The organism is Streptomyces catenulae, assembly GCF_000718015.1.
Classification (GTDB): Bacteria; Actinomycetota; Actinomycetes; order Streptomycetales; family Streptomycetaceae; genus Streptomyces; species Streptomyces catenulae.
Window position 1 is genome coordinate 1 of sequence record NZ_JODY01000041.1, and the last position, 49,751, is coordinate 49,751.

Below are 49,751 nucleotides of genomic sequence, written 5' to 3' on the forward strand. Positions count from 1 at the left end.
GCGGTGACGGGGGCGGGGGCGGGGCCGCCCGCCTCGTCGGCGTCGTAGGCGTCCTCGGTGACCTCGGTGTCCTCGGCTTCCGTGGGCTCGGCGGCGAATCCTTCGTACACGGCGGGGCGGCTGCGGCGCAGGCGGCGGGCGAGGGCCAGACCGAGGAGGAAGGCGGCGGGGACGAGGAGGACCAGGACGGTGTTGGTGGCGAGCGGCGCCGCCGTCATCAGGTCGATCTTGGAGATGACGAGGCCGAGGGCGCCGGTCATCAGCACGGCGGCGGCGATCGGGGCGACCCGGGTGCGCCAGACGCCCTCGCCGTGGGTGATACGGCGGAAGAAGAGCGGGACGGCGGCGGCGGTGAGCGCCTGGAGCGCGAGAAGGCCCAGCATCCCGGGGGTGTTCATCCAGAGCAGCAGTTGCCGGTACGGGTCGGCACCGGCCACCGCGAACCCGGCGACGACGAGGACGGCGAGGGCGCTCTGCACCGCTCCGGCGACGTACGGGGAGCGGTTGCGGGGGTGGACGCGGCCGAGGGCGGCGGGCAGCACGCCTTCCCGGGCGAGGGAGAGCGCATAGCGGTTGATGGCGTTGTGGAAGGCGAGTTGGGAGGCGACGATGCTGGTCACGATGGAGATGTGCATCAGGTCGGTGGCCCAGGCGCCGACGTAGCGGGTGGTGGCGGAGAAGAAGAGTCCGGCCGGGTCGTGCAGGGCGGCGGCGACGATCCGGTCCGGGCCGTACGCCTGGACGATGATCCAGATGATGAAGGCGTAGAAGAGGCCGAGGAAGGCGACCGCGACATAGGTGGCGCGGGGGATGGTGCGGGCCGGGTCGCGGGCCTCGCGGCGGTAGATGGCGGTCGACTCGAAGCCGGTGAAGGCGGCGAACGCGAAGGCGAGGACGGCGCCGGTGCCGGGCACCAGGACATGCGCGGGGGTGAAGGAGTCGGCGCCGAGACCGTGGGCGCCGCCGTGCAGCAGGACGCCCCCGGCCAGCAGCACGAGGATGCCGGTCTCGGCGACCAGCAGCACGCCGAGGACCTTGGCGCCGAAGTCGATGCTGCGGTGACCGAGGTACCAGATGACGGCGATCCCGGCGAAGGCCAGCGGCGGCCAGGGGATGTGCACGCCCCAGAAGGCTTCGAGGGCCTCCTGGGTGGCGGTGGCGAACAGCCCGTGGACGCCGATCTGCATGCCGTTGTACGCGAGGAGGGCGAGGCTCGCGGCGCCGAATCCGGCGGGGCGGCCCAGCCCGCGGGTGATGAAGGCGTAGAAGCCGCCGCCGTGGCGGACATGGCGGGCCATGGTGGTGAAGCCGACGGCGAAGAGGGCGAGGGTGGCCCCGGCCAGGAGGTAGCCGACGGGGGCGCCGAGACCTCCGGCGCCGATGGCGACGGGCGAGGTCCCGGCCATGACGGTGAGCGGGGCGGCGGCGGAGATGACGAAGAAGGCGATGTCGGCGGCGGAGAGGCTGCCGCGGCGCAGCGTCGGTTCCGGGTTGCCGGGTGGCGCGGGGCGGGACGGTGCCCCGGGCGGGGTGGTGGCGGGTGTGGCCATGGCGTGCGGGTGCCCTTCTGCGGCGGAGGAGGAGGGCGGCCCGGTGCGCGGGAGGGGTGGGCACGGCAACGGGACCGCAAGGAATTTAACCTAAAGCCTTTCGGTTTTTGCACCGTAACCCCCGCCCGTACGATTCGGGAAGACCTCACGGGCGGGAGAAGACGACATGGCGAGGCCGCGGACACCGCTGCTGGACCGGGCACGGATCGGCGCGACGGCGCTGCGGCTCGTGGACGAACAGGGCGATTTCAGCGTCCCGCAGATCGCCCGGGAGCTGGGGGTGCGCACCGCCTCCGTCTACCACCACGTGGACGGCCGGGCCGGCGTCATCGAGTTGCTGCGGGAGCACGTCGGCGCCGCCATCGACCCCGCCACCCTGGAGACCACGCCGTGGGACGCGGCCCTGGAGTCCTGGGCCCGCAGCTACCGCGCCGCCTTCGCCGCGCACCCGCGCACCATCCCGCTGCTGACCGTCTCCCCCGTCCGCGCCCCGCGGGTGCTGGCCCTCTACGAGCGGGCGTGCGGGGTGCTGCTGGACGCCGGGTTCGCCGCGTCGGAGGTGATCCCGGTGATCGTCGCCGTGGAGAATGTCGTCCTCGGCTCCGCCCTCGACCTCGCCGCCCCCGAGACGATGTGGGAGGTCGCCGACCCCGCCGACACCCCCCGCCTCGCCGCCGCCGTCGCCCATGCGGGACCGCACCGCGCCGACACCGCCTTCGAACTCTCCCTGGCGGGGGTGATGGAGCGGGTGCGGGGGATGCGGGGGTGACGCGGGCGCACGTCAACGGGCCCTGGGCGCACGGCAGTTCCACGGAGGGTCACCCCCCGTAGAACACCTCCTCCACCACCGCGCGGGCGCGGCGGGTGATGCGGCGGTAGTCGTCGAGCATGTCGCCGACGTGGCCCTCCTCGTAGCCGAGGTAGCGGCCGACGGCGGCCAGTTCGCGGGCGTCGGCGGGGAAGGTGTCGCCGGGGCGGCCGCGGACCAGCATCACGCCGTTGCGGACGCGGGCGGCGAGCACCCACGCCTCGTCGAGGATCTGGGCCTCCTCGGTGCCGATCAGTCCGGCCTGGTGGGCGGCGGCCAGGGCCTCGCGGGTGCGGGTGGTGCGCAGAGCGGGCAGCTCCCAGCCGTGCTGCAACTGGAAGAGCTGCACCGTCCACTCGACGTCGCTCAGCCCGCCGCGGCCCAGCTTGGCGTGGGTGGTCGGGTCGGCGCCGCGGGGCAGCCGCTCGGACTCCATCCGCGCCTTGAGCCGCCGGATCTCCCGCACCGCGTCCTCCCCCAGCCCCTCGACCGGGTAGCGCAGCGGGTCGATCAGCTCGATGAAACGGCCGCCCAGCTCGGCGTCGCCCGCGACCGGTTCGGCCCGCAGCAGCGCCTGTGCCTCCCACGTCAGCGACCAGCGCCGGTAGTACGCGGCGTACGAGGCGAGGGTGCGCACCAGCGGACCGGAGCGGCCCTCCGGGCGGAGGTCCGCGTCGATCGGCAACGGCGGGTCGGCGGAGGGGAGTTGGAGCAGGCGGCGCATCTCGTTGGCGACGGCGCGGGCGGCCTTGGCGGCCTCCTGTTCGTCGGCGCCCTCGCGCGGTTCGTGGACGAAGAGCACATCGGCGTCCGAGCCGTAGCTCAGCTCGTGGCCGCCGAAGCGGCCCATGCCGATCACCGCGAAGCGGGTCGGCAGGGTGTCGCCCCAGCTCTCCCGGACGGCGGCGCGCAGCGCACCGGCGAGCGTCGCGGCGTTCAGATCGGAGACCGCGGAGCCGACCGCGTCCAGCAGCCGTCCGTGGTCCTCCTCGGCGGGATGGTCCTCGGTGCCGTACGCGCCGATCAGATCGGCGGCGGCGGTCCGGAACAGCTCCCGGCGGCGCACCCCGCGGGCCGCGGCCACCGCCGCCTCCGCGCCGTCCGCGCGGCCGACCGCCGCCAGCACCTCCTGCTCCAGCGCGAGGCGCCCGCGCGGGCGCAGCCCGTCGGCGGCGCCGAGCAGCGCCACCGCCTCCGGCGCGCGCAGCAGCAGATCGGGGGCGAGACGGCCGCCGGACAGCACCCGGGCGAGGTTCTCCGCCGCGGCGCCCTCGTCCCGCAGCAGCCGCAGGTACCAGGGGGTCTTGCCGAGCGCGTCGGAGACCTTGCGGAAGTTGAGGAGTCCGGCGTCAGGGTCGGCGGAGTCGGCGAACCAGCCGAGCAGCACCGGCAGCAGCGTCCGCTGGATCGCCGCCTTGCGGGTCACCCCGGACGCCAGCGCCTCCATGTGGCGCAGCGCCCCGACCGGGTCCGCGTAGCCGAGCGCTTCGAGGCGCTGACCGGCGGCCTTCGCGGAGAGCCGGGTCTCGCCGGGCTCCAGGTGGGCGACGGCGTCCAGCAGCGGGCGGTAGAAGAGCTTCTCGTGGAGCCGCCGCACCTCGCGGGCGTGCCACTTCCACTGGGCGCGCAGCGCGTCGACCGGTTCGGTGCGCAGCCCCAGCGAGCGGGCCAGCCGCCGCAGATCGGCCTCGCCCTCGGGCATCAGATGGGTGCGGCGCATCCGCTGGAGCTGGATGCGGTGCTCCAGGGTGCGCAGGAAGCGGTAGGCGGCGTCGAGGGCGGCGGCGTCCTGGCGGCCGACGTAGCCACCGGCGGCGAGCGCGGCGAGGGCGTCGAGGGTGGTGGGGCTGCGCAGCGTCGCATCGCTGCGGCCGTGCACCAACTGGAGGAGCTGGACGGCGAACTCGACGTCCCGCAGCCCGCCCGGGCCGAGCTTCAGCTCCCGGTCGACCTCGGCGACGGGGATGCCCGCGATCACCCGGCGGCGCATCTGCCGTACGTCGGCGACGAAGTTCTCCCGCTCGGCGGCCTGCCACACCAGCGGGGCGAGGGCGTCGACGTACGCCTGTCCCAGCTCGGGGTCGCCCGCCGTCGGCCGGGCCTTGAGCAGCGCCTGGAACTCCCAGGTCTTGGCCCAGCGCTGGTAGTAGACGAGGTGGCTGCTGAGGGTGCGGACCAGCGGGCCGTTGCGGCCCTCGGGCCGGAGGTTGGCGTCGACCGGCCAGATGGTGCCCTCGGCGGTGACGTCCGAGCAGACCCGCATCAGCCGCGCCGCCAGCCGGTTCGCGGCCTGGAGCGCGGCCGCCTCCTCGGTGCCCTCCTTGGCCTCGGCGACGAAGACGACATCGACGTCCGAGACGTAGTTCAGCTCCCGGCCGCCGCACTTGCCCATCGCGAGGACGGCGAGGCGGCAGACGGCGGCGTCGCCCGGCGCTTCCTCGGAGGCGATCTGCAGGGCGGCGCGGAGGGTCGCGGTCGCCAGATCGGCCAGTTCGGCGGCGACCTCGCTGACGTCGGTGGTGGCGCACACGTCGCGCGCCGCGATGCCCAGCAGAGCGCGGCGGTAGGCGATCCGCAGCGCATCCGGCCGCGGCAGCGCGACGCCCTCCTCGCCCCAGACGCCCTCCGCGAGCGCCTCCTCGAACTCCGGGGTGGCCGGGTGGAGGTCGGCCGCCTCGTACGTGACGAGCGACTGCCAGTCGCGCGGGTGGCGGGCGAGGTGGTCGGCGAGCGCCTCGGAGGCGCCCATGACGCCCAGCAGCCGGTCCCGCAGCGGCTTCGCGGTGACCAGCGTGGCCAGCAGCCGCTGCCGCTCCGCCTCGTCCTGCGCCTCGACCAGCCGGACCAGCCCGAGCAGCGCCTGATCCGGGTCGGCGACCTGGGCGAACGCCTCCAGCAGCACCGGGTCCTCGTGCACGGCGGCGAGTTCGGGGGCCTGCAGCAGCCGGGCGGCGGCCGACGGGTCGGTGAAGCCGTGGCGCAGCAGCCGGGTGAAGGTGCTGCTCCGCCGGCCCTGCGGAGCGGGGTGTGCCATGGCGGGCGCCTCTCGGGGTCCGCCCGGCCGCCGGGCCGGGCGACGGCGGGGTTCGGGTTACAGGACCGGCAGCATCTTGCGCAGCTCGAAGGCGGTGACCTCGGAGCGGTACTCCTCCCACTCCTGCTTCTTGTTGCGCAGGAAGAAGTCGAAGACGTGCTCGCCGAGGGTCTCGGCGACCAGTTCGCTGCGCTCCATCAGGTCGATGGCCTCGCCGAGGTTCTGCGGCAGCGGCTCGATGCCCATCGCGCGGCGCTCGGCGTCGGTCAGCGCCCAGACGTCGTCGTCGGCGCCGGGCGGCAGTGCGTAGCCCTCCTCGATGCCCTTGAGTCCGGCGGCGAGGAGGACCGCGTAGGTCAGGTACGGGTTGGCGCCGGAGTCGATGGAGCGGACCTCGACGCGGGTGGAGCCCATCTTGCCGGGCTTGTACATCGGCACCCGGATCAGCGCGGAGCGGTTGTTGTGGCCCCAGCAGATGTACGAGGGGGCCTCGCCACCGGCGCCCGCGGTGCGGTTGGTGCCGCCCCAGATGCGCTTGTAGGAGTTGACCCACTGGTTGGTGACGGCGGAGATCTCCCCGGCGTGGCGGAGCAGTCCGGCGATGAACGAGCGGCCGACCTTGGAGAGTTGGTACTCGGCGCCGGACTCGTGGAAGGCGTTGCGGTCGCCCTCGAAGAGGGAGAGGTGGGTGTGCATCCCGGAGCCGGGGTACTCGGAGAACGGCTTGGGCATGAACGTCGCCTGTACGCCCTGCTCCAGCGCCACCTGCTTCATGACCAGCCGGAACGTCATGATGTTGTCGGCGGTGGACAGCGCGTCGGCGTACCGCAGGTCGATCTCCTGCTGGCCCGGGGCGCCCTCGTGGTGGCTGAACTCCACGGAGATGCCCATCGATTCGAGCATCGTGATCGCCTGGCGGCGGAAGTCCATGCCGACGTTCTGCGGGGTGTGGTCGAAGTAACCGGAGGAGTCGCCGGGGGTGGGGCGTCGGCCGTCCACCGGCTTGTCCTTGAGCAGGAAGAACTCGATCTCGGGATGGGTGTAGAAGGTGAAGCCGAGGTCGGAGGTCTTCGCCAGGATGCGCTTGAGGACGTAGCGCGGGTCGGCGTACGAGGGGGAGCCGTCGGGCATCAGGATGTCGCAGAACATCCGGGCGGTGCCGGGGCCTTCGGCGCGCCAGGGCAGGATCTGGAAGGTGCCCGGATCCGGCTTGGCGATCATGTCGGACTCGTAGACCCGGGCGAAGCCCTCGATGGCGGAGCCGTCGAAGCCGATGCCCTCGTCGAACGCCTGCTCAAGCTCGGCGGGCGCGACCGCCACGGACTTCAGGAACCCGAGCACATCGGTGAACCACAGCCGTACGAAACGGATGTCACGCTCCTCCAGCGTGCGGAGCACGAACTCCTGCTGCTTGTCCATGGTTCACCAATCCTTGCAGGTCAATCAGCCCGTCCCACGTGTGGGATCACATCGTGTGGCACACCAGTATCACGCGCGGGGGTTACCGTCACATTACGCACCCTTGGCCTGATTCAGAACCGCCCGGCCGTGTCCTCGGGCCCCCGCCCGTCGCGTCCGGGGCGCGCCCGGTCGGCCCGCCATGGTCAGCGTGGGACGCGTGGGCGCCGTCTGTCACGGCCCGCGGCAGGGCAAACCGGCGGCTTGGCGCACTCCTGACCTCCCGGGGAGGCGCCGTTGACCCGCCCATGGCGTGCCGGGTCCGCGGCCCGGTCACAGCTCGCGCACGGCGCGGGCGACGGCGTCCGGCGCATCGGCCATCAGCAGATGTCCGGCGGGCGCGGCCACCACGAACCGGCCACCCAGCTCCGTGGCGAGCCCGCGCTGCCGCTCCAGCCAGCGCAGCTCACGGGGGGTCTCCCCGCCGCCGTACGCCGCGAGGACCGTCACCGGTACGGGTGGCAGCGCGCGCTCCGGACGGAGCGCCGCCACCTCCGCCGCCTGGTAGGGGTGGGCGGCGTTCTCCAGTGCGCAGGCGCGCACGACCCGGCTGGTGCGGTACGTGGTGCGCTCCCAGGGGTGCGCGGGGTGCGGGCCGAGCGCCCCGGCGCGGGAGATCAACCGGCGGCCGACCGGGCCGAGGGCGCGGGGCAGCCCGGCGGCGGAGGCGGCGCCCGCCACGCCGCCCGCCCAGGCGTGCCGGACGGCGCGCGGCAGCACCGGGCGGGCCGGGTCGGCGAGGGAGCCGTCGGCGAGGACGAGGCCCGCGCAGCGGTGCGGGTGGAGCCGGGCGAAGACCTCGGCGTGGAAGGCGGCCATGGAGTGGCCGACGACGGTGGCCGGACCCGGGTGGCCGAGCGCGTCGAGGACGTGGGCGATCCGGTCGGCCTCGGCGGCGGCGGTCGGCGGGCCGGGCGCGGGGGCGCTCAGGCCGAGACCGGGGCGGTCGAAGCGGATGACGGTGTGGTCGGGGGCGAGCAGCGCGACCACCGCCTCCCAGTCGAACCAGGCCATGCCGAGGCCGCCGCAGAGCACCACGGCGGGGCCGCTGCCCTCGCGGAGGACGTGCAGCGGCACGCCGTCGACGCGGAGCATCCGGCCGGGCGGCGCGCCGGGGCCCGGGCCGTCCGGGGCGTCCGCGGCGCGGGGCCGGTCCGGCGCGCGGTCCGCGCCGCCGGGGAACGTGCCCCCGTGGCCGCCGCGGCTGCCACCGCCGTGACTGCTGCTGTCGTGACTGCTGCCCCTGCTGCGGTTCATCCGCGGCCTCCCGCTCATCCGTCTCGCACCGCCCCCGGCCGCGCCCTGCTCGTCTTCTTCCCGCCCGGCGCCGATTCTCCCGCCCGCCGACCCTGAGTTTCTCCCAGCCGCCGACCCTGAGATTCTCCCGATCACCGCCCCTGAGATTCTCCCGCCCCGCGCGGGGGTTCTCCCGCGGGGGCGGCGCGGGGCCGGTGGGCGCGGGGGCACGGGGCGGCGCCCGGGGCCGTACGCCACGGGTGTGCGCCGGACGCTCCGGGCGCCGTCACCGGAGGGCGGCGCACCACCCGTGGATACCCCGTGGGGGTAAGGACCCGGAGTGGCGGATGGCCCCGGAGGGAGGAGCGGCGTCCGGTGGGCGCCGTGACGCCGCGGATTCCCGCGTCCCAGGTCGTAAGGTGCCCCGCGAGGCACCACCCGACCGCCGGGTCCGCCACCCGCCGCCACCGGCACCCACCCGACACCCCACCCGCCTTCCCTCCCCCTACTCCTCCATCGGCGATTTGTCCGCATTCGTTCGCTTTTGATCCGCGTGCTGTCCGCCACTCCGGCCGTGCGCCCACCGACACCCCGAGGTACTCCATGCGACCTGAGCGCCCCTCCCGCCCCCAGACCGAACCGTCCGCCCGCCCCGCCGAGCCCGGGCGGCGGGCGCTGCTCGGCGCGGGAGCCGCCGCCGTCGCCGCCGGGCTGCTCGGCGCGGGCGGCACCGCCGTCGCCCGCCCGGCGCGCGCCGACGGCAAGGGCGCGCCCGCCGCCTCCGGCGAGGTGCCGCCCGGCTACGTCACGCCCGGCGGGCCCCAGGTCCGCGACACCGAGAAGCACCGCGGCAACGGCCCGGTGCGGCAGTTCTCCCTGGTCGCCACGCCCGCCGACATCCAGCTCGGCGACCGCTCCGTCCGCACCTGGACGTACGACGGCACGCTGACCGGCCCGGAGCTGCGGGTGACCGCCGGTGACGTGCTGTCCGTCGACTTCGCCAACCAGCTGCCGCACCCCACCACCGTCCACTGGCACGGACTGGCGCTCCGCAACGACATGGACGGGGTGCCCGGCATCACCCAGGACGCGGTGGCCTCCGGGGAGTCGTTCGCGTACCGCTACATGACGGTGCGGCCGGGCACGTACTGGTACCACCCGCACGTCGGTGTGCAGCAGGACCGCGGGCTGTACGGGCCGCTGATCGTCGACGACCCCCGTGAGCCGCTCGCCTACGACAAGGAGTGGGTGGTCGTCCTCGACGACTGGGTCGACGGGATCGACGGCTCCGACCCCGACGCGATCCTCGACGAGCTGAACCACGGGGAGCCCCACAGCGGCCACGAGATGCGCGCCGCCGCGCCGAAGGAGTCGAAGAAGGGACCGTCGCGGATCCTGGAGCACGCCCACAGCGATCTGCTCGGCGGGATGGCGGGCAACGTCGACTACCCGCTCCACCTGATCAACGGGCGGACCCCGGACGACCCGCAGACCTTCACCGCCTCCCCCGGTGACCGCATCCGGATCCGGATCATCAACGCGGGCGGCGACACCGCCTACCGGGTCGCGCTCGGCGGGCACACCATGACCGTCACCCACACCGACGGCCACCCCGTCGCCCACGCCGACACCGACGCCCTGGTGCTCGGCATGAGCGAGCGCTACGACGTACTGGTCACCGCCAAGGACGGCGTCTTCCCGTTCACCGCGCTCGCCGAGGGCAAGAACCATCTGGCCCAGGCGGTGCTGCGGACCGGCGGCGGCGCCGCGCCCGGCCCCGGCACCCGCCCCCGCGAACTGGACGGAAAGCTGCTCACCGCCTTCGATCTGGACAGTGCCGAATCGGTACGCCTGCCCGAACGCGAGGTCGACCGCCGCCATCAGCTGGTGCTCACCGGGTCGATGCGCCGCTTCGACTGGGCGATCAACCACGCGCCGTTCAAGCCGTCGCAGCGCTACGCCGTCCGGGAGGGCGAGCGGGTGGAGCTGGTGTTCCGCAACCACACCGGGATGTGGCACCCGATGCATCTGCACGGCCACGCCTTCGAGCTGGCGTACGGCGGGGCGCGCAAGGACACCGTCATCGTGCGCCCGGGCCACACCATCCGGGTCCACCTGGACGCCGACAACCCGGGCCTGTGGATGCTCCACTGCCACAACGTGTACCACTCGGAGAGCGGCATGATGACGGTGCTCGGCTACCGCGACTGACCCGCCGCATACGGGAGTCGCGGGGCGGCGGCCGGGGATCCACGGGCCGCCGCCCCGCGCCCCGCCGGGCGCCCGTACCCCGTCATCCGCCCGTAACGCGGGCCCCGGAGCCGTAACCTTCCCGACCCCTCCGGCGCCGGGCGGACGCATAAAATGGCGGGGTGCCTCAGCTCCGGCTCGCCCTGCACCAGATCGACACCTGTGTGGGCGCGCTCCCGCGCAACACCGAGACGCTGCTCCATCGGGCCCGCGGCGCCGCGCAGCGGGGCGCGCACCTCGTCGCCTTCCCGGAGATGGCGCTGACCGGCTACCCCGTCGAGGATCTCGCGCTGCGCCCGTCGTTCGTCACGGCGAGCCGGGCGGCGCTGGTGGAGCTGGCCGGACGGCTGGCCACCGAGGGGCTGGGCGACCTGCCCGTCGTCGTCGGATACCTCGACCGCGGCACCCCGGAACCGGCGCGCCACGGGCGGCCCGCCGGGGCGCCCCGGAACGCGGCGGCGGTGCTGCACCGCGGCCGGGTCGCGCTCCGTTTCGCCAAGCACCATCTGCCCAACTACGGCGTCTTCGACGAGTTCCGCTACTTCGTCCCCGGCGACACGCTGCCCGTGGTGCGGGTGCGCGGCGTCGATGTGGCGCTGGCGATCTGCGAGGACCTCTGGCAGGACGGCGGCCGGGTGCCCGCCGCCCGCACCGCCGGAGCCGGGCTGATGCTCTCCCTCAACGCCTCCCCCTACGAGCGGCACAAGGACGACACCCGCCTGGAGCTGGTGCGCCGCCGCGCCCGGGAGGCCGGGTGCACCACCGCGTATCTGGCGATGACCGGCGGCCAGGACGAGTTGGTCTTCGACGGCGACTCGCTGGTCGTCGCGCCCGACGGCCGGGTCCTGGCACGGGCCGCGCAGTTCGCCGAGGAGTGCCTCCTGGTCGATCTGGAGCTGCCCGCGGGCGCCGCCGAGCCGCCGTCCGGGGTGGTCGACGACGGGCTGCGCATCGACCACGTCACACTCTCCGCCGCCCCGCTGCCCGCCTATCCCCCGCAGTTCCCGGGCGGTACGGCTGCGCGGCTGCCGGACCTGGACGAGGTCTACGCCGCGCTGGTCACCGGGGTGCGGGCGTACGTCACGAAGAACGGCTTCGGCAGCGTGGTGCTGGGCCTGTCCGGCGGTATCGACTCGGCGCTGGTGGCCACGCTCGCCTGCGACGCGCTGGGCGCCCGGAACGTCCACGGCGTCGCGATGCCGTCCGCGTACTCCTCGGAGCACTCGCGCACCGACGCCGCCGAGCTGGCCCGCCGCACCGGGCTGGCGTTCCGTACGGTGCCGATCGGGCCGATGGTCGACGCGTACCTGGGGGCGCTGGAGCTGACCGGGACGGCGGCGGAGAACCTCCAGTCGCGGGTGCGCGGCACCACGCTGATGGCGCTCTCCAACCAGGAGGGCCACCTCGTCCTCGCCCCCGGCAACAAATCCGAGCTGGCCTGCGGCTACTCCACGCTCTACGGCGACTCCGTCGGCGCGTTCGGGCCGATCAAGGACGTCTACAAGAGCGAGGTCTACGCGCTGGCCCGCCGCCGGAACGCCGTGGCCGTCGAGCGGGGCGCCGTCCCGCCGATCCCGGAGCACACCCTCACCAAACCGCCCAGCGCCGAACTCCGCCCCGGCCAGCTCGACACCGACACCCTCCCCGACTACGCCGTCCTCGACCGGATCCTGGCGCGGTACGTCGACGGGGACCGGGGGCGGGCCGAGATCGTCGCCGAGGGGTTCGACGACGCGCTGGTGGTGCGGGTGCTGCGGATGGTGGACGCGGCGGAGTACAAGCGGCGGCAGTACCCGCCGGGCACCAAGATCTCCGCCAAGGGCTTCGGCAAGGACCGGCGGCTGCCGGTCACCAACCGCTGGCGCGAGGGCGGCTGACGCGGCCCGCCCGGCGCCCGGTCAGCCGCGGTGGTCGGCGGACGCCGTCGCCTCCACCGTCTTCGGGGCGCCGCCGCGGGCCACCACACGGGAGGCGTCGCCCGCCGTACGGTCCAGGAGTCCGGCGGTGACGGCGACGACGAGTCCGGCGGCGGCCAACACCGCGCCGACCAGGGCGGGCGAGGTCCAGCCCCAGTGCGCCGACAGCGCCAGACCGCCCACCCAGGCGCCGCCCGCGTTGGCGAGGTTGAACGCCGACTGGTTGGAGGCGGCGGCCAGCGTCGGCGCGCCCTGCGCCTTCTCCATCACCAGCATCTGCAACGGCGTGGTCGTCAGGAAGCCGACCGCGCCGATCAGGACGACGGCGACCAGCACCAGCGACTTGTGCGGCGCGGCCAGCGGGAAGAGCGCGAGGACGGCGGCGAGGGCGGCCAGCGAACCGTAGAGGGTGGGGCGCAGCGCCCGGTCGGTGAGGGGTCCGGCGGCGAGGGCGCCGAGCGTCATCCCGATGCCGAAGAGGGCGAGGACGACCGTCACGGAGGTCTCGGAGAAGCCGGTGACCTCGGTCAGCGCCGAGGCGAGATAGCTGTAGAAGGCGAAGACCCCGGCGAAGCCGAGGACCGTGGTGAGCAGCCCGAGCAGCACCTGCCGCCCGGTGAGGGCACGCAGCTCCCGGCCGATCCCGGTGCGCTCCCCGGCGGGCAGCGGCGGCACCAGCCGGGCCAGCGCGGCCATCGCGACCAGGCCGATGCCCGCGACGACGAGGAAGGTGGCGCGCCAGCCGAGGTGCTGGCCGAGGAGGGTCGCGGCGGGCACCCCGACGACGTTGGCGACGGTCAGGCCGAGGAACATCGTGGCGACGGCGCGCGCCTGCCGCCCCTCGCGCACCAGCCGGGCGGCGACCACCGCGCCGATGCCGAAGAACGCGCCGTGCGGCAGCCCCGCCAGCAGCCGCCCGGCGACCAGCAGCGGGAAGTCGGTGGCGAGGGCGGAGGCGAGGTTACCGGCGGTGAAGAGCGCCATCAGCGCCACCAGCATCGGCTTGCGGGGGACGCGGGAGCCGAGCGCGGTCAGCAGCGGGGCGCCGATGACGACGCCGAGCGCGTAGGCGGAGACGAGGTGACCGGCGGTGGGGACGGAGGTGCCCAGATCGTCCGCGACATTGGGCAGCAGGCCCATCATCACGAATTCGGTGGTGCCTATTCCGAAGGCCGAGATCGCGAGCGCGAGCAGAGCCAAGGGCATGGGAGACCTTTCGGAGCGGTACGCGGGCGGGCGACGGGCACGGGCGTCCGTGCGGGCCACGCCGCCGGAACGCCGCGGTGACGACGTCGTAAGTTCGGGGACGGAACAAAGTCTGGCAGGTCCGGAATTCCGTCGGGTGACGGCGGTGTGACCCCGGGGTGTGCCGTTGCGCACGGTGAGGTGGGCGGCGGGCGTCCCGCGCAGGCCCGCGCCCGGCTCCCGTACGGGTCGGCGGGGGTCCGCCACGGGCCCGGATCCGGCTCCCGTACGGCCCCGGACATGCCGGAGCGGGCGGAACGTCGCCGCGTTCCGCCCGCCCGGTGGCCGGTGGCGTCAGGAGCCGCCGGTGAGGTTGATCGAGGCGGCGATCGGCAGATGGTCGCTGCCGGTGGCGGGCAGCGTCCAGGCGGACACCGGCTCCAGGTCCCGGGTCATGATCTGGTCGATCCGGGCCATCGGGAACGACTCCGGCCAGGTGAAGCCGAAGCCGTCGCCCGCCGCGCCCTGCGCCGACCGCATCTGGGAGGTGACCGGCGCCAGCGAGCGGTCGTTCATCGTGCCGTTGAGGTCGCCGAGGAGGACCACCCGGTGCAGCGGCTCCTGCGAGACGGCCTTGCCGAGCGCGGCGGCGCTGTCGTCGCGCTGGCTGGCGGTGAAGCCCGCCTTGACCTTGACCCGCACCGAGGGCAGATGCGCGACGTACACCGCGATCTTCTCGCCGTCCGGCGCGGTCAGCGTGGCGCGCAGCGCCCGCGTCCAGCCCATCTTGATCGGCACCGCCGACGCGTCGGACAGCGGCCGCTTGCTCCAGAGGCCGACGGTGCCCTTGACCGCGTGGTACGGGTACGCCGCCGCGAGCCCCTTCTTGTAGGCGGGCAGCGCCTGGGCGGTGACCTCCTCCAGGGCGACGACGTCGGCGTCGGCGGCGGCGAGGTCGCGGGCGGTACCGGCGGGGTCCGGGTTGTCGGCGTCGACGTTGTGGGTGATGAACGTCAGATCGCCGCCGGTGCCCGACTTACCGATGAGCTGCCCGCCGAAGAGGTTGGCCCAGGCGAAGACCGGCAGCACCAGCGCGATCAGCGCGGTCGCCGAGCGGCGGAGCACCGCCAGCAGGAGCAGCAGCGGGATGGCCAGACCCACCCACGGCAGGAACGTCTCCAGCAGGCTGCCGAGGTTGCCGACGGTGTTGGGGACCTTGGCGTGCAGCAGCATCAGCAGACCGAGCGCCACGGCCAGCACCGCGAGGACGATGCCGCGCCGCCACATCCGCTCCGGCTGCCACCACCTGCGCAGACGCTCGGCCCGGGAACCGGTCCGGTCAGGGCCGGGCCCCTGCTCCGGCTCCGTCATGTACGCCTGCGCCATTCCGCTTCCCTCACTGCTCTGTCCACCGCGGCCTCGACTCCGCCCACCGACCCTAGGTGATCGTGGGGCGGCGCTTTTCCACCCGTAGTGACGAGGCGCCCACGGCGGAAAGTTCCGGCCGCGGGCGCCGCACCGCATCCTGTGACAGAACGGGCACATGCGTCCGTCCACCCCGGCGCGCGGCAGCCGCCGGGCGCCCCCCGTGTGGTTCGGGCGCCGTGCGTCAGGGGCGCGGGCGCACCCCCTCCAGCACCGTGTCGACGATCTGCTCGGCCAGCCCCTCGGGCAGCGCCTTGCGCTCGTCGAGGAGGGCGCGCGCCAGCATCGGGCCGACGAAGAGATCGGCGAGCACGTCGATCTCCCGGTCGTCGCGGATCTCCCCGCGGTCGATGCCGCGCCGCAGCACGGCGTGCATCGCCTCGCGGCGGGCCCGTATGACCGTGTCGTGGTACTCGCGCCAGACGTCGGGCTGTGCCTGGACGTGGGTGAGGACGGTGCGGAACACCGCGGAGTGGCGCTTGACCAGGCCACGGTGGCGCAGATGCTCCAGCATGGCGACGAGGTCGTCGCGGACGGAGACGCCGCGCGCCGGGGGCAGGTCGTCGTCGAGGGAGCGGATGACGTCGAGGAGCAGGGCGTTCTTGCCGGACCAGCGGCGGTAGACGGTGGCCTTGCCGACACCGGCGGCGCGGGCGATGCCCTCCATGGACAGGTCGCCGATGGAGGCGCCCTCCTCGATCAGGCGCAGCACCGCCTCGACGATGGCGGTGTCCGCCGCGGCGGAGCGGGGGCGGCCACGGCGTCCGTCCCCCGCCTCCGGGGCGGCCGGTCCGGGGCCGCTCACCGCGGGGCCCGTTCGGTCTCGTCCGGGCGCGGGGCGGTGACCGGCACGACGGGCGCCGGGCGGCCGGGCAGGAACACCGCGACCACCACGGCGCCGACGAGCGCGATACCGGACGAGACGAGCGCGGTGAGGTGCATGGCGTGGACGAAGGCGTCCTGCGCGGCGGTCACCAGGGGCCGTCCGGCGGGGCCCAGCCGGGCGGCGACGCCGAGGGTGGCCTCGATGGACTCACCGGCGGCGTGCCGCACCGGACCGGGCAGCCCGGGGACGGCGTCGAGGGTGCCCCTGATCCCGTCGCGGTAGGTCGTGGAGAGCACCGAGCCGAGGACCGCGACGCCGAGGGTGCCGCCGACCTGCCGGAAGGTGTTGTTGAGCGCCGAGCCGGAACCGGCCTTCTCGCGGGGCAGCGCCTGCATGATCGAGACGGTGACCGGCGGCATGATGTGCGCCATGCCGGTGCCCTGGAGGAAGAACAGCACCTCCATCACCCACATCGGGGTGTCGACGCCGAGCAGCAGCATCCCGGCCATGGTGACGGCGACGATCAGCATCCCGGCGGTGCACACCGCGCGGGCGCCGAAGCGGTCGACGACGTGCCGGGCGCGCGGCGCGAAGATCATCTGGGCGGCGGCCAGCGGCAGGATCAGCAGCCCCGACTCCAGCGGGGTGTGGCCGCGCACGCTCTGCACGTAGAAGACGATGAAGAAGGTGACGCCCATCAGCGCGAAGAAGACCAGCGCTATGGCGGCGACGGCGGCGGAGAAGGCCGGGTTGCGGAAGTAGCCGATGTCGATGGACGGGTGGTCGCTGCGCTTCTGCTGGACGACGAAGAGCGCGAGGACCGCGACGCCGCCGAGGACGGTGCCGACGACCTCGGGGTCGGTGAAGTCGGCGAGCTGGCCGCCCTTGATGATGCCGTAGACGAGCAGGACCAGGCCGACGACGGAGAGCGCGACGCCGACCGGGTCGAGGCGGCCGGGCGCCGGGTCGCGGGAGTCGGGGACCAGCAGGACCATCGCGACCAGCGCGATCAGCACGATCGGGACGTTGACCAGGAAGACCGAGCCCCACCAGAAGTGGTCGAGCAGCAGTCCCCCGGCGATCGGGCCGATGGCGATGGCCAGGCCCACCCCGCCCGCCCAGATGCCGATCGCCTTGGGCTGCTCCTCGCGCTCGAAGACGTTCATCAGGATGGCGAGGGTCGCGGGCATCACGAAGGCGCCGCCCAGGCCCATCAGGGCGCGGAAGACGATCAGCTCGACGGGTGAGGCGGCGAACGCGGCGAGCACCGATCCGGCGCCGAACACCGCGAGCCCGAAGAGCAGGACCTTCTTGCGGCCGAGGCGGTCGCCGAGGAGTCCCGCGGTGAACAGCAGCCCGGCGAAGACCAGCGTGTAGGCGTTGATCGCCCACTCCAGCTCGCTCTGGGTGGCGCCGAGACCGGCGGGTGCGGGGGTGGCGATGGTCTTCATCGCGACGTTGAGGATGGAGTTGTCGAGCACCACGATCAGCAGGCTGAGCATGAGCACGGAGAGGATCACCCAGCGGCGGCGGTGCACGGTCGCGTCGACGCGACCGGTGCTCGGGCCGCCGGAGCGGAGCGGGGAGTTGGCCATGCCCGCCAGCGTACCGTCTTTCGATACGGGACCGTTCCGTATTACGGGGAGAGCGGGCCGCCGGGCACCCCGGGCCGGCGGCACCGCCCGGCGGGCTCCCCCTTCCCCGGCCCGGGCGGGCGTGCCAGCATGGAGGGGAGTCCGGAGACGCCGTCAGGGCGCTTCGAGATGAGAACAGGAGCCGTCACCATGACGCAGCTTTCGCCTGCCCGGAAACCGGCCGCGGAGCCCGCGGCGACGCCGCCCGCCGAGCCCGGCAAGACCCTCTACGGCGGTACCCGCTCCCGCCGGGTCACCGTCCGTGACATCGCCGCCGCCAAACGGCGCGGGGAGAAGTGGCCGATGCTGACCGCCTACGACGCGATGACCGCGTCGGTCTTCGACGGGGCCGGAATCCCCGTCCTGCTCGTCGGCGACTCGATGGGCAACTGCCACCTCGGCTACGAGTCGACCGTGCCGGTCACCATGGACGAGATCGCCCTGCTGTCCGCCGCCGTGGTCCGCGGCACCGACCGCGCCCTGATCGTCGCCGACCTGCCGTTCGGCGCGTACCAGGAGGGCCCCGTCCAGGCCCTGCGCAACGCCACCCGGCTGGTCAAGGAAACCGGCGCCGGGGCCGTGAAACTGGAGGGCGGCGAGCGCTCCGCGCACCAGGTGGAGCTGCTGGTGTCGGCCGGGATCCCGGTCATGGCGCACATCGGGCTGACCCCGCAGTCGGTCCACGCGTTCGGCGGCTACCCGGTCCAGGGCCGCGGCGAGGAGGCCGCGGCGCAGCTGCTGCGGGACGCCAAGGCGGTGCAGGACGCGGGCGCGTTCGCGGTCGTCCTGGAGGCGGTCCCGGCGGAGCTGGCCGCCGAGGTCACCCGGTCGCTGCAGATCCCGACGGTCGGCATCGGCGCCGGTGCGGAGTGCGATGCGCAGGTGCTGGTGTGGACCGACATGGCCGGGATGACCGCCGGTCGGGTACCGAAGTTCGTCAAGCAGTACCTCGCGCTGCGGGAGCTGCTGGGCGACGCCGCGAAGGAGTTCGCCGAGGAGGTCTGCGCCGGGACGTTCCCGGAGGAGCGGCACACCTTCCACTAGGGGCGTGACCGGGGCCGGTGCGGAGACGTACCGGCCCCGTGTCGGTGTCGGTGGCCCCGGTCCGTCCGGTGTCGGCGGAATGTCGGTGCGGTGTCGGCGGGGCCCGGCACCGTGGGGGACATGACACGACAGACAAAGACCCCCCGGGGCGGCAACGCCGTGGAGGTGCGCGGTCTGGTCAAGCACTTCGGCGACGTGAAAGCCGTCGACGGGGTGGACCTGGACGTGCGCGAAGGCACCGTGCTCGGCGTCCTCGGACCGAACGGCGCCGGTAAGACCACGCTCGTCCGCTGCCTGTCCACACTGCTCGTCCCGGACGCCGGGAGCGCCGTGGTCGCCGGGTACGACGTGGTACGCCAGCCGCGCGCACTGCGCCGCACCATCGGGCTGACCGGCCAGTACGCCTCGGTCGACGAGAAGCTCTCCGGCTACGAGAACCTCTACATGATCGGGCGGCTGCTCGACCTGTCCCGCAAGGACGCCCGGCGCCGCGCCGACGAGATGCTGGAGCGGTTCTCGCTCACCGAGGCCGCCAAGCGCCCGGCCGCGAAGTACTCCGGCGGGATGCGCCGCCGCCTCGACCTCGCCGCGTCCATGATCGGGCAGCCCTCCGTCCTCTACCTGGACGAGCCGACCACCGGCCTCGACCCGCGCACCCGCAACGAGGTGTGGGACGAGGTGCAGCGGATGGTCCGCGAGGGCGCCACGGTGCTGCTGACCACGCAGTACATGGAGGAGGCCGAGCAGCTGGCGAGCGAGCTGACGGTCATCGACCGCGGCCGGGTCATCGCCGAGGGCCTCGTCGACGAGCTGAAGGCCAAGGTCGGCGGGCGCACCCTGCAGATCCGGCCCGCCGACCCCACCGCCCTGGACGCGGTGGCCGCGGCCCTGGCGGGCGCCGGGCTCGACGGGCTCGGCGGCGCGACGCCCGACCCCGCCGACGGCGTCGTCAACGTCCCCATCATCAGCGACGAGCAGCTGACCGCGGTGATCGGCCTGCTGGGGGCGCGGGGCATCGCCCTGGCCGGGATCAGCACCCACCTGCCCAGCCTGGACGAGGTCTTCCTCGCCCTCACCGGCCAGAAGTCCTCGGAGGCACCGGCCGACGACGCACGCGAGAGCGACCAGCAGTACGCGGAGGTATCGGCATGAGTGCCGCGACACTGACGGCACCGGCGACGAAGCCGGGCGCCGACGAGGGCCGGATCGGGCTGCGCGCCAACCTGCGCCACATCGGCGCGCTGGCCCGCCGCAACGCCCTCCAGATCAAGCAGGACCCGGAGTCGATGTTCGACGCCCTCCTGATGCCGATCATCTTCATCCTGCTGTTCGTGTACGTCTTCGGCGGCGCCATCGCGGGCAAGGGCCACCAGCAGGAGTACGTCCAGCACCTGGTGCCCGGCATGATGGCGATGATGGGCATGAACATCGCCATGGCGGTGGGCAGCGGCGTCAACGAGGACTTCCGCAAGGGCGTCATGGACCGCTTCCGGACCATGCCGATCGCCCGCTCCTCGGTCCTGATAGCCAAGATCGTCGTCGAGATCGGCCGGATGCTGATCGCCACCACGATCCTGCTCGCCATGGGCTTCCTGCTCGGCCTCGAAATCCGCGGCAGCGCCCTGGAGTTCGTCGCCGCGATCCTGCTGTCCACGGCCTTCGGCGCCGCCCTGATGTGGATCTTCATCCTGCTGGGGCTGAGCCTGCGGACACCGCAGGCGGTGCAGGGCATGGCGATGCTGGTGCTGATGCCGCTGCAGTTCGGCTCGTCGATCTTCACGCCGACCGACAACATGCCCGGCTGGCTGCAGGGCTTCACCGACATCAACCCGCTCTCCCAGCTGGCGGACGCGGCCCGCGCACTGATCAACGGCCATGGTGCGGTGGCCCATCCGACCCTGATCACCCTCGGCTGGGCGGTCGCCATCACGGCCGTCACCATGCCGCTGGCGGTCCGGAAGTTCCGCAGCAAGACCTGACGCGCCCGGGGGCCGCGAGCCCCCGGGAGACACCTCGCCCGGCTCGCGTCAGACGAGGGCGGTGGCCTGCTCCAGCGAGAGGCCGCCGCCTTCGGCGTACCCGCGGGCGTACGCCGCGTCGCCGACCGCCGCGCGGGCCTCCGCCTCCGCCCTCTCCCGGAGGTACCGGATCGCCCGCGGCGCGACATGCCCCGGCGCCCACAGCGCGTCGTACGCGCCGACCAGCCGCGCCGCGTCCGGGCCCGCCGCGGCGCCGCGTACCGCGAGCACCACCCGGGCGCCGGTGAGGAGTTGGGCCACCGGCAGGTCCGGGGCGACCAGCCGGGCCACCTCGTCCTGCATCCGGCCGAGGGCCGACCGCAGCCGCTCCAGCAGCCCGTCGGAGCGGCCCTCCTCGACATCCACGGTGACCAGCGCCGCGTCCACCATCCCGACGAGCATGTCGGGCCCCCACAGCAGCGACTCGCCCCGGACCAGCGTCAGCTGCTCCCGCGCCGCCTCCAACCGCCCCGTCACCAGCAGCTGCATCGCCAGCGTCAGCCGGGCGAACGGGATCGCGTCCCGCCCGGCGGCCAGGTCCTCCGACCGCGTCAGCACCTCCCGCAGCAGCCGCTCGCCGTCCGCCTCCCGCCCGTCCTCGATGAACACCCCGCCCAGCCGGGTCCGCAGGATCAGCGTCTGACCGTGGGCACCCAGGTCGGCGGCGTACCGCATCGCCTCGCGGTAGTCGTCGGCGGCGAGCGCGTACCGGCCGCGCGCCTCGCGGGACTCGCCGCGCCCCGCCAGCGCCTCGGCGACGCCCCAGTCGTCGCCGATCTCCCGGAACAGCCGCAGCGACTCGTCGGCGTCCCGGCTCGACTGCTCCAGCCCGCCGGGCCGGTCGTTGAGGATCTTCGCGCGCAGTTGGAGGACGAACGCCAGCTCCCAGTCGTAGCCGAGCGCCCGGCAGGTGGCCACGCCCCGGTCGATGAGGGCGATCAGGTCCGCCTGCCGCCCGGAGAGCAGCACCGGGTAGAACCAGAGCGCGCCCGGCACCCGGCAGGTCTGCGGGACGCCCCCGCGGTACGCGGTGAGGACCCCGGCCATCTCCTCCTTCCGCTCCGGCCCGGTGACCATCTCCGCGTAGGTCTCCGCGCACGACAGCTCCACCAGCCGCACCTCCCGGCGGGCCTCCACCAGCTGTTCCGGGCTCATCGGCGGCGGGGTGTCGATCGGCCGGTCGTAGAGGTCGGGGGCGGGCGTGACGGGCGGCAGGAAGGGGTTGGGGCCCAGCGCGCCCGCCGCCCGTGACCAGGTGCGGGCGTCCGCCCGGTGGTCGCGCAGGCCCCAGAACCACTGGAGCGACAGCACCAGGCAGAGCGCCTCGTGCTCGTCGGACGCGGCGACGGCGCGGCGCAGCGCGGTCCGCAGGTTGTCGTGCTCCAGCTCCAGCCGCTCCAGCCAGACCCGCTGGCCGGGGCCGCGCAGCAACGGGTCGGCGGTGCGGGCCAGTTCGCGGTGGGCGACGAGGTGGCGGCGCTCGGCGGCGGCGCGTTCGCCCGCCTCGTCCAGCCGCTCCCCCGCGTACTCGGCGACCGTCTCCAGGAGGCGGTGGCGCATCCGGCCGTCGGCCATCGGGGCGGCGACCACCAGCGATTTGTCGATCAGCGAGCCGAGGACGGCGGCCACCTCGCGCCGGTCGACGCCGTCGCCCGCGCAGACCTCCTCGGCCAGCTCCGGGTCCCAGCCCCCGGCGAAGACGGACAGCCGCCGCAGCACGGCGCGTTCCGGCCCGTCGAGGAGGTCCCAGGACCAGTCGACGACGGCGCGCAGCGTCTGCTGGCGCGGCAGTGCGGTGCGGCTGCCGCTGGTCAGCAGCCGGAAGCGGTCGTCGAGACGGTCGGCGATCTGCCGCGGGGAGAGCATCCGCAGCCGGGCGGCGGCCAGTTCGACGGCGAGCGGCAGTCCGTCCAGGCGGCGGCAGATCTCGGCGCAGGCGGCCGGGTCGTCGTCGGCGCGGAAACCGGGCCGGGCGGCGGCGCCCCGGTCGGCGAGGAGCCGCAGCGCCACCGGGTCGGGCAGCGGCTCCACCGGGCGCAGCACCTCGCCGGGGACGGCCAGCGGCTCCCGGCTGGTCGCCAGGAGCGTCACGCCCGGGCAGTCGGTCAGCAGCCGCTCGGCGAGCGCGGCGGCGGCGCCGACGACGTGTTCGCAGTTGTCGAGGATGAGCAGCATCCGGTGGTCGGCGCAGTGCTCGGTGAGACGGCCCAGCGGGTCGAGCGCCGTGGGGTCGGTGGCGGCGCGCAGCCCCTCGGCGGCGGAGCCGCGGACCACCGTCTCGCGGGCGCCGAGGGCGGTGAGCACGGCCTCCGGCACGGTCGCCGGATCGTCGACCGGCGCCAGCTCCACCAGCCACACGCCCTGCGGCCAGGCCCCCGGCAGCCCCGCCGCGGCCGCCTCCGCGCCCTCCTGCGACAGCCGCGTCTTGCCCGCGCCGCCGGGTCCCAGCAGCGTGACCAGGCGGTGTGCGGCGAGATCGGCCCGCAGCCCCGCCAGCTCGCCGTCCCGGCCGACGAAGGAGGTCCGCCGGGCCCGGAGGTTGCCGGGGCGCGGGACGGCGGGCGCCACCGGGGGCGTCCGGGGTGCGGCCGATACGGGATCGGCGGGCGCGGCGGGCTCCGCGGGCGCGGCCGTCCCCGTCGCCGCCCCGGGGCTCAGCAACTCCCCGTACAGCTCGCGGAGTTCCGGCCCCGGGTCGGCACCGAGCCGGTCGGCGATGTCCCGGCGGATCTCCTCGTAGGCGGCGAGCGCCTGGGCGGTGCGGCCGGCGGCGCGCAGCGCCCGCAGCCGCAGCGCCTGCAACGGCTCGTCCAGCGGATGCTCCCGGCACAGCGCGTCCAGCCCCGGCAGCGCCTCCTCGGCCCGCCCGAGGGCGAGGAGGGCGGCGAACCGCACCCGGCGGGCGTCCAGCCGCCGCCGCTCGGCCCGGACCGCGTCCGTACGGGCCGCCGGGAGGTCGACGAGGGCGGGGCCCCGCCAGAGCGCCAGCGCCTCGTCCAGCACCGCGGCGGCCCGCTGCGGGTCGCCGTCGGTGAGCGCCGTGGCGCCCTCCGCGGTCAGCCGCTCGAACCGCGGCAGATCCACCGCGCCGGGCTCCGCGCAGAGCCGGTAGGCGCCGTCGGAAGAGGCGACGGCCGCATGGCCCAGGGCCCGCCGCAACCGTCCGACCAGCGCCTGGAGCGCGCCGTTCGCGTCCGCCGGTGGATCCATCCCCCAGATGTCCGCGATCAGCGCGTCGGTGGGCAGCGCCCGGCCGGGCCGCAGCGCGAGCGCCGCCAGCAGCGCGCGCAACCGTGCGCCCCCGAGGGACACGGCCGTCCCGTCCGCCCTCAGTGCCTGCGTGGTGCCCAGAATTCCGTACCGCACCCGAACATTGTCGGTCACGTTCCGCCCCCTTCCTCCCCATACGGCCCGCCGCCCCCGGAACGGGCCCGCTCCACCTTCTCCCGGGCGCCCGCCCCACCACCACCGGAAATCCGCGCCGGGGCACCGGCGGCCCACCCCGGCACCGGGGCACGCGCGGCGCCCGGGGCCGCCCCGTGCGCGGCGCACGCGCGGCGGCCCGCGCCCCCGCGCCCCGGTTCGCCCGGGCCCGGTGCGCGGACCGCCCCGCCGCGGATACGGTCGGGGCTACCGTCCCCCGGACCGTGCGGCCCGGCCCCACCGCGTACGCACCGTCCACCGCCGTCCGTACCTGGGAGCCCCGCACGATGACCACCGCCGTACGGTCCGCCGAGCGCCGCATCAGCCCGGTCTTTCTCTCACTCGTCGCCGTGATGGCGGTCTCGGGGTGGGCCGTCTGGAGCGAGCAGCTCGCCGCGAGCACCGGGTTCGCGGTGTTCCTGTTCATCGTCTCCGGCTGGGTGGTCTCGCTCTGCCTCCACGAGTACGCCCACGCCAGGACGGCGCTGCACAGCGGCGACACATCCGTGGCCGCCAAGGGCTATCTGACGCTGAACCCGCTCAAGTACACCCACGCGCTGCTGAGCATCGTGCTGCCGGTGATCTTCGTGATCATGGGCGGGATCGGGCTGCCCGGCGGCGCGGTCTTCATCGAACGGGGCCGCATCCGGGGCCGCTGGCGCGACAGCCTGGTCTCCGCCGCCGGGCCGCTGACCAACATCCTCTTCGCCGCCGTCGCCACCGCCCCCTTCTGGCTGCACGCCCTGGACGGCGTCCCCGACCCGTTCCGCTACGCCCTGGCGTTCCTGGCCCTGCTCCAGGTGACGGCGGCGATCCTCAACTTCCTCCCCGTCCCGGGTCTGGACGGCTACGGCGTCCTCGAGCCCTGGCTCTCCCCGGGCCTGCGCCGCCAGCTGGAGCCGTTCGCCCCGTTCGGTCTGCTGGCGGTCTTCGGCCTGCTGTGGGTCCCCGAGATCAACCACGCCTTCTTCCAGCTCGTGGACACCGTCCTCGACACCCTGGGCGTCACCCGCTGGGACTCCTACTGGGGCCAGGAATTCTTCCGCTTCTGGCAGGGCGAACCACAGGTTCCGGTGCGGTAGGGGGACGGGGCATCTCGAAAATTGTAGATTGATTTAAGCCAACGCACAGCAGCCACGCCCGGCGACTCTAATCCCAACCTAAACTTCAGAGACGTAATGTCGTCACGGAATCACCCGAAGAGGAGAGCGTGGGAGACAAATTCTCGGTCGATACCGGCGAGCTCGGCGACTTCCTGAAAACCCTCAAGAAGGCCACCGAATCACTCGAAAGTGTACGCAAGGCCATGAACCAGACAGAATCCGATCGCATCGGCACCAGCGATTTGGACGAAGCCTGCAACCACTTCCAGGAACACTGGAAATACGGGTCCGAGCAGCTCACAGAGCAGACGAAGAATCTCAGGGAGGCGATAGGGAAAACTAAAGAGAACTACGAAGAGGTCGAAAAATCTCTGGAAGAAGCCTTCAAGAAGGCAAATCGAAAGGCTGAGGCGAAATGAAGGGACCATACCCGCACCTCGGCTTCAACCCAGCCCCGGGAAACGTTGACACTGTTTCCGCATTGAAGACAAAGCTCACGACGTCGGCGAAGACACTCGAAGATGCAATCTCCCTAATACAGCGATTGCGGTCAGGAACCTCGTGGGAGGGGGATGCGGCAGTCGCGTTTCGAGAGGAGCTCGACGGAGCCCTCCCAGAAAACCTAAAAAAGGCGCACACGTCCATATCGAGAGCTGCGGAAGCACTGGGAAAATGGAACAGCTCCCTGGCAGGCTACAAGGACGACGCAAGAAAGCTGGACAACGAGGCCAGAGCTGCCCTCGAAACCCTCGATTCCGCCAAGGCGAAGGAAAAAGAAGCCAGCAGTAATCCTGATCTCGACCTCGCAAATCAAACCTTCGACGACGACGCCTCACTGCAGAATGCACAGGCCAGGCTGGACAAAGCAACCAGCTCTCTTCAGCGCGCCCGAGACGCACTGGATGACGCAAAAGATAACCTGGCATCCATCCGGCGCCGCGGTCACGACCTGGAAAGTGAGCATTCATCGACGGCGAACGAGAATGCCACTTTGATCCGAGACGCCACGGACGAGCTGGCACCTGAAGAGCCCAACTGGTTCACGAAGGCGATGGACTGGCTGAGTGACAACCTCACGGATGTGTTGGGAACAGTGGCCGCCATCGCGGGGCTCCTTGCCTTGATCCTAAGCGGTCCTGTGGGAGTCGCATTCCTTCTCATCGCCGCCACGGCAAGCGCTGCCACGCTCACCTCACGCCTTTCGGATCCCACCGTTCGAGCCTCCCTCAAAGATGGCTTCACAAAAGGAGAATTCGATGCCGACTTCTGGAGTAACGCGGTAGGCGTGGCAGGGGACGCGCTCGGGATGGTGCCTGGCGTCGGAGCCGTGGCACGCGGCGTCAACGGAGCCGTCCGCTCAGCCGGGGCAGCTACGGAGGCACTTTCCCTCACAGACCACCTTGCAAGTGCAGGAAGCAAGACCTGGCTGGCCGCGAACAGGATCGCTGGCGCGGAAAATCCGCTGACCACATGGATGGTCAAGGGTGCCGCCAACCCGGAACGCGCTGGACAAGTGATCGATCTGGGCGTTGCCGGAGCGGGGGCCGCCACTGGTACATATGGTACGGCAAAGGATCTGTTCGACACCCTGGACAATGACGGCGTCAACAATGCAGGGACAGGATTGGATGGCGCGCGGGCCGGCAGCTTCGATGGCGCCGGGAATGGAGCCACTGCCATCAAAACACTGAAGGTACTACTCAATGTCGGACACTGATCAGTCGTTGAATGAGTTCAGCGTTGAAGATTCAGCCTCCAGCCCATATTGCGAAATATGGTTTGCCCTACCGCCAGGCTTCCTTGAGGTCCCCCTTGCAGTAGAGACTGAAAGCGGCGAAGACACCGCTCTAGAGGCCCAGCTCGGCAGCATCCTCCCCAGAGATCAACACCTATCACTGTTGGCCGATATGGAAGATGCCCGCACCATGAGGGATCTCCTGGCCCAGAATGGCACCATCCACTTCTCGATCGGCGTTCATCAGACAGAGTCCGGGGAAATCCTCCACTCTGCATTCCTAATCCGATGGGAAGAGACAGCGTGGACACCCACAAATCTTGCAGCAGCAAGGGCTGTCCTCGCGTCTACAGAAACACAAGCATCAGAGTTGGTCGATCTACCGTGCGGCCCCGCCGCCATCTCGGAATGCCTGACAAAGCAGGACGAAAAGCAAGTTTTTCAACTAACCGGATACCTTCCCCACCCAGATGGCAACCGCGTCGCCGTACTGTCTCTGAGCACTACGGCGGCCGCGGATCTTGCAGCATTCAGGGACATGTTCCGCGGAATCATCCGTATGGTCAGTTTTGTCAATCCCCTGCCGGCTCACCTGCAGGAGCACGTACAGGAGCGCCCGGAAGTTGCCGCTGCGCGCGCCGCTTTCGGTTGAGGATCGGAGAACTGTGGAGAACGGAGCGACGGCCGACGGGTGGGGCGGCTGTGCCTGGGACGAGCCAGCCACGCGGCGGGCATGGCGGCGTACCGCCTGCTTCCGCTTTGCCGTCCTGGTGTGTTGCCTGGTCGGGTTCTGTGCCTGGCTGTTCGCCGTGGTCATGACCCCTGTGTGGCTGCTCGTGCTCTGGCTGCCGGTGTTGTGTATCGGCCTCTGGTACACGCTGCTGGCCGTGAGCGGGGCCGCGACGCTGCTCGGTGTGCGCCGCGTACTGCGCGTGTACCCGTGGCAGGCCGACGGGGCGGAGGTCTCTACGGGAAAGGGCGGCGGCGCGCGGTTCACGGTGGCGGATCCGGAGCGGCCGGGCACGGCGGTACGTCTGAGCCACGGCGGTGTAATCGGTACGGGGCGTCACTTCTGGGTCCGCACCGCGCGGTCCGGGCGGTGCACAGTGGCGTGGTTCGCGGGCGACCCACGGTACGTCGGAGTGGTAGCGACTCCCGGCCCCGGGAACCTGCTGCGGGTGGCGCAGCGCGAGGCGCTGGACGCGCAGATGTCCCCACGCAGCCGTGGGGTGAGCGCCGAGGCCCGTGCCCGGGCGCGGGCCGCCGGGGCACGCGTCGGAGGCGCGTGACGTGACACGGCACGGTGCCCCACCTGTCCGTTGACGGAATCGGGGGCCGGGGGCGCTGGCCCTGCCGCGGTTCGGCGGGCGACAGCCGCCCGCTCCGTCAGCCTGCGGGCGCCGCCTCCGCCTCCGCCGCCCGGGTCATCCGGTCGCGGCGGACGTAGAACCACGCCATGTTGCTGGAGATACCGGCCATCAGGATCCAGACGATGCCGAGCAGGCTGCCCTGGACGAAGGAGACGACGGCTGCCGCCACGGCGAGGACGCAGACCACGACGGCGAAGACGGCCAGTCGGGGTGCCGGGCGGGACGAGGGTGCGGAGGGCATGGCGGTCGGCTCCTGTCGGGAATGGTGTGGTCCCTCCCAGTGTCCCCCATGGGTTCCGGGGGCCCGGCGGGGGTCGGGGCGTGGGGCGGCGCGCCCGGCACCGGCCGCGCCGTACCCCGCCGGGCGGCTCCCCTCGGGGCGGCTCAGACGTCGGTGAGGCGCACCCCCGCGTGGGCCTTGTGGCGGCGGTTGACGGAGATCAGGTTGGCGACGAGGGATTCGACCTGGTGGGCGTTGCGCAGACGGCCCGCGAAGACGCCGCGCATGCCGGGGATGCGGCCGGCGAGGGCCTGGACGAGGTCGGTGTCGGCGCGGGACTCGCCGAGGACCATCACATCGGTGTCGATCTCGTGGGTCTCCGGGTCCTGGAGGAGGACGGCGGAGAGGTGGTGGAAGGCGGCGGTGACGCGGGAGCCGGGCAGCAGGGCGGCGGCCTGCTCGGCGGCGCTGCCCTCCTCGGGCTTGAGGGCGTAGGCGCCCTTCTTGTCGAAGCCGAGGGGGTTGACGCAGTCGATGACCAGCTTGCCGGTCAGCTCCTCGCGGAGGGATTCGAGGGTCTTGGCGTGGCCGTCCCAGGGCACCGCGATGATCACGATGTCGCTGCGGCGGGCGCACTCGGCGTTGTCGGCGCCCTCGACGCCGTGGCCGAGTTCGGCGGCGGCGGACTGCGCGCGGTCGGCGGCGCGGGAGCCGATGATCACCTTCTGTCCGGCCTTGGCGAGGCGGTAGGCGAGACCGCGGCCCTGGTCGCCGGTGCCGCCGAGGACGCCGACGGTGAGGCCGGAGACGTCGGGCAGGTCCCACGGGTCGCGCTTGAGGGCGGCCTTGGCGCGGGTCGCGGCGTTCTCGGAGAGGGCGGGATCGGCGGCGGGGTTCTGGTCAGCAGTAGTCATGGCAGTGATGGTGCCATGGGCGGCGGGGGCGCGGATCATGCTGTGGACGGGCTTTCCGATCTTGGTCCGGGGGCCGCGGGGGCGCCCGCCGTCACGCCTTGAGACCGCCGTCGGCCAGCCCCGTCCGCCAGTACCGCTGGAGGACCGTCATCAGGATCATCAGCGGGACGACGGAGAGCAGCGCGCCGCCGACCGTGTACTGGTAGAGGACGGGGTGGCGGTCGGCGTAGCCGGTCCAGGTGGTGAGGCCGAGTTGGACGGGGTAGAGCCGCGAGTCGGAGAGCATCACCAGCGGCAGGAAGTAGTTGTTCCAGATGTGTACGAACTGGAAGAGGAAGACGGTGACGAGGGCGGGCGTCATCAGCCGCAGCCCGAGCGTGGCGAAGATCCGGCTCTCCCCCGCGCCGTCGATCCGCGCCGCCTCCAGGAGCGCGTCCGGGACGGCGGCGGTGGCGTAGATCCGGCAGAGGTAGACGCCGAACGGGCTGACGGTGCCGGGCAGCAGGACCGCCCAGTAGGTGTCGGCCAGGCCCAGGTCGCTGAAGAGGAAGTAGAGCGGGAGGGCCAGGGCGGTGCCGGGGAGCAGGACCCCGGCGAGGACCACCCGGAAGACCGTCTCGCGGCCACGGAAGGGGTACTTGGCGAGGGCGAAGCCCGCGGCGGCGGCCAGCAGGGTGGCGGCGGTGGCGCCGATCCCGGCGTAGAGCAGGGAGTTGGCGAACCAGCGGACGTAGACGCCGTGGTCGTAGGTGAGGACGGCGCCGAGGCGGTCGAGCGGGTGCGGGTGGGCGAACCAGAAGCCGAAGGTGCCGAAGAGGTCGGCGGTGTTCTTGGTGGCGGAGACGGCGAGCCAGTAGACGGGGGTGAGGAAGTACAGGGCGGCGACGGTGAGGAGGGAGGCGGTCAGGATGCGGTGGCGCAGCGGCGGGGTGGTCATCCGCGGTCCGTTCCGCGTCCGGCGGTCAGCCGCAGGAAGCCGAAGGAGAGGACGCAGGCGACGAGGGCGAGCAGCACCGCCTCGGCGGCGGCGAGGTGCGGGTTGTCGCCGGTGAACGCCTCGCTGTAGGCGTGCAGGTTGGGGGTGTAGCCGGAGTCGATGGCGGAGGCGAGGGGGCGCAGGACCATCGGTTCGGCGAAGAGCTGGAGGGTGCCGATGATGCTGAAGACGCCGGTGAGGACGAGCGCGGGGCGGATCAGCGGGATCTTGATGTGCCGGGCGAGGTGCCAGGCGTTGGCGCCGTCGATCCGGGCGGCTTCGTACAGCTCCGGGGGTACGGCCTTGAGCTGGGCGATCAGGACGAGCATGTTGTAGCCGGTGAACTGCCAGGTCACGATGTTGGCGAGGGACCACAGGACGGTGTCGCGGGCGAGGAAGTCGATCTGTACGCCCAGGTGTCCGGCGATCTCGACGAGCGGGCTGATGCCGGGGACGTAGAGGAAGCCCCACAGGAGCGAGGCGATGACGCCGGGGACGCCGTACGGGAGGAAGAAGGCGGTCCGGAAGAAGGGGACGCCGCGGGCGCTCGCGCTCTCCAGGAGGAGGGCGAGGGCGGTGGCGAGGACGATCATCAGGGGGATCTGGACGGCGCCGAAGAGCAGCACCCGGCCGAATCCGGAGAGGAAGGTCGGATCTCCCAGCGCCTGGGCGTAGTTGTCGAGCCCGGCGAACGTCTCGGTCGGGTGGCCGCCGAGGCCCAGCGGTCCGGTGCGGTGGGTGCGGTGGACGCTCTGGTACACCGCGTACCCGAGCGGGGCGAGGAAGCAGAGGACGAAGAGGGCGAGGAAGGGCAGGAGGAGGACGGCGGCGGCGCGGGTGTGGCGGGTCCGGGTACGGCCCGGGCGGCGGCCGTGCGGGGGGCGTGCGGGGCGGGCGTGGGCGCGGGGGGCGCGCGGGCGGGTGACGGCGGTGCGGCTCATGTGCCGCTCACCGCGTCGAGGCCCTTGTTCCGCAGGTCGGTGACGGTGGCGCGCTGGACGTCGGCGAGGACGGAGCGGAACGGGGTGCCGTCGGCGAGGGCGCGGGTGAAGGCGTCGCCGAGGCGCTGGTAGAGGGTGTCGACGCCGGGGCCCCATTTCCAGGCGGTGTCGACATGGGCTCCGGCGTCGGCGAAGACCTTGCTGTACTCCTGGCCGCCGAAGAAGGCACGGTCGACGTCGAGATCGGTGGTGGCATAACCCTTCACGGTGCCGGGAAATCCGTATCCGCCGTCGATGAGGAGGGCGACGGATTTCGGGTCGGTGTTGAGCCAGAGCGCGAATTCCAGGGCGTCCTCGGGATAGGGGGCGGCGGCGAGGACGGCGGTGGTGGAGCCGCCCCAATTCGCCTGTGCGTCGCCGCCTTTCCGCCATTGCGGAAGGGGCGCCACCCGCCATTTCCCGGCGGTCGCGGGCGCGTTCCCGGCGAGCAGGGCATCGCCCCAACTGGCGCCGATCCAGGCGGGAATCGCGCCGGTCTGGATGTCCTTGTACCAGGCGTTCTGCCGGTCCGGGATCGTCTTGACGAGTTTCCTTTTGACGAGGGATTCCCAGTGGTCGGCGACGCGGCGGGTGGGGGTGTCGTCGAGGTGGACGGTCCAGGTCTCGCCGCGGGCGGCGTACCAGGTGGCGCCCGCCTGCCAGGCGAGACCGGCGAAGCGGTTGCCGTTGGTGGGCGCGAAGGTGTCGATCCAGGCGCCCTTCTTGCGGATGACGGCGGCGGCGCTCTCGTACGCGTCCCAGGTTTCCGGTGGCTCCAGGCCCCATTTCCGGAAGAGGTCGTGGCGGTAGAAGAGGCCCATGGGTCCGGATGCCTGGGGAATGGCGTAGATGCCGTCGCCGAAGACGGATTGCTGCCACTGCCAGCCGACGAATCGGGTGCGGTGGCGGGCGGCGTCGAGGGTGGCGAGGTCGTAGAGCCCGTTGTCGAGCAGGAAACTGGGGATGACCGGGTATTCGATCTGGGCGAGGTCCGGCGGATTTCCGGCTTTGATGGCCGCGTGCATCTTGGCGTACTGCTGGCCGTTGACCGCGGAGACCTTTTCGACGGTGACGTGGACGTCGGGGTGGGTGCGGTTCCAGAGGTCGACGGGTCTGTCGATACCGGGGACCCAGGACCAGAAACTGAGCTGGATCTTCTCGCCCTTCTTACGGCGGCGGGGTGCGGCGGGCCGGTCGGCGGCGCCGGAGCACCCGGCGAGGGGGGCGGTGGCCGCGGCGGCTGCCGTGCCGAGGACCGTTCTGCGGCGCAGGGGGCGGTGGATCACAGCAGCTCCTCCACGGGGATGCGGCGGAAGGTGAGCGTGGTGTACGCGCTGAAGTCGCCGGTCTCGTGGAGGAGTCCGACGGTGGCGGGGTCGACGCGGACGAGGTCGCCGTAGGCGGCGGGGCGGCCGGAGACGGTGTGCGCGGGGCGCCAGGTACGGCCGTGGTCGCGGCTGGCGCGGAGCGTCATCAGGGCGCGGGCGCCCGGGTCGGCGGGTCCGGAGTACAGCAGGGTGTCGTGGTCGGTGAGGTGGAGGAGGCTGCCCTGGCAGGGGGGTCCGGTGAGACCGGCCTGTGGGCGGAAGGGGGCGGTGAGGCGGGCGCCGCCGTCGGTGGAGCGGGCGTCGGCGTGGTGCCAGGCGGCGGGCGCCTGGTTGCGGGTGACGAAGTGGAGGGTGCCGTCGGGGAGTTCGGCGGCGGCGGTTTCGTTGGGTGCGACGGAGGGGTGGTGGCCGCCGTCGGTGAGGCCGATCCGCCAGGTGGCGCCGGAGTCGTCGCTGAGCAGGGTGTGGGCGCGGTCGCAGGCGGGTTCGGTGCCGTCGCCGTCCGGGCCGGTCGGCGGGACGGAGTGGTTGGCGGGGACGACGAGCCGCCCGGCGTGCGGGCCGTGGCGGAGCCGGAGGGCGTGGCCGGGGCCGGTGGCGTACCAGCGCCAGGAGGGGTGTTTGCCCTGGTCGGTGAGGTCGCGGGGCGGGGTCCAGGCGGCGCCGGAGTCGTCGCTGTGCTGGAGGTGGACGCGGCGGCCGTCGGCGGGGTTGACGAGGCCGCGGCGGATGCGGTCCTCGGTGGCGTCGGCGGCGTTGTGGACCTGGAGGAGCAGGATGCGGCCGGTGGCGAGGACGACGGGGGCGGGGTTCCCGGCGGTGCCGGTGCCGTTGCGGGCGACGACCTGGAGCGGGCCCCAGGTGCGTCCGCCGTCGGCGGAGCGTTTGAGGACGAGGTGGATGGTGCCGGTGTCGGCGGCGGAGTGGCGGCGCCCCTCGGCGAAGGCGAGCAGGTCACCGGAGCGGGCGCGGACGACGGCGGGGATCCGGAAGGCGGCGTAGCCGTCGTCCCCGGCGCGGTACGGCACCGACGTCTCGTATGCCACGGGGCACCCCCATCGGCCGGACGTAGGACGTCCCTCGTCCTGCGGTGACCATAAGGAGCCCCCCACAGAGCGTCAAGAGACCGGGGATGTCCCGATTTCGTGTCGCGGGGGTCGGCGACGATGGAACTGACGGAGCGTTAACTTCCGGTGAACCGGGGCGGATTGCGGAGGGGCGGCGCCTGGCGGGAGGCGTACGGCGGCGCCCCGGCCCCTCCGGGGGTGCGAACCGGATCCGGCCACCCGGGAGCGCCCGGAAGCCGGTCACCCTCGCGCGTACCGCCCGCAACCGACCGGCCCGGGGCACCCCCGGAGCCGCACCCGCTCCCCGCCCCGTCTCACTCCGCCAACCGTCGCCGGATGTCGCCGAAGTGCCGGTGCATCGCCTCGACCGCGCGGTCCCCGTCGCCGTCCTCCAGCGCGGCGACGATCTCGGCGTGCTGATGGTGGGTCACCCGCGGGTCCCGGGGACCGTCGGCGAGGTCGTCGCTGACCCGGCGCAGCGCGTCCCAGAAGGCGTCGAGGACGTCGCTGAGCAGTTGGTTGCCGAGGGAGCGGTAGAGCGCGAGGTGGAAGGCGCGGTCGGTGGAGCGGTTGACCTGCCCGGCGGCGGCCTCCTCCCCCATGCGGTCGACGAGCCCCTTGAGCGCGGCGAGGTCCTCGGGCGGCAGATCGCGGGCGACGGCGGCGATGAGGCCGGACTCCAGCGCCTCGCGGACCTCCATCAGCTCGTAGAGGCTGGATTCGCCCTGGTGGTGACGGACGGCGGCGCGGAAGGCGACGCCCTCGACGAACGGCTCGAGGGTGAGCGGCCCGACGTAGGTGCCGAAGCCGTGCCGGATCTCGACGATCCGCATGGCCTGGAGCGCCTTGAGCGCCTCCCGGACCGAGTTACGGCTGACGTCGAGGAGGGCGACCAGTTCGGCTTCGGTGGGCAGCGGGTCGCCCGGGGTGAGCCTGCGCTCCAGGATCAGCTGCTTGATCTGCGCCTGGACGTCCTCGGACAGCGTGCCTCGCGCCATGAATCTCCCTCTCCCGCGTCTGCCGTTGCGGCGGTCGGCGACGCGCCCCCGTACGGGGCCCGGCGCCCTTGACCGACCGCGTGTCCACCTGGCTATTGTGACCCAGACATAGGACATCCCATGTCCGATGTCTCGCAGGACGGTACGCCCGCCCGCCCCCGCACCACCGCTGGAGAGCCCATGGCACTGCCCGCACCGCTGCACGGCGTCGTCCCCCCGGTCTGCACCCCGCTCGATCCGCGCGGCGAGGTCGACACCGCCTCACTCACCCGCCTGGTCCACCACCTTCTCGACGGCGGCGTCCACGGGCTGTTCGCGCTGGGCTCGACCGGCGAGGTCGCCTATCTGACCGACGACCAGCGCGCCCAGGTCCTCGACACCGTGGTCCGGGCGGCGGGCGGGCGCGTCCCGGTGCTCGCCGGGGTCATCGACACCACCACGCCCCGCGTCCTCGCGCACGCCACCGCCGCCGCCCGCCTCGGCGCCGACGCCCTCGTCGCCACCGCGCCGTTCTACACCCGCACCCACCCCCGCGAGATCGCCGCGCACTTCCGCCGCCTCCGCGCCGCCGTCGACCTGCCGCTCCTCGCGTACGACATCCCGATGGCCGTCCACACCAAGCTGCCCGCCGCGCTGGTGCGGGAGCTGGCCGAGGACGGCACGCTCGCCGGGCTCAAGGACAGCAGCGGGGACGAGGCCGGGCTGCGGCGGCTCCTGGTCGCGCTGGGTGGCCGCACCGGGCGCCGCACCGGCCCGGCGCCCGGCTTCTCGGTGCTGACCGGCGCCGAACTCACCGTGGACGCCGCGCTGCTGGCGGGCGCGGACGGGGTGGTGCCCGGCCTCGGCAACGTCGATCCGGCCGGGTACGTCCGCCTGCACGACGCGGCGCGGGCCGGGGAGTGGGCGGTGGCCGCCGCCGAACAGGAGCGGCTGGCGGCGCTGTTCGCCATGGTGGACGTCGGCCCGGAGGCCGAGATGGGGCGCAGCTCGTCGGCGCTCGGGGCGTTCAAGGCGGCGCTGGCGCTGCGCGGCGTCCTCGCGCACGGCACGACCGCGGCGCCCCAACTCCCGCTGGATGAGGCGGCCGTCGCGGAGGTCGGCCGGTTGCTGGCGGCCGCCGGGCTGCTCCCGCCGCGGTGAGGCCCGCGCCACTCCCGTAGACCGTGCGCGTCCGGCCCCTTTGGAGGCACCGTGCCCACTCCGCAGCCGCCGCGGGCGGCCGTTCCGTGGTACCGGGAGGTGGGCCGCGCCCGGTGGAAGGCGTTCTTCGCCGCCTGGCTCGGCTATGTCCTCGACGGTTTCGACTTCGTCCTCATCACCCTCGTACTGACCGAGATCGGCGCGGAGTTCGGCCTGGACACGGTGGCGGCGGCCGGTCTGGTGTCGGGGGCGTTCATCACCCGGTGGCTGGGCGGCGCGGTGCTCGGCGCGGTCGGGGACCGCTTCGGGCGGCGGACCGCGATGATCGCGTCGATCACGCTGTACGCGGGCGCCACCTTCGCCTGCGGCTTCGCCTGGGACTACACCAGCCTCTTCACCGCCCGGCTGCTGATCGGCATGGGCATGGCCGGGGAGTACGGCGCGAGCGCGACCTACGTCCTGGAGAGCTGGCCCGCGCGGTTCCGCGGCCGGGCCGGCGGCTTTCTGATCTCCGGTTTCTCGCTGGGCTCGGTGGCCGCCGCCGAGTGCTACCGCTGGGTCGTCCCGGCGCTGGGCTGGCGCTGGATGTTCTACCTGGGGCTGGCGCCGCTGGCGGTGGCGCTGTGGGTGCGCCGGTCGCTGCCGGAGACGGCGCAGTGGCGGGCGGCCGTCGAGGAGCGGGGCGCCGCGCCGAACCCGTTCCGGCCGCTCTTCGCGACGCCGCGGCGGGCGGTGGTGAACGCCGTGGTCGCGGCGGTGGCGACGGCGGCGCTGTTCGGGGTGTTCACGCCGGTCGGCGCGGGTGCGGTGGCGGAGCTGGCGGTGGTCGGCGGGGCGGCGCTCGTCGCGCTGGCGGTGCAGTTGGGCGGCGCCCGCGGCTGGGTGCTGTACCTCGCGCTGAGCGCCACGGTGTTCGCCGCGTTCCTCTACAGCTGGCCGCTGCAGGCGCTGTTGCCGACGTATCTGAAGACGGAGCTGCACTACGACGCGGGGCAGGTCACCGACGTCCTGTACTTCGCCGGGTTCGGCACGATGGCGGGCTGCTGGCTGGCGGGGTTCGCCGGGGACCGGTTCGGGGTGCGGCGGGCGTACGCGTACACGCTGCTGGCGTCGCTGCTGTTCGTCTTCCCGGTGTTCGCGGTCGCGGACCGTCCGGTGCTGCTGGGGGTGCTGCTCTTCGTGCTCCAGGGGCTGAGCACCGGGGTCTCCGGGCTGCTGCCGCGCTATCTCGGCGGGCACTTCCCGACCGCGGGCCGCGGCGCCGGGCTGGGGTTCACGTACAACGTGGGGGCGCTGGGCGGGGCGGTGGCGCCGGTGCTGGGGGCGCGGCTGGCCGAGGGCCGGTCGCTGGGCGGGGCGCTGGCGGGGCTGACGTTCGCGGGGACGCTGCTGGTGGTGGTGCTGGTCGGCGGGGACGTCCCGGGGCGGCTGCACCGGCTGCGGAATCCGGACGCGCCGCGCGACCATCTCGCCGCGGCCCCGGACGCCGCCGCGGCCCCGGACGCCGCCGCGGACGGGACGGTGGCCCCCGGGGCGGCGGAGGGGACCGCCCCGGGGGCCGCACCCCCTTTCGGGTGAAGTGCGGTCGGGGCGGCCCGGGACGGCGGGGGCTGGGCGAGGATGCCGGGCCATGGATGCCGTGAGAGTCGCGTTGCTGCGGGATGTGCTGGCCGGGACGGAGTGGCTGCGGGCCACCCGCCGCTTCGGTGGGGCGCTGCGTTCGTCGGTCACCCCGCACGGCGGGCTGCTGCTGGTGGGCGGCGAGGCGTACGAACCGTGGCATCTGGCCGCGCATCTGGACGACGAGGCGGCCTGGTCGGGGCTGCCGGAGCTGTCGCCGACGCTGGTACGCCACCGGGTGCCCGCCGGGAGCCCGGCGCATCTGGCGGTCTCCACGGAGCGGCTGGCGGCGGCCGGGCGCGGGGACACGCTGCTGGTCGTCTCGCCGTGGGCGCCGGGTGCCGGGCTGCTGGAGCGGGTGGACGACGCCCGGCGCAGCGGCGCCACGGTGCTGGCGCTGGACGGCGGGGACGCCGAGCTGCATGCGCTGGCGCATGAGGCGCTGGCGGCGCCGCCGTCGCCGGACGCGGGCGGTCCGGACGCCGCGCCGCTGGATCTGGAGACGGTGCAGCACCTGGTCAGCGCCGCCGCCGGGGAGAACTGCGGGCCCGCGCCGCGCGGTGGCCGCCGGTTCCGCGACCGGCTCTCCCGGCTGGCCGACGCGCTGACGTCCCCGCCGCCGCCCCGGTGGTGACGGGCGCCGGGCCGGGCGGTCGTCAGTCGATGCCGAGTGCGGTGCAGTCGGCCTTGAGGTCCTTGGTGCAGATGAGATCGGCGCGGACCGCACCGTCGCGGACCACGGTGTCCGCCATGTTTTTCCGGGTGACGATCCGGGCGCTGAAGAGCTTGGCGGGAATATGCGAATGGCTCTTGTTGGCGACGCTCACCGGGGTCAGGTAACCGATGCTCTTTCCCCGGAGCAGATCGACCGCGATTTCCCCGGCGGTTTGCGCCTCGGGTCTGACTTCCTTGTAGACGGTGAAGGTCTGCGTACCCTTCACCAGCCTTTGCAGCGCGGTGAGTTCGGCGTCCTGACCGCCGATCGGAAGATGTGCGCCGGACTTCTCCAACACCTCGGCGGCGGCGCCCGCCATTCCGTCGTTGGCGGCGTAGACCGCGTCGAATCCGTTCGGTCCGAGAGTGTTCACCGCTTCGGTGATCTTCTTCCGGGCGAGCGGTACGGACCAGCCGGGGATGTCCTTCTCGTAGACGATCCGGCCGACCTTGTGGTCGAGGACGGCGTGGGCGCCCTTCTTGAAGGAGAGGGCGTTGGGGTCGGAGGGCGAGCCGTTCAGCATCAGCACCCGGGCGGTGGCGGCGCCCGTCCCGAGGGCGGTGACCAGCCCTTCCGCCTGCAGTTTGCCGATCTTCTCGTTGTCGTAGGAGACATGGGCGGCGACCGCGCCCTCGGCGAGCCGGTCGTAGGCGACGACCTTGACGCCCTTCTTCGCGGCGGCGTCCACCCATGGACCGGCGGCGCGGGAGTCGACCGCGTCGAGGACGATGACGCGGACGCCGCCGTCCACCATCTCCTCGAACTGGCGCCGCTGCGTCTCCACATCGCCCGCGGCATTGCGGTATTCGAGCTTGCACTCCAGGCAGCGCGAGGCGACCTTCGAGGCCATGATGCGGCGGTCGAAGTCGTCGTAACGCTCGGCTTTGTCGGGCAGCAGCAATCCGATGGAACTGTCGTCGTTCCGTGTCTTCGGCTGTTCACTTCCGCAGGCGACCAGTGGCAGGGCCAGGGAGAGTGTCAATGCGCCGAGGATAAATCTGCGCGCCGGTACATACATTTCGAAATCTCCCCCGTGGGCCGCTCGGAACGGCTGAAGTGAACGCCACTACCAGCCGTAACGTCAAGAATCGGGAGAGTAACGATATGAAATCGGAGGTAAGGCGGGGAGGGCGCCGGAACGCCCTTCTTCGTCAGGACTTCGCCGCCCGCCGCCGGAGTGTCCGGCGCGACCGGCCCGTCAGGACTCCGGGTCGCCCTTCCTGCCGCTGTCGTGCCAGCGGGGGTCGGTCTCCCACTCCAGGTTGCGTTCGCGGGCCGTCTCCATGGCGTGCGCCGCCTCCTCACGGGTGGCGTACGGCCCGAAACGGTCGGCGGCCCGGCATTCGGGGCCCTCCTCGACCTTCTGGTGCCGCAGGCAGTAGAACCACTCTCCGGGCCTGCCCTCGGTCCGCCTCTTGAACAGCGCCATAGCCGCCTCCTGTGGTCCGTTTCCGTGCCGCCATCCTGCCCGATGGCCCGCCGATACACTCGCTGGCATGTCTGGCCAGTCGCTTCTTGCCCCGGGGAAGATCTCCCCCACCCGCCCCGTCCCCGCCTCGATCCCGCGGCCCGAGTACGTCGGGAAGGCCGCGCCCACGCCGTACAGCGGTCCCGAGGTGCAGGACGCCGAAACGATCGAGCGGATGCGGATCGCCGGCCGGATCGCCGCACAGGCGATGGAGGAGGCCGCCAAGCTGATCGCCCCCGGTGTCACCACCGACGAACTCGACCGGGTGGCCCATGAGTTCATGTGCGACCACGGCGCCTACCCGTCCACGCTCGGCTACCGCGGCTTCCCCAAGTCGCTCTGCTCCTCGCTCAACGAGGTCATCTGCCACGGCATCCCCGACTCGACCGTTCTGCAGGACGGCGACATCGTCAACCTCGACGTGACCGCGTTCATCAACGGCGTGCACGGCGACAACAACGCCACCTATCTGTGCGGCGAGGTCGACGAGGAGTCGAAGCTGCTGGTGGAGCGGACGCGGGAGGCGCTCAACCGCGCGATCAAGGCGGTGAAGCCGGGTCGGCAGATCAACATCATCGGCCGGGTCATCGAGTCGTACGCCAAGCGGTTCGGCTACGGCGTCGTGCGGGACTTCACCGGGCACGGCATCAACACGTCCTTCCACTCCGGTCTGATCGTTCCGCACTACGACAGCCCGCACCACACGACGGACATCGTGCCCGGCATGACGTTCACCATCGAGCCGATGCTGACGCTGGGCTCGTACGAGTACGACATGTGGGAGGACGGCTGGACGGTCGTGACGAAGGACCGCAGGCGGACCGCGCAGTTCGAGCACACGCTGGTGGTCACGGACAGCGGCGCGGAGATTCTGACGCTGCCCTGACCGGATGCCGTGCGGTGCAGTGTCGTCACGCACCGAATGTTTACCGACAGATCGTCGGGAACGGGTTGACCCGGGCCGCCGCCACGGGTCTACTAAGGGTTACCTAAGTACCCCGTTCCCGGAGGTCAGCTTTGGACATGCGCAGCACGGCCTCGCCCGCGCCCGCCCCCTTCTCCACCCAGCTGCGCACCGCCTCGCGCCCGCAGCACGACGCCACCTCGGGTGATTCGTTCCTGGCCGACCTCATCGGCGCCCGGCTCGGTGTGACCGCCTTCCGCGGCTACACCGAGCAGCTGTGGTTCGTCTACGACGCCCTGGAGGAGGAGGCGGGGCGGCTGGCGCGGGATCCGGTCGCCGGTCCGTTCGTCCGCCCCGAGCTGACCCGCGCGCCGGAGCTGGCCCGCGATCTCGCCCACTTCCACGGCCCGTCCTGGCGCTCGCGGGTGGCGCCGCTGCCGGAGACGGTGGCGTACACCGACCGCATCCGGCACTGTGCGCGCCACTGGCCGGGCGGCTATGTGGCGCACCACTACACCCGCTATCTCGGTGACCTCTCGGGCGGCCAGGTGCTGCGCGCCACCGCCGAGAAGGAGTGGGGGTTCGCGCCCAAGGGTGACGGGGTGCGGTTCTACGTCTTCGAGGGGATCGCCAACCCCGCCGCCTTCAAGCGGGAGTACCGCGCGCTGCTGGACGCGGTCCGGGCGGACGATCTGGAGCGGCAGCGGATCATCGACGAGTGCCGGCGGGCCTTCGCGCTGAACGACGCGGTGTTCCGCGCGCTGAGCGAGCGGTTCCCGCTGAGCGCATAGCGGCGGTGGCCGGGGCGGGGTGCGGTGCGCCCCGCCCCGGCGCCGTCAGGCCCGTCGTACCCGGCCGCCGATCTCGACGGTGCCGTCCGGTCCGGGCCGGGTCAGGATGCGGGAGGCGGTGCCCTGGTGGATCTCCAGGGGGCGGCCGAGTCGGTCGGCGAGGAGGAGGGCGGCGGCGCCGGTCGCCTCGTCCTCGGTGATGCCGTCGCCGCGGCGGGGGAAGCCGCGGGCGCGGACGGTTCCGGCGGTCTCGTCCCGCCAGGCCCAGGCGTAGAGCCAGCCCTCGCCGGGCGGCGGTGCGGGCAGCGCGTCGACCTCGGCGGGCGAGGCGTACCGCGCGCAGCGGCGTTCGGTGACCCAGGCGGCGCGGCCGCGTACCCAGACCGTGTCACCCTCGTGGATGACGGCCACCTCTCCGGCCGGTGGGCGGAGCACGGCGGGCGGGCGGCCGAGGTCGCGCAGCAGCCAGGCGAGGCCGACGAGGGGGTGCCCGGCGAAGGGGAGGCGGACGGAGGGGGTGTGGATGTCGACGGTGGCGCGGTCCGGGTCGTCGAGGAACACCGTTTCGCTGTAGCCGAGTTCGGCGGCGAGGGCGGCGCGTGCGGCGGGGTCCGGCAGGGCGGCGCCGTCGCGGACGACGCCGAGCGGATTGCCGCCCGCGCCGTCGTCGCCGCAGAACACCCGGAGCACTTCGATGTCGGTCATCGGCCCATTCTGGGGACCGTGCGACACCCTCGACGGAGGTGTGACGCAGGTCACATCTGTCGGTGTCATACGGGGCGGTGCCCGGATCCGTGTGCAGGGGGACGGGGTCACAACGGGGCCCCGCACCACGGGGAAAGGATGCACACGATGCGTAACAGGCGAATCCTCGGCGGCGCGTTCGCGACCGTCGCGCTGACGGTGGCCGCGCTGGGCGCGACGCAGACCGGCGCCAGCGCCGCGACCGCCACCGAGGCGAAGGCCGCCGCTCCGGCCGCCCACGCCGCCCCGCAGTACAAGCCGATGGACGGCCCGCCCGGAACCGTCTGGACGGGTAAGAAGTTCTGGACGCTCAGCGGCTGCCAGGAGGCCGGTACGGACCTGGTCTCCAGCGGCAAGTGGGCGGACCCGTTCTGCGACGGCTCCGGCCTCATGTACGACCTGTGGGCGCGCCCGCTGTGACGGGCACCGGGGCCGGATGACGCTCCGGACCCGACGCGCACCGTCCCGTCCCGCACGCAGCCGCGGCCACGTGGGGCGGACGGTGCGCCTCGACACCGCAAGGGAGCCGGGCGGTCACCTCGACGAGGGGTGGCCGCCCGGCCGCGCTGTGTACCGGGAGCCGCGGGCGGGCGGTGGCCGAAAGAGGCGGCCCGGAGGCGCCCGGCCGGACGGCGGGAGGTCACAGCCACCCCGGCACCACGCCCCTTACTTGGCGTTTTGATGACTTTTCCGTGACGTAATTCCGGCCGTTCCGTCATCGGGCCGTGTCCCATGAGAGCCGGATCACGGGCTTACGGGGGCTTCTTTCAGGTAAGCCTCAGATAACTTAGGTCTGCCTTAGCGCCCCTTACCGTTCCTCGCCTCCACTGGAGCCCGCATGCGAGCCCTCCGCTCCCCCGTCGTCGCCGCCGTCGCCGTGGCCGCGGCCCTGACCGTCGTCTCCGGCTGTGCGGCCAAGAGCGACGGCAAGGGCGGCAAGGGGGTGATCGAGGTGACGGCGAGCGACAGCGCCTGCGAGCTGTCGGCCGACACGTTCCCCGCCGGGCACGTCCGCTTCGCCGTGCAGAACAAGGGCGCCAAGGTCACCGAGGTCTACGTCTACGCGCCCGGCGACCGCATCGTCACCGAGCGGGAGAACATCGGCCCCGGCACCAGGGCGGAGATCACCGCCGAGATCAAGCCGGGCCATTACGAGGTCGCCTGCAAGCCCGGGATGAAGGGCAACGGCATCCGTAAGAAGGTGACCGCCGACGGCAAGGGCGCCGACGCCAAGCGCGACCCCCGCCTCGACGCCGCGGTCGCCGCGTACCGCACCTACGTCCAGCGGGAGGCGGACCGGACGCTGCCCGCCGCGCAGAAGTTCGCCGACGCGGTGCGCGCCGGGGACGTCGAGAAGGCGAAGGAGACCTACGCGCTCTCCCGGGTCGGCTGGGAGCGGACCGAGCCGGTCGCCGAGTCGTTCGGGGACATCGACCCCAAGGTCGATGTGCGCGCGGACGGGCTGGAGGACGGTCAGAAGTGGACCGGCTGGCACCGGCTGGAGAAGTCCCTCTGGCAGGACAAGAAGATCACCGCGGACGACAAGAAGCTCGCCGCGCAGCTGATGACCGATCTGAAGGACTGGCAGAAGCGCGTCGGCACCGCCGACATCACGCCGACCAGCATGGCCAACGGCGCCAAGGAACTCCTCGACGAGGTCGCCACCGGCAAGGTCACCGGTGAGGAGGAGCGCTACAGCCACACCGACCTGGTCGACTTCCAGGGCAACGTGGAGGGCGCGCAGAAGGCGTACGAGCTGCTGAAGCCGGTGGTGTCGAAGAACGACCCGGAGCTGGCGAAGGAGTTGGACCGGCAGTTCAAGGCCATCCACACCCAGCTCGACGACCACCGCGACAAGGGTTCCGCCGACGGTTTCGTCGCGTACGACACGGTCGGCAAGGACGCCCGTAAGAAGCTGTCGGACAGTGTGAACGCGCTGGCCGAGCCGTTGTCGAAGCTGGCCGCCGCCGTGGCGGTGACCAAGTGACCGAGCCGGTGGACGAGAGGCCCGCGGAGCGGTCGCCCGAGGCGGAGAAGGCCGCGCCGTCGCGGCGGAAGCTGCTGGGCTGGGGCGGTGCGGGGCTGGCGCTCGGCGCCGTCGCGGCGGGCGGCACCGCCACCGCGATGCGCTCCGGCGACACCGCCCCGGCGGACGCGGACGCCGCCGCGGGGGCGGCCGTACCGTTCCACGGCGCGCACCAGGCGGGTATCGCCACCGCCGTCCAGGACCGGCTGCACTTCGCGGCGTTCGATGTCACCACCGACGACCGCGAGGCGCTGATCTCGCTGCTCAAGGAGTGGACGAAGGCGGCTGCCGCGATGACGGCGGGCGACGCGGTCGGGGACGGTGCGGTCGGCGGGCTCGCCGAGGCTCCGCCGGACGACACCGGCGAGGCGCTCGGGCTGCCGCCGTCCCGGCTGACGCTGACGTTCGGCGTCGGGCCCACGCTCTTCGCCAAGGACGGCAAGGACCGCTTCGGGATCAAGGACCGGCGGCCGGACGCGCTGATCGATCTGCCGCAGTTCCCCGGCGACAACCTCGACAAGGCGCGCAGCGGCGGCGATCTGTGCGTCCAGGCGTGCGCGGACGATCCGCAGGTCGCGGTGCACGCCATCCGCAACCTCGCCCGGATCGGCTTCGGCAAGGTCGCCATCCGCTGGTCGCAGCTGGGCTTCGGCAAGACCTCGTCGACGACGCCGGGCGCGCAGACGCCGCGGAACATGTTCGGCTTCAAGGACGGCACCGAGAACGTCGCGGGCGACGACCCGAAGTCGCTGGAGGCGCATGTGTGGGTGCCCACGTCGGAGGCGAAGGGCGACGCGGCGTGGCTGGCCGGTGGCTCGTACCTCGTCGCGCGGCGCATCCGGATGCACATCGAGACCTGGGACCGCACCTCGCTCAAGGAGCAGGAGGACGTCTTCGGCCGGGACAAGGCCGAGGGCGCCCCGGCGGGCCGCACCCACGAACGGGACGCGGCGCATCTGCCGTCGATGCTGCCGACCGCGCACGTCCGCCTCGCCCACCCGGACAGCAACGGCGGCATCCGCATCCTGCGCCGCGGCTACTCCTTCACGGACGGCACCGACGGGTTGGGGCGGCTGGACGCGGGGCTGTTCTTCCTCGCCTACCAGCGCGATGTGCGGCACGGGTTCGTGCCGTTGCAGCGGAAGCTGGCGCGGCACGACGCGCTCAACGAGTACATCCAGCACGTCGGTTCCGCGGTGTTCGCGGTGCCGCCGGGCGTCCGGGACACCGCCGACTGGTGGGGCCGGGCGCTGTTCACCTCCGCCTGAACCGCCCGCACCACCACCGCCGTACGCCACGAACGCCATGAAGGAAGAGAAGGGACCGACGTGTTCGGCAACTATCTGATCGGTCTGCGCGAGGGTCTTGAGGCCAGCCTCGTCGTCTGCATCCTCATCGCCTATCTGGTGAAGACGGGGCGGCGGGAGGCGCTGCGTCCGGTGTGGACCGGCATCGCGCTGGCCGTGCTGCTGTCGTTCGGGTTCGGTGCGGCGCTGCAGTTCGGTTCGCAGACGCTGACGTTCCAGGCGCAGGAGGCGCTGGGCGGTTCGCTGTCGGTCATCGCGGTCTGCCTGGTGACGTGGATGGTGTTCTGGATGCGGCGTACCGCGCGGCATCTGAAGAAGGAGCTGCACGGCAAGTTGGACGCCGCGCTGGCGATGGGCACCACGGCGCTGGTGGTGACGGCGTTCCTGTCGGTGGGGCGCGAGGGGCTGGAGACCGCGCTGTTCGTGTGGACGGCGGCGCAGTCGGCGCAGGACGGCGTCCGGCCGCTGGTCGGCGCGCTGTTGGGCCTGGCCACGTCGGTGGTGCTGGGCTGGCTGTTCTACCGCGGCGCGGTCCGGATCAACCTGGCGAAGTTCTTCACCTGGACCGGCGGGATGCTGGTGATCGTCGCGGCGGGCGTCCTCGCGTACGGCTTCCACGATCTGCAGGAGGCGGGCTGGCTGCCGGGGCTGTCGACCCTGGCGTTCGACATCAGCGAGCAGATCCCGGCGGACAGCTGGTACGGCACGCTGCTGAAGGGCATCTTCAACTTCCAGCCGGATCCGACGGTGCTTCAGGTCGTGGTGTGGGCGGCGTATCTGGTCCCCACGCTCGCGGTGTTCCTCTCCCCCGGTAGGGTGGCGCCGAATCCTGCCACCCAGGCGGCGCCCGCGTCCGCCCCGGTCGCCCCGAAGGAGCCCGAGTCCCATGACACGCAGGTCGCCGTTCCGGGTGGCGCTCGCACTGACGTCGGCAGCGGCGACGCTGACGATGCTGACCGGGTGCGTGACGGTGCACGGCGAGCGGGAGATCGTCCCGGCGGTGACGAAGGCTGACGCCACGGCGGCGCTGAAGCACTTCACCGAGGGCTTCAACAAGGCGAACCGCACGCTGGATCCGGCCGTCACCGCCACCTACGAGTCGGATGCGCTGCTCATGATCGACCGGGCGGGCCTCAAGGCCGCCCGGGCCACGCATCCGCAGGGCAACCCCAGCGCCAGCCCGCTGAGCTTCCGCGACCCGCACTTCACGGTCCCGAAGCAGGCGGGCTGGCCGCGTTTCTTCCTGGCCGACGCGGTCACCAACCGGCAGGACCGCAGCGGTCGGGCGGCCCGCTGGTTCCTGGTGTTCAGCCGCTCCGCCGCCGACGCCCCGTGGCGGGCGGTGTATCTGGCGGCGCTCGCCGCCGACCAGGTGCCGCGGTTCCGGACGGACGCGGACGGGTTCGCGGAGCCGGTGCCCGTCGACGGCAGCGATCTGACGGTCGATCCGGCGGGGCTGAGCAAGGCGTACACGGACTATCTGCGGACCGGCAAGGGCGATCTCTTCGCGCCGGGGGTGCGCACCGACGCCTGGCGCCGGGACCGGGAGGCGAAGTCGCACACGCCCGGGGCGCAGATCCAGTGGGTGGATCAGCCTGCGCGGTTCGCGCCGGTGGCGCTGCGGACGGCGGACGGCGGTGCGCTGGTGTTCTTCGCGAGCTACTACCACCAGCAGAAGACGGTGTCCGAGGGCTCGATGATGCGGGTGACACCGCAGGTGCAGGGCGTCATGGACCATCCGGTGGAAGAGGCCCCGAGGATCACGCTGACCAATCTGTCGGCACAGGCGGTGAAGGTTCCGGCGAAGGGCGCGGGCGGCAAGGTCGCGGTGTTGAACTACATCGAGTCGCGGACGTCGGCGAAGGTGCCGTAGGCGGTATCCGGGGAGTGGTCCGGCGGGTGGCCCGCCGGGCGTCCCGGCGGGCCCCGGTCAGCGGCCGATGGGCCAGGCGGTGGTCTCGTGGTCCGGGGTGCGGCCGATGAACTCGGCGCAGGCGTCGGTGAGGTTCTCCAGCAGCGTCAGCGGGTCGGGCAGCGGACGCTCGGGGCCACGCAGCCAGGAGACGGCGGGGCGGTCACCGGGGAGACGGGACGGCGGCAGCAGGACGTAGCTGCCGCGGCAGTGCCAGCGCAGGCCCGGATGCTCGTCCATCGTCTCGGGGTGGCAGTCCAGCTCGCAGGGCCACCACTCGTCCTCGTCGTCGGGGGTGCCGCGGGTGGCGGTGTAGAAGAGCATCCGGCCGTCGCCGATCCCGGCGCCGCTGAGCGAGACCGGGCCCAGCTCGACGGAGGCGGCCTCCAGGCGCTCCAGGGCGGTCCGGCCGGCCTCGGCGGGGACGTCGAGGACGTCGTGGGTGATGCCGGTGGCGGTGATGAAGTTGGCCTGCGGGAGGGTGCGGACCCAGGCGGCGACCTTGTCGCGGTCGGTGGTGGCGACGGTCTGCCAGCCGAAGGAGACGGGGTGGCGGCCGGGGGTGGGACAGCCGATGCGTTCGCAGGAGCAACCGTAGCCGGAGGGGTGGGCGGCGGGGGCGATGGGGAAGCCCGCGTCGGCCGCCGCCAGCAGCAGGTCCTCGCGGCCGCGTGCGGCCGCCGATCCCGTGTCCGTCTCATCGCCGTCCGATCCGCTCTTCGGCCGACGCAGCCACTGGGAGAACCTGCTCTTGCGTTCCATCTATCCCCTCAATTCGAGCGGTGGTCTGGGAACAATGCTGCCACCATCTGGCGCCCGGGGTGACCCGTGTCAGGATCCGGGGCCCGTACGGGACGGACGAAGCGGGCATTTGCCGTCCCGTACGAGGGAGCGCACGCCGGGCGCACGCGTCAGTCGCGGGTGCGCACCGCGCGGAGTACCAGGTCGACGAGGGTGTCGGTGTAGGCGTGGGTGAGTTCGCCGGTGCGCATCAGCCAGCGCTGTGAGAAGGGACTCAGCAGCATCTCGGTGACGATGCGGAGATCGGCGTCCGGGTCGATCTCACCGGCTTCCTGGGCGGCGCGCAGCCGGGCCGCGTAGACGGCGAACCCGGGCTCCATCAGCCGGGCCACGAAGTCGCGGGAGAGCTGCTCGTCGGCGGCGCCCGCGGCGGCGAGCGCGCGGTAGGGCGCCTGGAAGGCCGGGGCGTTGAACTCGTCGCAGGTGGCCCGGAGCACGTGTTTGAGGTCGGCCGCCAGGTCGCCGGTGTCGGGCAGGCCCTCGCCGTAGCTCTCGACGCCCTCGGTGAACGCGTCGAGCAGGACCGCCGCCTTCGAGGGCCACCAGCGGTAGATCGTCTGCTTGCCGACACCGGCGCGGGCGGCGATGCCCTCGATGGTCAGGCGCGGGTAGCCGACCTCGCCGACCAGGGCGAGGGCGGCGTCGAAGATCGCACGGCGGGAGCGCTCGCTGCGGCGCGCGGCGTTGGGCGCGGGGGTGGTGGGCATGGCGCGATCGTACCGAGCGGACCCCCCGGGCGAGACGGGTCGTCTCGCAGCGATCGGGGGTCCGCCGTCACTCCGAGGGGGTCGCGTGGTCCGGCGGGCGGCCGGTCACTCCCAGGTGTCGCCCCAGGCGGCGTCCCGGGCCGCGCGGTACCCGGCGCCGTGGCGCTTGGTCACCGTCGTACGGCGCAGCCCTTCCTCGGCGGTGCACAGGTCCAGCAGCACCTGGCCCTTGCGGAGCTGCGGCTTGCGGACGATGCGGGCTTCCGCGGGCGCGGCGGGCCCGGGCAGCGCGTCGGGCCGGACCGCCGCGACATAGGCGAACTTCTCGTCCTCGTACGCGAGCGAGCCGCCCTTGACCTGGCGGTGCAGGGAGGAGCGGCTGACCCGGGCGGAGAAGTGGCACCAGTCCTCGCCGGGCACGATCGGGCAGGCGGCGCCGTGCGGGCAGGGCGCGACGATCCGCAGCCCGGCGGCGGTCAGCCGGTCGCGGGCCTCGCGGATGCGGAGGTAGCCGTCCGGGGTGCCCGGCTCGATCAGCACGACGGCGGTGGCGGCGACCGCGGCGTCGACCACGGCGCGACGGGCCTCGGGCCGCAGCTCGCCCAGGACGTACGAGACGGTCACCAGGTCGGTGCCGGGCGGGACGGTGAGGCCGTCGCCGATGACGGCGCGCCGCCACTCGGTGCCGGGCAGCGTGGCCCCGGCCAGCTCCCGGCCCAGGTCCAGGGCGGGCTGCGCCCAGTCGACGACGGTGGAGCGGTGGCCGTCCCAGGTCGCGGCGGCGGCCCAGGTGGCGGCGCCGGTGCCGCCGCCGATGTCGAGGTGGGTGCGCGGTGCGAACTCCGGCACCCGGGCGGCGAACGCGTCCAGCGCGGACTGGACGGCCTCGAAGGTGGCGGGCATGCGGTACGCGGCGTAGGCGGCGACGTCGGCGCGGTCGCGGAGCACCGGGGCGTCGGTGGGGGTGGTGCCGCGGTAGTGGCTGATCAGCCGGTCGACGGCCCGCGCGGCCTGCGTGGGCGGCAGGCCGTCGAGCAGGCCGGCCAGGGCGGCGCGCAGTTCGTCGTGCATTCGGCCAAGTTTACGGGGCGGGAGGGGGTGGTGGACGGGTGTGGGGA

At 72.9% G+C, this 49,751-nt stretch carries 43 protein-coding genes; 21 read left to right on the forward strand and 22 right to left on the reverse strand.

Annotated elements, in window-relative coordinates:
- Positions 1–1,550 (reverse strand): APC family permease (locus IF23_RS0127520; protein ID WP_107127036.1); only part of this gene is annotated, 1,550 nt, incomplete at its 3' end.
- Between the two features lie 166 nt (positions 1,551–1,716).
- Here IF23_RS0127520 and IF23_RS0127525 point away from each other — a divergent pair.
- Positions 1,717–2,319: a TetR/AcrR family transcriptional regulator C-terminal domain-containing protein gene (locus IF23_RS0127525; protein WP_030288353.1), complete on the forward strand. Its 603-nt coding sequence runs from the start codon at positions 1,717–1,719 to the stop codon at positions 2,317–2,319.
- A 49-nt stretch (positions 2,320–2,368) separates the two neighbouring features.
- Here IF23_RS0127525 and IF23_RS0127530 read toward each other — a convergent pair whose 3' ends face one another.
- From IF23_RS0127530 to IF23_RS0127540, 3 genes are all read right to left on the reverse strand, one after another.
- The gene (locus IF23_RS0127530) at positions 2,369–5,392 is read right to left on the reverse strand and encodes a bifunctional [glutamine synthetase] adenylyltransferase/[glutamine synthetase]-adenylyl-L-tyrosine phosphorylase (protein ID WP_030288355.1); all 3,024 of its coding nucleotides are present in this window, start codon (positions 5,390–5,392) and stop codon (positions 2,369–2,371) included.
- A 57-nt stretch (positions 5,393–5,449) separates the two neighbouring features.
- A complete protein-coding gene (gene glnA, locus IF23_RS0127535) occupies positions 5,450–6,811 on the reverse strand; it encodes a type I glutamate--ammonia ligase (RefSeq protein ID WP_030288357.1) in 1,362 nt (453 codons plus the stop codon).
- Between the two features lie 312 nt (positions 6,812–7,123).
- Positions 7,124–7,945 (reverse strand): alpha/beta fold hydrolase, encoded by an 822-nt coding sequence (locus IF23_RS0127540; protein WP_030288359.1) that lies wholly within the window; start codon positions 7,943–7,945, stop codon positions 7,124–7,126.
- Between the two features lie 744 nt (positions 7,946–8,689).
- On the opposite strand from IF23_RS0127540, the gene IF23_RS0127545 reads away from it, so the two are divergent.
- Together IF23_RS0127545 and IF23_RS0127550 are read left to right on the forward strand one after the other, a co-directional pair.
- On the forward strand, positions 8,690–10,297 hold the full coding sequence (locus IF23_RS0127545) for a multicopper oxidase family protein (RefSeq protein ID WP_051739933.1): 1,608 nt from the start codon (positions 8,690–8,692) through the stop codon (positions 10,295–10,297).
- Positions 10,298–10,458: 161 nt separating this feature from the next.
- Entirely contained in the window at positions 10,459–12,213 is a 1,755-nt protein-coding gene (locus tag IF23_RS0127550; protein ID WP_030288363.1) for an NAD+ synthase, read from the forward strand.
- 21 nt (positions 12,214–12,234) lie between these two features.
- Here the strand turns inward: IF23_RS0127550 and IF23_RS0127555 are convergent, their stop codons facing one another.
- The 4 genes from IF23_RS0127555 to IF23_RS0127570 all read right to left on the reverse strand — a co-directional run bounded on the left by IF23_RS0127555 (position 12,235) and on the right by IF23_RS0127570 (position 17,283).
- Positions 12,235–13,458: an MFS transporter gene (locus tag IF23_RS0127555; protein ID WP_030288365.1), complete on the reverse strand. Its 1,224-nt coding sequence runs from the start codon at positions 13,456–13,458 to the stop codon at positions 12,235–12,237.
- A gap of 333 nt (positions 13,459–13,791) precedes the next feature.
- On the reverse strand, positions 13,792–14,808 hold the full coding sequence (locus IF23_RS0127560; protein ID WP_425423890.1) for an endonuclease/exonuclease/phosphatase family protein: 1,017 nt from the start codon (positions 14,806–14,808) through the stop codon (positions 13,792–13,794).
- A gap of 238 nt (positions 14,809–15,046) precedes the next feature.
- Positions 15,047–15,667: a TetR/AcrR family transcriptional regulator gene (locus IF23_RS0127565; protein WP_030288369.1), complete on the reverse strand. Its 621-nt coding sequence runs from the start codon at positions 15,665–15,667 to the stop codon at positions 15,047–15,049.
- On the reverse strand, positions 15,664–17,283 hold the full coding sequence (locus tag IF23_RS0127570) for an MFS transporter (protein ID WP_037679955.1): 1,620 nt from the start codon (positions 17,281–17,283) through the stop codon (positions 15,664–15,666). The genes IF23_RS0127565 and IF23_RS0127570 overlap by 4 nt, the downstream gene beginning before the upstream one ends.
- A 189-nt stretch (positions 17,284–17,472) precedes the next feature.
- On the opposite strand from IF23_RS0127570, the gene panB reads away from it, so the two are divergent.
- The 3 genes from panB (at position 17,473) to IF23_RS0127585 (ending at position 20,345) form a co-directional block, all read left to right on the forward strand.
- Positions 17,473–18,366 carry a 3-methyl-2-oxobutanoate hydroxymethyltransferase gene (gene panB / locus IF23_RS0127575; protein WP_030288372.1) on the forward strand — a complete coding sequence of 298 codons (894 nt, stop codon included), beginning with the start codon at positions 17,473–17,475 and terminating at the stop codon, positions 18,364–18,366.
- A gap of 120 nt (positions 18,367–18,486) precedes the next feature.
- Positions 18,487–19,518 carry an ATP-binding cassette domain-containing protein gene (locus IF23_RS0127580; protein WP_030288374.1) on the forward strand — a complete coding sequence of 344 codons (1,032 nt, stop codon included), beginning with the start codon at positions 18,487–18,489 and terminating at the stop codon, positions 19,516–19,518.
- Positions 19,515–20,345 (forward strand): ABC transporter permease, encoded by an 831-nt coding sequence (locus IF23_RS0127585; RefSeq protein WP_030288376.1) that lies wholly within the window; start codon positions 19,515–19,517, stop codon positions 20,343–20,345. The genes IF23_RS0127580 and IF23_RS0127585 overlap by 4 nt, the downstream gene beginning before the upstream one ends.
- A 48-nt stretch (positions 20,346–20,393) precedes the next feature.
- Here IF23_RS0127585 and IF23_RS0127590 read toward each other — a convergent pair whose 3' ends face one another.
- Positions 20,394–23,768 (reverse strand): AfsR/SARP family transcriptional regulator, encoded by a 3,375-nt coding sequence (locus IF23_RS0127590; RefSeq protein ID WP_245655135.1) that lies wholly within the window; start codon positions 23,766–23,768, stop codon positions 20,394–20,396.
- A gap of 326 nt (positions 23,769–24,094) precedes the next feature.
- Here IF23_RS0127590 and IF23_RS0127595 point away from each other — a divergent pair, with 326 nt between their 5' ends.
- The 5 genes from IF23_RS0127595 to IF23_RS0127605 all read left to right on the forward strand — a co-directional run bounded on the left by IF23_RS0127595 (position 24,095) and on the right by IF23_RS0127605 (position 27,934).
- Positions 24,095–24,889, forward strand: coding sequence for a site-2 protease family protein (locus IF23_RS0127595; protein ID WP_030288380.1), 795 nt, complete (start codon positions 24,095–24,097; stop codon positions 24,887–24,889).
- A 128-nt stretch (positions 24,890–25,017) separates the two neighbouring features.
- Positions 25,018–25,329: a hypothetical protein gene (locus tag IF23_RS0127600; protein WP_030288382.1), complete on the forward strand. Its 312-nt coding sequence runs from the start codon at positions 25,018–25,020 to the stop codon at positions 25,327–25,329.
- A gap of 62 nt (positions 25,330–25,391) precedes the next feature.
- Entirely contained in the window at positions 25,392–26,627 is a 1,236-nt protein-coding gene (locus tag IF23_RS34215) for an efflux RND transporter periplasmic adaptor subunit (protein WP_157848089.1), read from the forward strand.
- Positions 26,614–27,297: a hypothetical protein gene (locus IF23_RS34220; RefSeq protein ID WP_157848090.1), complete on the forward strand. Its 684-nt coding sequence runs from the start codon at positions 26,614–26,616 to the stop codon at positions 27,295–27,297. The genes IF23_RS34215 and IF23_RS34220 overlap by 14 nt, the downstream gene beginning before the upstream one ends.
- A gap of 163 nt (positions 27,298–27,460) precedes the next feature.
- Complete coding sequence (locus IF23_RS0127605) at positions 27,461–27,934, forward strand: hypothetical protein (RefSeq protein WP_245655136.1); 474 nt, start codon at positions 27,461–27,463, stop codon at positions 27,932–27,934.
- A 97-nt stretch (positions 27,935–28,031) separates the two neighbouring features.
- Here the strand turns inward: IF23_RS0127605 and IF23_RS0127610 are convergent, their stop codons facing one another.
- The 7 genes from IF23_RS0127610 to IF23_RS0127640 form a co-directional block, all read right to left on the reverse strand.
- On the reverse strand, positions 28,032–28,256 hold the full coding sequence (locus tag IF23_RS0127610; RefSeq protein ID WP_030288386.1) for a hypothetical protein: 225 nt from the start codon (positions 28,254–28,256) through the stop codon (positions 28,032–28,034).
- Between the two features lie 143 nt (positions 28,257–28,399).
- Complete coding sequence (gene npdG / locus IF23_RS0127615; protein ID WP_030288388.1) at positions 28,400–29,149, reverse strand: NADPH-dependent F420 reductase; 750 nt, start codon at positions 29,147–29,149, stop codon at positions 28,400–28,402.
- A gap of 91 nt (positions 29,150–29,240) precedes the next feature.
- Positions 29,241–30,086 (reverse strand): carbohydrate ABC transporter permease, encoded by an 846-nt coding sequence (locus IF23_RS0127620; protein ID WP_030288391.1) that lies wholly within the window; start codon positions 30,084–30,086, stop codon positions 29,241–29,243.
- Positions 30,083–31,066: a carbohydrate ABC transporter permease gene (locus IF23_RS0127625; RefSeq protein WP_030288393.1), complete on the reverse strand. Its 984-nt coding sequence runs from the start codon at positions 31,064–31,066 to the stop codon at positions 30,083–30,085. Before IF23_RS0127625 ends, IF23_RS0127620 begins: the two co-directional genes overlap by 4 nt.
- On the reverse strand, positions 31,063–32,391 hold the full coding sequence (locus IF23_RS0127630) for an ABC transporter substrate-binding protein (RefSeq protein WP_030288395.1): 1,329 nt from the start codon (positions 32,389–32,391) through the stop codon (positions 31,063–31,065). Before IF23_RS0127630 ends, IF23_RS0127625 begins: the two co-directional genes overlap by 4 nt.
- Positions 32,388–33,479 (reverse strand): sialidase family protein, encoded by a 1,092-nt coding sequence (locus IF23_RS0127635; RefSeq protein ID WP_030288397.1) that lies wholly within the window; start codon positions 33,477–33,479, stop codon positions 32,388–32,390. Before IF23_RS0127635 ends, IF23_RS0127630 begins: the two co-directional genes overlap by 4 nt.
- Before the next feature lie 335 nt (positions 33,480–33,814).
- Positions 33,815–34,498 carry a FadR/GntR family transcriptional regulator gene (locus IF23_RS0127640; RefSeq protein WP_030288399.1) on the reverse strand — a complete coding sequence of 228 codons (684 nt, stop codon included), beginning with the start codon at positions 34,496–34,498 and terminating at the stop codon, positions 33,815–33,817.
- A gap of 180 nt (positions 34,499–34,678) precedes the next feature.
- Between IF23_RS0127640 and IF23_RS0127645 the strand changes: the two genes are divergently transcribed.
- Genes IF23_RS0127645 through IF23_RS0127655 form a run of 3 tightly spaced genes read left to right on the forward strand, consistent with a single transcriptional unit; the run spans position 34,679 to position 37,892 of the window.
- Positions 34,679–35,638, forward strand: coding sequence for a dihydrodipicolinate synthase family protein (locus tag IF23_RS0127645; RefSeq protein ID WP_030288401.1), 960 nt, complete (start codon positions 34,679–34,681; stop codon positions 35,636–35,638).
- A gap of 51 nt (positions 35,639–35,689) precedes the next feature.
- Positions 35,690–37,216: a sialate:H+ symport family MFS transporter gene (locus IF23_RS0127650; protein ID WP_051739935.1), complete on the forward strand. Its 1,527-nt coding sequence runs from the start codon at positions 35,690–35,692 to the stop codon at positions 37,214–37,216.
- Between the two features lie 52 nt (positions 37,217–37,268).
- Positions 37,269–37,892, forward strand: coding sequence for a hypothetical protein (locus IF23_RS0127655; protein WP_030288405.1), 624 nt, complete (start codon positions 37,269–37,271; stop codon positions 37,890–37,892).
- A 22-nt stretch (positions 37,893–37,914) separates the two neighbouring features.
- Here IF23_RS0127655 and IF23_RS0127660 read toward each other — a convergent pair whose 3' ends face one another.
- Together IF23_RS0127660 and IF23_RS0127665 are read right to left on the reverse strand one after the other, a co-directional pair.
- On the reverse strand, positions 37,915–38,991 hold the full coding sequence (locus IF23_RS0127660) for a sugar ABC transporter substrate-binding protein (RefSeq protein ID WP_030288407.1): 1,077 nt from the start codon (positions 38,989–38,991) through the stop codon (positions 37,915–37,917).
- A 180-nt stretch (positions 38,992–39,171) separates the two neighbouring features.
- Positions 39,172–39,402: a hypothetical protein gene (locus IF23_RS0127665; RefSeq protein WP_030288434.1), complete on the reverse strand. Its 231-nt coding sequence runs from the start codon at positions 39,400–39,402 to the stop codon at positions 39,172–39,174.
- Between the two features lie 67 nt (positions 39,403–39,469).
- Here IF23_RS0127665 and map point away from each other — a divergent pair, with 67 nt between their 5' ends.
- Positions 39,470–40,327, forward strand: a complete 858-nt coding sequence (gene map / locus IF23_RS0127675; RefSeq protein WP_030288409.1) for a type I methionyl aminopeptidase — start codon at positions 39,470–39,472, stop codon at positions 40,325–40,327.
- A gap of 137 nt (positions 40,328–40,464) precedes the next feature.
- A complete protein-coding gene (locus tag IF23_RS0127680) occupies positions 40,465–41,136 on the forward strand; it encodes a biliverdin-producing heme oxygenase (protein ID WP_030288411.1) in 672 nt (223 codons plus the stop codon).
- A gap of 45 nt (positions 41,137–41,181) precedes the next feature.
- Here the strand turns inward: IF23_RS0127680 and IF23_RS0127685 are convergent, their stop codons facing one another.
- Complete coding sequence (locus IF23_RS0127685; protein WP_030288413.1) at positions 41,182–41,841, reverse strand: PhzF family phenazine biosynthesis protein; 660 nt, start codon at positions 41,839–41,841, stop codon at positions 41,182–41,184.
- A 147-nt stretch (positions 41,842–41,988) separates the two neighbouring features.
- On the opposite strand from IF23_RS0127685, the gene IF23_RS0127690 reads away from it, so the two are divergent.
- The 5 genes from IF23_RS0127690 (at position 41,989) to IF23_RS0127710 (ending at position 47,086) form a co-directional block, all read left to right on the forward strand.
- On the forward strand, positions 41,989–42,300 hold the full coding sequence (locus tag IF23_RS0127690; RefSeq protein WP_030288415.1) for a hypothetical protein: 312 nt from the start codon (positions 41,989–41,991) through the stop codon (positions 42,298–42,300).
- Between the two features lie 418 nt (positions 42,301–42,718).
- Positions 42,719–43,867 carry an iron uptake system protein EfeO gene (gene efeO / locus IF23_RS0127695; RefSeq protein WP_030288417.1) on the forward strand — a complete coding sequence of 383 codons (1,149 nt, stop codon included), beginning with the start codon at positions 42,719–42,721 and terminating at the stop codon, positions 43,865–43,867.
- On the forward strand, positions 43,864–45,174 hold the full coding sequence (gene efeB / locus IF23_RS0127700) for an iron uptake transporter deferrochelatase/peroxidase subunit (protein ID WP_245655138.1): 1,311 nt from the start codon (positions 43,864–43,866) through the stop codon (positions 45,172–45,174). Before efeO ends, efeB begins: the two co-directional genes overlap by 4 nt.
- Before the next feature lie 60 nt (positions 45,175–45,234).
- Positions 45,235–46,227, forward strand: a complete 993-nt coding sequence (gene efeU / locus IF23_RS0127705; protein ID WP_030288420.1) for an iron uptake transporter permease EfeU — start codon at positions 45,235–45,237, stop codon at positions 46,225–46,227.
- Entirely contained in the window at positions 46,124–47,086 is a 963-nt protein-coding gene (locus tag IF23_RS0127710; RefSeq protein WP_483855139.1) for an SCO2278 family lipoprotein, read from the forward strand. Before efeU ends, IF23_RS0127710 begins: the two co-directional genes overlap by 104 nt.
- A 57-nt stretch (positions 47,087–47,143) precedes the next feature.
- On the opposite strand, the gene IF23_RS0127715 is transcribed toward IF23_RS0127710, so the two are convergent.
- From IF23_RS0127715 to IF23_RS0127725, 3 genes are all read right to left on the reverse strand, one after another.
- Positions 47,144–47,887, reverse strand: coding sequence for a bifunctional DNA primase/polymerase (locus IF23_RS0127715; RefSeq protein ID WP_030288424.1), 744 nt, complete (start codon positions 47,885–47,887; stop codon positions 47,144–47,146).
- 149 nt (positions 47,888–48,036) lie between these two features.
- On the reverse strand, positions 48,037–48,633 hold the full coding sequence (locus tag IF23_RS0127720) for a TetR/AcrR family transcriptional regulator (protein ID WP_030288426.1): 597 nt from the start codon (positions 48,631–48,633) through the stop codon (positions 48,037–48,039).
- A gap of 105 nt (positions 48,634–48,738) precedes the next feature.
- Positions 48,739–49,704 carry a small ribosomal subunit Rsm22 family protein gene (locus IF23_RS0127725; protein WP_030288428.1) on the reverse strand — a complete coding sequence of 322 codons (966 nt, stop codon included), beginning with the start codon at positions 49,702–49,704 and terminating at the stop codon, positions 48,739–48,741.
- Positions 49,705–49,751: the final 47 nt, after the last annotated feature.

Bases quoted from the DNA above. Each gene is read 5' to 3' on its own strand.
- IF23_RS0127525 (WP_030288353.1), top strand. From the start codon at position 1,717: ATGGCGAGGCCGCGGACACCGCTGCTGGACCGGGCACGGATCGGCGCG.
- IF23_RS0127530 (WP_030288355.1), bottom strand. From the start codon at position 5,392: ATGGCACACCCCGCTCCGCAGGGCCGGCGGAGCAGCACCTTCACCCGG.
- glnA (WP_030288357.1), bottom strand. From the start codon at position 6,811: ATGGACAAGCAGCAGGAGTTCGTGCTCCGCACGCTGGAGGAGCGTGAC.
- IF23_RS0127540 (WP_030288359.1), bottom strand. From the start codon at position 7,945: ATGCTCCGCGTCGACGGCGTGCCGCTGCACGTCCTCCGCGAGGGCAGC.
- IF23_RS0127545 (WP_051739933.1), top strand. From the start codon at position 8,690: ATGCGACCTGAGCGCCCCTCCCGCCCCCAGACCGAACCGTCCGCCCGC.
- IF23_RS0127555 (WP_030288365.1), bottom strand. From the start codon at position 13,458: ATGCCCTTGGCTCTGCTCGCGCTCGCGATCTCGGCCTTCGGAATAGGC.
- IF23_RS0127560 (WP_425423890.1), bottom strand. From the start codon at position 14,808: ATGACGGAGCCGGAGCAGGGGCCCGGCCCTGACCGGACCGGTTCCCGG.
- IF23_RS0127570 (WP_037679955.1), bottom strand. From the start codon at position 17,283: ATGGCCAACTCCCCGCTCCGCTCCGGCGGCCCGAGCACCGGTCGCGTC.
- panB (WP_030288372.1), top strand. From the start codon at position 17,473: ATGACGCAGCTTTCGCCTGCCCGGAAACCGGCCGCGGAGCCCGCGGCG.
- IF23_RS0127580 (WP_030288374.1), top strand. From the start codon at position 18,487: ATGACACGACAGACAAAGACCCCCCGGGGCGGCAACGCCGTGGAGGTG.
- IF23_RS0127585 (WP_030288376.1), top strand. From the start codon at position 19,515: ATGAGTGCCGCGACACTGACGGCACCGGCGACGAAGCCGGGCGCCGAC.
- IF23_RS0127595 (WP_030288380.1), top strand. From the start codon at position 24,095: ATGACCACCGCCGTACGGTCCGCCGAGCGCCGCATCAGCCCGGTCTTT.
- IF23_RS34220 (WP_157848090.1), top strand. From the start codon at position 26,614: ATGTCGGACACTGATCAGTCGTTGAATGAGTTCAGCGTTGAAGATTCA.
- IF23_RS0127605 (WP_245655136.1), top strand. From the start codon at position 27,461: ATGACCCCTGTGTGGCTGCTCGTGCTCTGGCTGCCGGTGTTGTGTATC.
- IF23_RS0127610 (WP_030288386.1), bottom strand. From the start codon at position 28,256: ATGCCCTCCGCACCCTCGTCCCGCCCGGCACCCCGACTGGCCGTCTTC.
- npdG (WP_030288388.1), bottom strand. From the start codon at position 29,149: ATGACTACTGCTGACCAGAACCCCGCCGCCGATCCCGCCCTCTCCGAG.
- IF23_RS0127620 (WP_030288391.1), bottom strand. From the start codon at position 30,086: ATGACCACCCCGCCGCTGCGCCACCGCATCCTGACCGCCTCCCTCCTC.
- IF23_RS0127625 (WP_030288393.1), bottom strand. From the start codon at position 31,066: ATGAGCCGCACCGCCGTCACCCGCCCGCGCGCCCCCCGCGCCCACGCC.
- IF23_RS0127640 (WP_030288399.1), bottom strand. From the start codon at position 34,498: ATGGCGCGAGGCACGCTGTCCGAGGACGTCCAGGCGCAGATCAAGCAG.
- IF23_RS0127645 (WP_030288401.1), top strand. From the start codon at position 34,679: ATGGCACTGCCCGCACCGCTGCACGGCGTCGTCCCCCCGGTCTGCACC.
- IF23_RS0127655 (WP_030288405.1), top strand. From the start codon at position 37,269: ATGGATGCCGTGAGAGTCGCGTTGCTGCGGGATGTGCTGGCCGGGACG.
- IF23_RS0127660 (WP_030288407.1), bottom strand. From the start codon at position 38,991: ATGTATGTACCGGCGCGCAGATTTATCCTCGGCGCATTGACACTCTCC.
- IF23_RS0127665 (WP_030288434.1), bottom strand. From the start codon at position 39,402: ATGGCGCTGTTCAAGAGGCGGACCGAGGGCAGGCCCGGAGAGTGGTTC.
- map (WP_030288409.1), top strand. From the start codon at position 39,470: ATGTCTGGCCAGTCGCTTCTTGCCCCGGGGAAGATCTCCCCCACCCGC.
- IF23_RS0127680 (WP_030288411.1), top strand. From the start codon at position 40,465: ATGCGCAGCACGGCCTCGCCCGCGCCCGCCCCCTTCTCCACCCAGCTG.
- IF23_RS0127685 (WP_030288413.1), bottom strand. From the start codon at position 41,841: ATGACCGACATCGAAGTGCTCCGGGTGTTCTGCGGCGACGACGGCGCG.
- IF23_RS0127690 (WP_030288415.1), top strand. From the start codon at position 41,989: ATGCGTAACAGGCGAATCCTCGGCGGCGCGTTCGCGACCGTCGCGCTG.
- efeO (WP_030288417.1), top strand. From the start codon at position 42,719: ATGCGAGCCCTCCGCTCCCCCGTCGTCGCCGCCGTCGCCGTGGCCGCG.
- IF23_RS0127715 (WP_030288424.1), bottom strand. From the start codon at position 47,887: ATGGAACGCAAGAGCAGGTTCTCCCAGTGGCTGCGTCGGCCGAAGAGC.
- IF23_RS0127720 (WP_030288426.1), bottom strand. From the start codon at position 48,633: ATGCCCACCACCCCCGCGCCCAACGCCGCGCGCCGCAGCGAGCGCTCC.
- IF23_RS0127725 (WP_030288428.1), bottom strand. From the start codon at position 49,704: ATGCACGACGAACTGCGCGCCGCCCTGGCCGGCCTGCTCGACGGCCTG.